Raw genomic sequence first — 57,671 nt, forward strand, 5'->3', positions numbered from 1 at the left:
GAAACCACACAGACTTTTGGAGTAACTGTTAATATATCTTTTTTTGCGACAGCTAACTTTGGCCATACCAACAAAAAAATGACGCACGCACCAAGTTGTAAATACTTCATATTAAAAAATATGATCAAACCCTATAAAGGCAGTCAGAGAATACGTTTGTTCAAACAGCGGACTGTCGTCAGCTAAGGCGGAATAATCATAATAAGCCAGATGAAAACGCAATGAGTTGGCTCCATTTAAGGGCCAGCGGGCATCTATTTTAGCATAAGGCTGCCAACTACTGCCAACCTCAATTGCACGAACTGGGGACTCTTTTTCTGTTACGCCATAAAAATATGTATTCAGTGCTGCCGATTTATACCAGATGCCAATAGTCGGCTTAATCTGTAACTCACCAATGTTCTTGTGCATTTGCCATTGCAGTGCACTTCGCCACCCGTCATACACTCCGGATACATCAGCTAATGCCTGCACGGAAAATACATGCTGCTGATAGCTATAATGGTAACTCAGGCCAGCATCAAGTGCCCATTTACGCTTATCAAGCTCACTGATATCTAGACTAGGTTGTTGGATTTGAAGTTCATTTTCACTGCTCGTAAATGAACTATCTGATCTTAATGCAAAAATGTTACTTGGATGCCAATCAACAAAAAAACGAGTTTCCGAATTAAACTCAGTGACTAGATTAAAGGTATGTGGGGAGTCTTGTATCAGGCTATAGCCTAAGCGACCATTGTCAAAAAAGAACTGTTCACCGTAATAAGCTATATCCGGGATCAACATTAATGGTAAATCACCTCCACCAGCTAATGGATTTGTTATAACTCCTAATCCCGTGTTCAGGCTCAAGTGCCACTGCCCTGTTGTTATATCCTGCACAGGCTCAATTTCTGATGGCTGTGCAAAACAAGGTACTGTAAGCCATACAGAGATGCAAAGCGCAGTAAGAATATTAACTATCGACTTCATTGTTGTTATTTATGCCAAAAGAGACAACCCAATATCGTTATCATAGCAAGGTATTAATAACTAATCCCTAGACGATTACAATCATTCACACTTTTGATACATATGGAACGATTCAAGGTAAATAAACTTTACATCTGCGTATTTAGACTCGGCTAAGGAGCTAAGCTATTAACGTTTTTCAGTGATTGAGCAATCTCCCATAATGCATTTAACGCGGCATCTGGTAACTCTTTACGTAATACTGCCAAACCAATCTCAAACCCTGGTGGGGCTTCTTTTTGATCACTGATCACCTGAACGCGATCTTTTAATGGGCTATTATCTAAAACAATTTTTGGCACCATGGCAATGCCTAGCCCTAAACTCACCATTGACACCATAGCTTCATGCCCCGCTACTTGCGCATAGATCTTTGCATTAATACCGTGCTTACGCCACCACAGCTCTAACCTTTGACGAGTAAAACCTTGCTCTGGCACTATAAACTCAAGTTCAGACCAATCTATCTTATCGCCAAACTGGGCCAGTTTTTCAGTGAGCAACGACGGAATACGTGGCGCGATAAATACCAAGGATGAATAACCAATACTGGCAAATGCAATTTGCGTCGGTAATTTATCAGGCTTTGCGGCAATTGCCATGGCTTCGTGTCCGTCAAGCACACGGTTTATTGCCACTGCGGGATCGCCAGTATTAAGCTTTATTTCTATATGTTGATGTTGCAAACGCAGTTGCTCTAATAGTTGATGCAAAAAACTATAAGAGGCAGTTACTGAACAGTAAATGCTTACTTTACCGTAAATAGTTTGCTCAGGATTTTGTACATTTGCTCGAAAACGCTGCCAATTAGCTAACGTAGCCGTTGCATAGTCGATAAACGATTCTCCTTCAGCTGTTAACTTTACACTGCGATTATCGCGACTGAATAATGCGACTCCAACTTCATCCTCTAACTGTTTAATATTGCGACTTAAGGTGGGAGCACTTATGTGGCATAACTCGCTGGCACGGGCAAAATGTAAGGTTTTGGCAAGTGCCAGAAAGTAATGTAATCGTTTATGGTCCATAGTGATCCCAATAGTTAGCGGTTATTAATTAAAGCATTTCATTTTTTGAAATACTTTAATGCAAATATATCATTTTACGCAAGGGTAAAAATTCCTTATGGTGACTTTAAGCAAAGCAGCAAGCGCTTGCATCTAACAAATACGAAATTTATAGGATACTAACAATGGCGAATTATTTTAATACTCTTCCCTTACGCGAACAGTTAGCACAACTAGCACAATGTGAATTTATGGATCCGGCTGAATTTGCCGATGGTGTTGAAGCACTTAAAGGCAAAAAACTTGTTATTGTTGGGTGTGGTGCACAAGGTTTAAACCAAGGACTGAACTTACGAGATTCAGGTTTAGATGTTGCCTACACATTGCGTGATTCTGCAATCAGCGAACGTCGTCAATCATTTCTTAATGCGTCAGAAAATGATTTTACTGTAGGTACTTACGAAGAATTGATCCCTACTGCTGATGTTGTGTTAAACCTAACACCTGATAAACAGCATACTGCGGTTGTAAACGCAATCATGCCGATGATGAAACAAGGCTCTACGCTTGCTTATTCTCATGGCTTCAATATTGTTGAAGAAGGTATGCAAGTACGTGACGATATCACCGTAATAATGGTTGCACCTAAGTGCCCAGGTTCTGAAGTTCGTGAAGAATATAAGCGCGGTTTTGGAGTACCAACACTGATTGCAGTTCACCCTGAAAACGATCCTCAGGGACATGGTCTAGCCCAGGCTAAAGCTTATGCAGCGGGTACTGGCGGTCATCGCGCTGGGGTATTAAAGTCTTCATTTATTGCTGAAGTAAAATCAGACCTAATGGGTGAGCAAACAATTCTTTGCGGCATGTTACAAACCGGTTCAATCTTATGTTTTGATAAGATGATCGAAAAAGGTATAGACGCCGGTTACGCATCAAAACTAATTCAATACGGTTGGGAAGTGGTTACTGAAGCACTTAAATACGGCGGCGTTACAAATATGCTTGACCGTTTATCAAACCCAGCGAAAGTAAAAGCGTTTGAATTAAGTGAAGAATTAAAAGTAATCATGCGCCCGCTTTACAATAAACACCAAGACGACATCATCGATGGCACGTTCTCTCGTGTAATGATGGAAGATTGGGCGAATGATGATGCAAACCTTTTGAAATGGCGTGCAGAAACAGCTGAAACAAATTTTGAAAAAACCCCTGCCGGTGATGTTGAAATCACCGAACAAGAGTTTTTTGATAACGGTATATTGATGGTTGCAATGGTGAAAGCCGGTGTAGAATTAGCGTTTGAGACCATGACTGCTGCAGGTATTATAGCTGAGTCAGCATATTATGAATCGCTACATGAAACGCCATTAATTGCCAATACCATTGCACGTAAAAAATTATTCGAAATGAACCGCACGATCTCCGATACTGCAGAGTATGGTTGCTACTTATACAATCACGCATGTTTGCCACTGTTACAAGACTTTATGCAAAACATCGATACTGATGTGATTGGTAGAGGCTTAGGCGAGCGCTGTAATCATGTTGATAACCAAACACTAATTGCAATCAACAAGTCGCTGCGTGAGCACCCTGTTGAAATCATTGGTACCAAATTGCGTGGCTACATGTCAGCAATGAAGAAAATTGTTTAACCCTGGAAAGTAACAATTTCGCTTGTTAGAAACCAAGCCCACATGCTAAACGCAGTGGGCTTTTTCATTTTATTTACTTTGTCAAAATACATCTTAGAGTAAATTACAAACTGAGTACTTACTCTAATAGATGATGAACTGCATGAAAAAAACATGCTAAAATACCCGCATAATTTGTAAATTCAGTACCCACAATGTCGTATAAAACTCTTAGTATCACGCGTAAGATCACTATTTTAGGGATCGCTATTGCCCTGTCAGTTGCCAGCTTAATTGGCATTACGGCGCTGTTATCCGCCAAAACCATTATCGAACAACGGATGATACAATCTGAGTTGCCCAGTAAACTACACGCAATTAATAACTATATCAGCTTAGAAATAAATGAATTGCTTAGTGCGGCCGAACAAGTATCAAGTAATCATTTTATACTCGCGTGGGCAAATAGTCGTGATAACAATGATGACGTTTTAATCAAAGAATTAAATCGTCTGGTAAAACAATACGGCTTAGCAACCGCATCATGGGCAAATCGCGATACCGCGCAGTACTGGAATCAAGATGGCTTTTTAAGAGTATTAGATAGGCAGCAAGATGGCTGGTTTTTTGATTTTAAAAACGCCAATCAAGCTTACTCTATTAGCTTATATCAAGAGCCTAATGGCGACACAAAAATGTTTGTAAATCATCAACAGATCAATGGCATCGGCTTAACTGGACTGGCAAAAAGTATTGATGATATGCAGGCACTGCTAAATAAATTTACTATCGAGCAAACCGGTTTTGTATTTATCACTGACGATAAAGGCGTAATTAAACTCCATCAAGACGTTAATAAAGTAGAAAAAACAAATCTAGATAGCTTGTATGGTCATCAAGTAAGTGGTCAATTATTAACAAGCAATGAATTTAACTTGCAAGAAGTCGAACTCAATGGCGACACTTTTTTCCTAGCGGCGAGTCCGATTAAAAACACTCAACTCTATGTGGTTGCACAAGTACCAAAAGCAGAAGTGTTTGCCGGGATCACCACTTTACAATGGCAAATTTTAAGTTTTGCTATCGCAATTGCGCTGTTGGCATGTATCGTTAGTTTTTTACTGGCTCGTTCGTTAGCTTCACCGCTATCAAAAATGGCAGAGTTATTTACTCGTTTAGGATCTGGTGATGCCAATCTAGCTTACCGTTTACCTCACAGTGACCAGCCTGAGCTATCAGCATTAACGAATGGTTTTAACCAATTCATTGATAAAATTGAAACCGCCATTGCGCAAGTCTCCCACGAAAGTTTAAAAATTCGTCAAAGCTCAGATCAGGTATTTACTCAAGCCAAGCATAACTCACAGGCAATGGACAACCAAAAAGAGCAGACTATCTCTGTTGCAGCAGCAATCAACGAAATGGGCGCGACAGTGCAAGAAATTGCCCACAGCGCCGCAACTGCCGCAAAACTGACCGAAGATAGTAAAGCGAATACATTACAGAGCCACCAGCAAGTAGTGCAAAGCCAACAGAGTATTACCGCATTAGCCAGTGATATTGACACAATTGCGAGACAAGTGACTGAGCTTGCCAATAAAACCCAGACTATTGCCAGTATTGTTGACTCTATTCGTGGTATTTCAGAGCAAACCAATTTATTAGCACTAAATGCAGCAATTGAATCAGCACGTGCTGGTGAACATGGCCGCGGCTTTGCCGTGGTTGCGGATGAAGTACGAGCCTTAGCCAACCGTACGTCACAATCAACGACTGAAATTCAATCAATGATTGAAGAGCTCGCGAAAACAGCTACCAATGTGGTTGAACATATTGCCCAGTCCAAAGATAAAGCTCAGTACAGCGTAGCAACAATGCAAAGCTCTGTGCAGTTGCTTGATGCCATTACCAATACCGCTAATGAAATTAATGATATGGCAACCTTGATTGCAACAGCTACTGAAGAGCAAAGTAGTGTGGTTGCTGACGTCGGCCGCAATATTGAACAAATTAGTGAGATCAGCGATATGGCAATGCGAGAACAAATTGATACCGAGCAGGCGATCAAAGGACTTGCAACCAGCGCACAAACCTTAGCAAGTTTAGTCGCCACCTTTGAAAAGCGCTGACACAGTTTGTAACATTTAACATCTACCCCGACTAAAAAACAGACTAAACTTAATAAGTCAGTAATTAGTTGGGGTATGATTATGACAATATTAACGCGGCTTTATAAGCTAGCAGTCATTGTGCTGCTTTTTAGTATCTCTGCCTGTACCAGTGTGAGTAATCAACCAATACTCATCCCGCCACCAGTGACTGAAAACCAATCTTTCACGCTTTACCCAGTAGAAAGTAGTGAACAGATTTTTACCTTAAGCGATACAATAACACAACAACTCGATGCAGCCTTTCCAAGTACTAAACGCAATTTAAACACAACTCGAAAGTTACTAAACTTTTTGTTAGAAAATGGCGATGCATCCTTACTATATCAAGCAGGGGCTACCCTAACCGCCAATCAAGCCTACCGAGATTTAAATGCTAACTGTTTATCATTATCGATTTTGGCCTATAGTATCGCGGAATATTTAGGCATGCAGGGGCAATTTCAAACGGTTCATATTCCTGAGTATTGGGCGCTAAATAAAGGCTATAACTTATTGACTGGGCATATTAATTTGATCGTCACACAGCGTCGTAATAACCACACTAATGTGACTTATGTGTATGACGCAAAAACCTCATTAGTGATTGATTTTGATCCGAACTCGCGAGGTGAGAAATTTCAGACGACCCCCATCAGCAAACAACGAATTACCGCGATGTTTTATAACAATAAAGGGGCAGCGGCAATGCTCAATCAAAATTATGATTTAGCCTATAGCTACTTTTTAGCGGCAACAAAAGCAGATAAATATTACTCTGCTGCATGGGGTAACTTAGCCGTATTACTTCGCCTTGATTCTCAGTATGATAACGCCGAATTAGCCTATAATTATGCTTTGCTGCTTAATAACGACAACAATACAGCACTGGGCAACTTAGCTTTACTGTATCAACTCACCGACCGTCCTGAGCTGGCAGACAAGATTTTATATAAACTTGATTTGAAGCGCCAAAGTAATCCGTATTATCATGTGTCATTAGGAAATAACGCATACCTTGGACAAAACTATCAAGATGCCATCAAGCATTTCAATAAAGCAAAAAGAATTGATGATGATATTCATGATAGCTACTTTGGTCTTGCCCGCACTTATTATCAGTTAGGTGATTTTAAGCAAGCATATCGCCAATTACGTTTGGCTAATAAACATGCCGATTTTGACCATGATAAGCAACGTTATCAAAATAAATTACAGGCACTAAGTGACATGACTGCGCGAGTAATTAATCATTAACTATTTTATTTTGCTATTGAGCCTCAGCTTTTCAACATTGTGCCAAAGTAATAGCAGCGCGCAGCAACAGCTGATCGATGATCTGAGGCATCTAAGCTCTACGGCTCTAAGCGGTAGAAAAACCAATACCGACGGCGCGCATACCAGTGCCCAATACATTAGTACGCGACTGCAAACGCTCGGTTACAATACACAATTACAGCCGTTTAGTTACAGCCATGGCTGGTCTTCAAAAGCAACGGGGCAAAATGTAGTTGCGACTTTAAAACCACCGCACTTAGTCAAGACTCATTTGGTAATTACCGCTCATTATGATCACTTAGGTATGCGTGGTAACACTTTATATGCAGGCGCAAACGATAATGCCAGTGGCGTCAGTGCCTTGTTATTCCTAGCGCAACGCTTCGCACACACAAATCTGCCTTTCCAACTTAGTTTTGTTGCTACTGACGCAGAGGAAAATGGTTTACATGGAGCTGAATATTTTGTTAGTCAATTGCAAATCGACGACAGCGTAAACGTGCTAAATATTAATTTGGATATGTTAGCAGTAAAGCCGCCAAAAAAAATCTTATATGCCTTTGTCTCACATGCACAACGCAGTGCTTTACAAGCACAACTACAGCAGGTGCCTGAGCATAATTTAAAGATAAAAGTAGCTAGTTCATCAACCACAATGAACAGAATGACCCTCGGAGATAGTATTGATTGGCGCCGAGCAAGCGACCATTATGCGTTTGCTAAAGCCGGAATTGCTTATATTTACTTTGGCATGGGTCATGACCCCCACCATCATAAAAGTTCCGACCTACTAAATAATATTGACCAAGCGCTTTATATTGATGCAGTTAATTATATTGCCGCATTTATTAGCCAACTTGATATAAACGATATAAACACTCTTTGAGCTAAATTGTAGATAGTAAATATATTTTAAACTGAATTCAGGTTAGCAAAATCCCAGAGCTAACAAACGCTCGCTTTTGTGCCTTACTTAAGCGTTTAATTTTTATCTCAAGCTTGCTGGCTTCACTGCGAGAACCGACTTCACATTGATATATTAAAGTCAGTGGCCCCTTCCCCTTTAAGTTTTTAGCCCCTTTGCCCGCTTGATGTGCTGCAAATCGTTTTGCCACATCCGTGCTGATCCCAGTGTACCAATGCCCTAAACGTGTTTGTACAATATAAAGTGACCACGTGGAGATCTTAGTTGTCATAGTATTTTCAGTAGTAGTTAAACTTTTTGCGGACTCAGAGGTCAAAATTACGCTCCAAACATCGATAGTAAAAATTAAGTCACAAACAATTACTCAAAAGGGTTTTACCTTAGGTGACTAATCGGTATCATGCAGTTTATAAAAAATAAGGATCCAAACAAACAATGCAGTCGTTAAAAACTTTTTCTCTTTGGTTTATCGTTGCTCTGACCTTAAGCGCAACCGCCGGTTGTTCTAGCTGGGTTTATCGTATCAACATCCCACAAGGTAACTTTTTAGAACAAACCGATGTTGACAAGCTTCGTATCAATATGACCCGTGAGCAAGTTCTTTATGTATTAGGTAAACCTGTTGCAGAAGACGCTTTCGATAAAAACACGTGGCATTACTTATATTCTTTTAATCTTGGCCGTGATAACGAACAACGTAAATCACTGACTATTAATTTTGAAAATGAAAAATTGGTATCGCTCAGTGGTGACTATGAACAACCCGCAGAGTTTAATACACCGCTTGAGCAATAACGCTCCAGTTCAGTAAATTACGAAAAGGTTAGCAACAGCTAACCTTTTTTGTTTGAGCTATTATTTAGCTTTATCAAGCGGTCGCCCACCTGTAATTTTATTAGCACGACCTTCGTCTTTAGCTTTTTCTGCACGTTTTCGTCGTGCGTCTTTAGGATCAGCAATTAAAGGACGGTAAATTTCAATTCTATCGCCATCCTCAAGCACTTGCGTAAGCTTGCAGGTACGGTTCCATATTCCTAAGGTTAATGCTAAGCCATCAATTTCAGGGCACTTAGCGAGGATACCTGATTGCATCACGGCATTTTCTGCTGTTGTACCAACTGGTACTTCAACAAGCAAACACGTTGCCGTGGTAGGTAATGCATACACAACTTCAACTTTTATCATCATCGCAGTCCATATACCTGTTTAGCGCGTTGAGTAAATGCATTCACCATGTTTTTTGCAACATCGTTAAATACGCGCCCAAACGCAAGTTCAATTAATTTACTCGCAAATTCAAACTCAAGCTGTAGCTGAACTTTACATGCATTGTCATCCAACACTTGAAAATGCCAACGCCCTTGCAAGGCTTTAAATGGCCCATCAACTAAGCGCAACGTTACTGTATTATCATCTACAAAGGTGTTTTCAGTAGTAAACCATTTTTTTATACCCGCTTTGGAAATTTCCAAACTTGCCGTCATGGTATTACCTTGCTGTGCAATAATTTTTGCATCCGAACAATGGGGTAAAAATTCAGGATAAGCATCCACATCATTGACTAAATCAAACATTTCTTTGCTGCTATACATTACTAGCGCACTTTTTTCTATTTGTGGCATACTCACTCCCAACTGTGTGGGCGAATTTTAGCAAGCTTTGCGTTTTTCCCCAAACTTTCATGGCGCTTTATTTACAAACACTTTTTTATTAGCAAAAATAAAAAATCGATGTAAAAAGCAGAGCTTTACGTATAATATGGGCCACTATGGCTAAGAAAAATTCATCTAAATCGACAAGTAATACTATCGCGCTAAATAAAAAGGCGCGTCATGAGTATTTTTTACACGACAAGTTTGAGGCTGGTGTTGAACTACAAGGCTGGGAAGTAAAAAGTATCCGAGCTGGTAAAGTAAACATCTCTGAAACATACATTCACCTTAAAAATGGCGAAGCGTTTTTGCTTGGCAGTCAAATACAGCCTCTCAATAGTGCTTCAACCCATGTTATTTGCGATCCATTACGTTATCGCAAGTTATTATTAAGCAGACGCGAGCTAGATCGCTTAGTCGGTGCGACTGAGCGCGATGGCTATTCATTAATCGCCACTGCCATGTATTGGAAAAAATGCTGGGTGAAACTTGAGTTCCACCTTGGTAAAGGTAAAAAAATGCATGACAAACGTGAAGACGGTAAAAACAAAGACTGGTCTCGCGAAAAAGAACGGTTAATGAAGCACAAAGTTTAATCTATCTAAACAACCTCAAAAACGCCTAACCCAGTTAGGCGTTTTTATTTATATCCCTTAAATCCTTCTAACTGTATCAAATATAGTACACCTCTTTACAATTCAATTTGATAACAAACCTGTTACATGGTATTGATGTGTGTGGTTCATTTGACCAGATAAAATTAACATTATAACAAGGATTTAAGGATGAAGAACATACTCCCATTTAAACCTAAGCTAATCGCTTGTGTAACACTTGCACTTTCAACAGCGGGTTATACTTCTCAATCATTTGCTGCGGACGAAGCAAAAAAAGTTGAACGTATTGAAGTGACGGGTTCTAGAATAAAGCGAACAGATATTGAAGGCCCTTCCCCAGTACAATCAATTAGTCGCGCCGATATCGATAATATGGGCTATGACAACTTACAACAATTACTGGAAAGAATGCCTGCTGCTGGTAATGGTACTTTTTCTACTCGCGGTAATAATCAGGATTCGACCGCTAACGGCTCTGCAGCGGTATCGCTACGAGGTTTAGGCGCTGATGCAACACTTGTATTAATTAATGGCCGTCGAGTAGCTATAAGCGCATTTGCGGAGAGTATCACTAACTCATTTGTTGATATTAACAGTATTCCGGTCTCTGCTATCAAACGTATTGATATTCTTAAAGATGGTGCCTCTGCAATTTATGGTTCCGATGCCGTTGCAGGTGTGGTGAATATTATTTTGAAAAAAGACATCGATGGTTTAGAAGTTAATTTAGGTTATGGTGGTACTGACGGCCCTAACTATGAAGAAACCTCAGCAAGCATAGTTTGGGGTACCTCAAACGAAAAAAGCAGTGCGTCTGTGATCATCGATTACTTTAAAAACACCTCTTTATCATCAGATGAAATGGGCCGCTTAGGCACTGCTAATCAAACCGCGAATGGTGGTGAAGATTTCCGTTCATCTCGTGGCTTTCCAGGTACATTTGGCGTGAATGGCGTCCAAACTCCAGATCCAAGTTGTCCTGCAGATCAAATTAGTGGTAGCGATAGTTGTGTGTTTGATTATGGACCCTATGGCTATATTGCCCCAGCTTCTGAACGCGTTGGCGCGATTTCTCAGTTTGAATATAACTTTGATAATGGTATTACTGCCTTTATGGAAATGGCTGTTCAACACAACAATTCAATTGCCGCAGGTGCTCCAACACCATTAGATAAAGATGCAGGTTTAACAGTCCCAGGGAATCATCCAAATAATCCTTTCAATCAAGAAGTAATTATCAACTACTATAGAACTGTTGATGCGGGTGCCCGTCAATGGGATATTGAGTCAGACACTTTGCGATTTGTTGCCGGTCTACGTGGTGAAATTAGCGATTGGAGCTGGGAAGCCGCTGTACAAAAAGGCCGTAGTAAATCAATGCAAACCGGTGATCGTACTCAAGGCTGGGTAAGAACTGATTTTTTACAGCAAGAAATAGATGCCGGCAACTACAACCCATTTGGCGGCACTTATAATGATCCTGCAGTCATTGAACGTATTTCAACCAGCCTAGTTCGTCGTGGTGAATCACATATGACCTCTTTTGATGCCAACATCACTGGCGAAGCGTTTAGTTTTGGTGACAATGTCGTGATGATGGCGGCTGGTATTGAGTACCGTGAAGAGGATGTCAGTGATACCCCTGATGATCAATTTCAGCGAGGTTTAATTTTTGGTACTGAGTCCGTTTCTGCTGCCGCTGAGCGGGACCAATACGCTGCCTATGTTGAATTCTCAATCCCATTAGCTGATAGCTTAGAATTACAACTTGCAGGTCGTTACGATGATTACAGTGACTTTGGTACCACAACCAATCCTAAAGTAGCGCTGCGCTGGGCACCTACTGATGAAATTACTGTTCGCGGCTCTTGGGCACAAGGTTTTAGAGCACCTTCACTAGCACAAATAGGTCTAGGTCCATCAGAGAAAAGTCAATTCTTTATTGATAATTACCGCTGTAGTGCTACAGGTCTTGATTGTAAAGCTCTTGATTACAATATCCAATTTGCTGGTAACCCTGATTTACAAGCTGAAGAATCTGAATCATGGAACGTTGGTTTTATTTGGGCTCCTATGGCTGAACTTGGCTTTAGTATTGATGTATGGAGTATTACTCAAGATAACAAAATTGATGAACAAGCATTCGGCCCAATTTATGACGCAGAATGTAACAACCAAAACAGTACGATTTGTGTTCGCCTAGCCCCAGCCGGAAGCGAAACCCTTGGTGTTATCCAAAAAATTCATAGCACTTTTAAAAATGTCTCTTCGCAGGAAGTGTCTGGTGTTGATTTCTCAGCAAATTATAATCACTCCTTGGATGATCTTGGTTTACTTAAGTTCAACTTAGAATGGTCCTATCAAGACAAGTTTGAAAAAGACGGTCGCGATTATACTGGTGAATATGGTTACCCTGAACACCGCTGGATGTTCTCAACTAATTGGGAGCTTGGTGAATTCAATACTAATGTAAATATCAGCTATGTGGGTGAGTTTGAAGATACGCCTGATATTGATTTTGATGGCACCCTCGATTTTGATAGCAACACGTCAAGAATGGTTGATTCACAAGTCTTAGTTGATTTACAAACGGCTTATCGTATTACCGAATCGACCAAGATCTCGATTGGCGTAAATAACCTATTTGATGAAGAGCCACCATTTGCAATTGGTGATGGTGATGGTGATTTATACGGTTATGCTTCCGCGGTTCACAACCCTCGCGGACGTTATATCTACACCAAAGTGTCATTCGCTTTCTAGCGACTACCCTAAATAAAAAACCCGCCAAATTGGCGGGTTTTTCATATTCTAAAACAAAGGCCTAAATTATAGGTCGCTTTCGTTTTCTGAAAGGAACTTAGCAACGCCTGCTGGGCTTGCATCCATACCTTTTTTACCTTCAGTCCAACCAGCTGGACATACTTCACCGTGCTCAGTGTGAAACGCTAGAGCGTCAACCATACGAAGCATTTCGTCGATGTTACGACCTAGTGGTAAGTCATTTACTACTTGATGACGTACATTACCTTCTTCATCAATTAAGAATGAACCACGAAATGCAACGCCCGCTTCTGGATGCTCAACATCGTATGCTTTACAGATTTCGTGCTTAACATCTGCAACTAGTGCGTATTTAACTGCACCGATACCGCCGTCTGCAACAGCAGTGTTACGCCATGCGTTGTGTGAGAATTGTGAATCGATTGAAACACCAATTACTTCTACGCCACGCTTTTGGAATTCTTCATAACGCTTGTCAAAAGCAATTAGTTCAGAAGGACATACGAAAGTGAAATCTAATGGGTAAAAGAAGATGACTGCTTTTTTACCTTTGATTGTTTCGTGAAGATTGTAGCTATCTACGATCTCGCCGTTACCTAGTACTGCTGCAGCGGTAAAGTCTGGTGCCTGGCGGCCTACTAATACACCCATTTTATTCTCCAAATATTTGAGTTTGCTTTTAATTGCTTACGCAATGCTTGCCTTTAATATGGGATCTAAAAAATAAATACCAAGGGCTAGCATGCATAATTATCAGAATATTTTAGAGACTAAAGACTTAAAATAACAATCGTATTTTCCGATGTCACTCATCGAAAAATACGAACGCGGTGTATCACTCGCTGTTTGTCATTAATAACAGCGAAAAAAAACCTGCATATGCAGGCTCCTTATAGATATAACTACACAGTAAATGCAGAGTTAATCCATGATATTTTCCGGCATATCACCACGGATTTTTTGCCAGATCTCACCTGTTTGATGACCATATTTCCGCATCATTGAAATTGCGCCGTCATGTTCGCGTTTCTCAGCAAGTATGGTTAAATCTTTATAGAATTGACGCGCTAACTGACGCGTGCCTGGATCTGAAAAGTAATGACAGCCAATTTTAGAGTAAAAACCCTTAAAACCATTAAGAATAAGTACATAAATACGGTTATTACCTGCAACAGCCAACTCATGATGTACTTTATAATCATAATCAGCGAAAGCTTGTGCACTATCTTCAAGTTCATCACTTTTTGAAAGAATTTCTATCACGCGATCAGGTGCTAGTTTAATGGCAGCGCGAGTATAGATAGCGCTAATATTAGTACGCGCAGAAAGTAACTGGTCGGTTAACTCGGGCATTTTATCTTCATCAAGACGCGCTAAGGTCTCTAAAATATTAAGTCCTGAGGTTTCCCAAAAGTTATTTACTCGAGTCGGTTTACCGTGTTGGATTGTTAACCAACCATCACGCGCTAAACGCTGCAGTACTTCACGTAAGGTTGTACGAGTAACACCGATTAATTCTGATAACTCTCGCTCAGCGGGAAGAATAGAACCTGGTGGAAAATCACCATTCCAAATTGACTCAACAATGTACTCTTCGGCAAACCCTGCTGGGCTTTTCGCTTTAAAAATTCTCATTCAATTCCCACTTGAGTTACCACATAACATTACTTTAAACGATTAACTGACTGATTGTACCAGATGAAGCCAAACTAACAAGTAAAGTCACTTCATTAATTCACCCACGACGACAGGCTTAAGCCTCTACTCTCGCCACGTTTTTAAAATGGATACAGGCTAATTTATCACTCTTTCAGTGTCGCTTTCTTTTATACTAAATTGAAGGGATTGACCACAAAGAGTAATAGACATTTAACGTCATTATGCACACTATACGGACTGAATAAAAATACCCATTTCGCTATTTCAGCTACACTTAATATAGCGCGGCATATTAAATGGATAAAAGGTACGTGATGTTGTTTATAGCTTTTTTGTTTACACCACGGCTAGACTGAATTAACTTAACCAACAACAGTTATACTTAAATGTACAATAATAAGGAACACCTATGCAACAGAGTGTTTTCAATGCAATTTTTAAGAATTTTTTAGGCTCTGCCCCACAGTGGTATAAATACACAATTATTGCTTTTTTAGCTATTAACCCTGTGTTATTTCATATCAATCCCTATATGGCTGGTTGGGCATTAGTTTTAGAGTTTATTTTTACTCTCGCGATGGCGCTGAAATGTTATCCACTGCAACCAGGTGGTTTACTTGCAATTGAAGCACTGTTTATAGGCATGACAACTGCCGGGCAAGTAGAGCATGAAATTGTTCAAAATGTAGATGTAATCTTACTGTTGATCTTTATGGTCGCAGGTATCTACTTTATGAAAGATTTATTACTCTATATTTTCACCCGCTTGGTGGTATCAGTTCGCAGCAAAACTGTACTTTCCTTAGCATTTACTATTTCTGCAGCATTTCTTTCTGCTTTTTTAGACGCACTTACAGTAATGGCGGTGGTCATAGCTGTCGCTATGGGCTTTTACAGTATTTACCATAAAGTCGCCTCAGGGAAAGACTCCACTAGTGAACATGACATTAACGATGATAACCAAGTACGCCCAGTTAATCGTCAGGAACTTGAAGAATTTCGAGCTTTTTTACGTAACTTATTAATGCATGCTTCGATTGGTACCGCGCTTGGTGGAGTCTGTACTATGGTGGGTGAACCACAAAATCTTATTATTGCAGAACGAGCAAGCTGGCAATTTGGGGAGTTTTTCTTGCGTATGTTGCCTGTTACTATGCCTGTATTCATCGCTGGTATTGTTACTACAATATTACTCGAAAAAACAAAAACCTTCGGTTATGGCGCAAAGTTACCAGAACCGATTCATCAAATACTTGCTGATCACGCAAAAGAGCTCGATAACAAACGCACTAAACGCGATAAAGTTAATCTGATGTTTCAGTCATTTATTGCTGTATGGTTGATCATTGCATTAGCTTTACACCTTGCCACGGTTGGCTTAATTGGCTTATCCGTCATTATTTTTGCAACTGCGTCCGCTGGTATAATCGAAGAACACCAACTAGGAAAAGCGTTTGAAGAAGCATTGCCGTTTACTGCACTGTTATGTGTATTTTTCTCAATCGTTGCAGTAATTATTGATCAACACTTATTTACTCCTGTAATAACTTGGGTACTGACATTTGAAGGGCAATTACAGTTAGTTATGTTTTTTGTCGCTAATGGCCTACTCTCGATGGTCAGTGATAATGTGTTTGTTGGCACTGTTTACATCAACGAAGTAGCGGCGGCTTTAAAAGCAGGACAAATTAGTCGCGACCAATTTGATTTATTAGCAGTAGCAATTAATACTGGTACTAACTTACCAAGTGTAGCCACACCGAATGGACAAGCTGCATTTTTATTCTTACTAACATCAACACTTGCTCCCGTATTACGTTTATCTTACGGGCGTATGGTTTATATGGCACTTCCCTATACCATTGTACTTACGGTTGTTGGTTTAAGCTCTACATATCTAGGGCTTAGTGAGGTAACTGATTTACTCTATCAATGGGGTTGGATTGAACACCACAGCGCAAGCTTACAAAGTATAGGAAGTTCAGGGCATTAAATATCCAAACTCTGGACAGTAAATCCCTTAACCCATATTTAGGTTAAAGAGTAAAAAACAAAGCTGCTTCGGCAGCTTTTTTATTGTTACAAATCATATTTATCCTTGCGCCTAGTTTAATGACTAAGTCATAATTCATCTACAAATTATAGATTGGATATTTTATGACTTGGTTAGCAAATTTAGCCCAACAGCGCAGTGCTTGGTTACTGCTCGCTTTTAGTGCTTTTATTTTTGAAGTAATCGCATTGTTTTTTCAATATCAAATGGGCTTAGAGCCATGCATTATGTGTATTTACCAACGTACTGCCATGCTGGGGTTATTAGCCGCAGGGTTACTCGGTGCAATTAAACCCACGAATGTAATATGCCGTCTAACAGCATTTTCTGCATGGGCAGTTGCCAGTATTTGGGGTTATTTAATTGCACGCGAACATATCGATATGCAAACTACCACCGATCCTTTTGCGTTTAGCTGTGAATTCGAACCTAATTTCCCATTACCATTGCACGAATGGATGCCACATTTTTTTGCTGCAACAGGTGACTGTGGCAACATCGATTGGCAATTTGCAGGGCTAAGTATGCCGGCGTGGATGGAGATCATTTTTGCCGCATTTACTCTGATACTAATGGCCGTTGTAGCAAGTCGTTTAATAATTAAAAAGTCGCTGTGATGATGGCATTATTTTCAAGTCAAGTAACGCAATTAAAATCGTTTAAAATACGTCAACGTCAGCAAATAATTGCGATTGCAGTGAGTATGTTAACTCCAATGCAAAAAATCAGTTTGCGTATTATAAAGCTGGTTTTATTGATCCCAGTATTTCTATCATTAGCGTATGTTGAAGGTTGGTTGTTACTTCCAGCTTTACTTCTGGCCGGGTTAAGCTACCCGTTGTTAACCACTCCAGTCGAAATTCAATTCTCTAAACGCTATTTAAGGCACGCTATTAAGCAATTTGAGCAGGGCGAATAATTCGCCCTGCTGATTTTTAGAATGTAACTTTGCCATCCAATTTAGCGACTAATTTTTCGCCAATACCTTTCACCTGCGCTAAATCTGCAACAGACTTAAACTTGCCTTGCTTGGTACGGAAATCAATTATCGCTTGCGCTTTTGATTTACCAATACCCGGCAGCTGAGTAAGCTGTTCGACTGTTGCTTGATTCACATTGACTAACTGAACTTTCTTCATACTTTCAGCAGTCTCTGTTTTAGTTACAGCTGCGCTACTAGGCAATGAAATAGCTAAGCCAAGCACTACCACTATTAAAGTTAAAAACTTCATGTTTCTCCTCCATGATATCCATACGTGGACTCAATTAATAGTTGATTTTAATGCCTTCACTTTTGGACTACCTCCAAATAAAGTCATACTAAAAAAGTGCGACTATTTAAATAAAGTAAAGTTGTACCTCTTTGTCAAATCCTAGTAGTAAAAAATAAAAATGTTCACTTGCAAAAAGACCAATAAACAATTACTGTACATAAAAACAGTAATCAATCAAGGTGAACTTGTTATTCACCAAGCAAATTGGCAGGAGAAATCATGGCTGTTGTTGTTAAATATGTTGTAGAGAGAAACGGAGTCGAGCGTATGACGTTTACTACTAAAAAAGAAGCTGACGCGTATGACAAAATGCTTGATATAGCAGAGTCGCTTGAGGTTATGCTTGAGAAAGTTGATGTGCCACTAAGCGAACAACAAATCGAATCGCTCGCACTTGAGATTGCTAAAAGTAAAGACGACTTTATGAATGTACTTAAAGGCGGCAAAGAGGCAATACAGAAAACACCTACGGCGAAAGTAAAAAAAGAAAATGTAGCGTCGATTAAAGCCAGCGCAGATAAAGAAGCAAGCTAAAAAATTACAAGTTAACTAACTAAAAAAGGGCAATTAATTGCCCTTTTTTAGTTATAAAAATTACTACCCGTTATAGCCCTCGTTCAACTTCATCAAATAATTCGGTGATCTCTTTATTTGGTGGCGCTGTTGATAAGCTCACTGTAATGATTGCAATTGTTGCAAGTATAAAGCCCGGTATAATTTCATAAATGATACTGCTGAGGCTCTCACCATTTATAGTGATTGGCGCGTATATCCAGATCAACACTGTCCCTGCACCCACAACCATGCCACTGATCGCACCTTGTAGATTCATTCGCTTCCAATACAAGCTAAGTAATACTAACGGGCCAAACGCAGCCCCAAAACCAGCCCATGCATTACTTACTAAATCTAAAATAGAACTATCGCGATCATAAGCCAAATAAATAGCAAATAATGCAACGAGTAGTACACTAATTCGCCCAACTAAAACCAGCTCGGTTTGTGATGCATCACGGTTTAAATAAATTTTATAGAAGTCTTCAGTCAAAGAGCTTGAACAAACCAATAACTGAGATGAAATAGTACTCATAATCGCAGCTAAAATAGCAGCAAGTAAAAAGCCGGCAATAAGTGGATGGAAAACCAATTCAGATAATACTAAGAATATAGTTTCTTTATCGTCAATCAGCATTTGATTTTCGATCATGTAAGCGGCACCAAATAGTCCAGTTAACACTGCACCAATCGCTGATAAAGTCATCCACGACATACCAATACGACGCATAGTTGGCATATCTTTCACTGACCGTACTGACATAAAACGTACTATGATATGCGGTTGACCAAAATAACCTAAGCCCCATGCCATTGCAGAAATAATAGCGATAGTTGAACCACCAGCAAACCAATCTAACATATTAAGCGAGTGGACTTCGCTCTCTTTCGGAGCGCTTAACAGCAAGTCATAGCTGGCATTAGCAAGTGTGTCTAACACTGGCTGGTCTAGCATCGTATAAGTAACAATAGGTACAGCAAGTAGCGAGACAAACATAATGCAACCTTGCACAAAGTCAGTCAAACTAACAGCTAAGAAACCACCAAACAATGTATAGAGTACGACGACTCCGGTTGTCACATAAAGCCCTGTTTCGTAACTCATCTGAAATGAGTTTTCGAATAATTTACCGCCAGCGACAACGCCTGAAGAAGTATAAAGTGTAAAGAAAACGATGATCACGATTGCCGAGATGACTCGTAATATATTTTTATTATCAGCAAAACGATTAGCAAAGTAATCTGGGATGGTAATCGAGTCATTCGCTTTTTCAGTATAGACACGTAGCCTTGGCGCGACTAAAAAGTAGTTTGCCCAAGCACCAAGTACTAAACCTATCGCAATCCAAACTTTACTTAAGCCAAATAGATACATAGCACCGGGTAAACCCATAAGTAGCCAACCACTCATGTCCGATGCACCTGCAGATAGTGCAGCTACAGCTGGTGATAAACTTCTGCCACCCAACATATAACCCGACACATCGGCGGTAGACTGCTTATAAGCGTACAAGCCAATACCTAGCATTACGATAAAATACGCAGCTAAAGAAATAATCATTCCAGTTTCCAAACTCGCCTCCAACTCTGAAGTTAAAACCTGGCTTTCAATCCTAATAATGACTCATAAATCAATACTATATAAAGTCATTATTGGTGTAAAAACCAACCTAGAACTTGACTATATCACGCAAAGGGTGAATAACTCCACTTACTGAGGTAGCCAAGTAATGATATAAGGTGGAGTTGTTTTTATCTGATGGTTAATTATTTAACTACAGAACATGGTAATTAATACTTAATTACCTTAGGATTAGATCGATGATGTATCAATTAATTAATACTATAGCATTGATATTCTAAATATAATTAATGCTATTTATGCTGTTTTATCTTATATTGCCCAAGTAATCGCTTAACTGATGTGGACCCGCTGTTTATGTATTTTTATGCTGCACGCCAACCAATTTTAGATCGAAACAAACAACTTGTAGGGTATGAGCTACTCTTTCGTGATGGCGTTGATAATGTATTCCCTGATATTGATGGTGACGAGGCAACCACTCGGCTAATTGAAGGTAGTCAATTCAATTTTGGTTTAGAAGATCTCACCGATAATAAACCAGCGTATATCAACTTTACGCTTGAAACATTACAAAAAGGCTACCCAACTCTGCTTGGTAAAGATCAGATTGTTGTAGAAATACTCGAAACAATTCAACCAGGGAAACGCTTGCTCGCGATCGTCAAAGACTTAAAACAAAAAGGTTATACGCTCGCGCTGGATGATTATATTCACCAGCCTGTATGGCGTCATTTTTATCCTTTTATTGATATTATTAAAATAGATTTTATCAATTGTGACGTTGACACTATCCACACCATAATCGAAGAAATTAAACCTTATCCGCATATAAAATTATTAGCAGAAAAGGTAGAAACCTACGAAAAGTATCAATTAGCATTAGATCTTGGCTTTACTTACTTTCAGGGGTTTTTCTTTTCCAAACCAGAAATGGTGCAAAGTAAAACCTTGCCGCCATCAGAGATAGCTCTTGCCGAGCTGCTTTATGAGACATCCACTGTTGAAGTCAATTTAAAGAAAATTACCGACGTATTTGAGCGAGATGTAAACCTCTCTTATAAATTATTACGTTATAGTAATTCAGCGGCATTTAAGCGCAGAGCTGAGATCAGCACCATCAAACAAGCACTAATTGTGCTAGGTGCAGCAGAAATTAAAAAGTTTTTATCCTTGTTGTTTGCAGCTCAAGTTGCTGGTGATAAACCCGCAGAGTTAATACGCTTATCGTTAACCAGAGCACGCTTTACTGAGTTGCTAGCTATAAACCATAATAAACTCAAAGATACGGGCATGGCTTTTTTAACCGGTATGATGTCATTAATGGATGCCATATTAGATGAAGATATGCAAAGCGTGATGAAAAAGCTACCATTATCCAACGACATAAAGTTAGCATTATTAGAGGATCAAGGTTTACTGGCACAATATCTGCGCTTAGTAAAATTATACGAACAAGCCAATTGGCAAGGTGCAAACGCGATTAAAGATGAGCTTGGTCTTGGCGCTGGTAAAGTGCCAGATGCGTATCATGATGCCGTTAACTGGGCTAATGAACAAATGAAAGTGCTGGCAGGATAATAAATAATACCGTAAATAACAATGCCAGCTTAGACGCTGGCATTTTTATTTAACCTGAAAATACACATTAAAGGCTTTCTAAAAAGTCTTCATCAAAATCGTCGGGCTCTTTTTCAACCGGTGGATTACCATCATACAACTCATATAACTGACGTTGAAAGTAAATGTCTTTCATAAAAATATACGGATCGAGTGACTCATTCAATAAGCTTTCTTGTGGTATTAAAGAAGCCCGAGCTTCTACAGCCTTTAACGCAAACACCAATACAGTTTGTGGCGTGGTTAAGGCAATTTTTGGTAACACATAGCCATCAACCACTGCACCCGTTAGGTTACGCGCTGTTGACGGTCCCATTCCCGGTAGCATTAAATAAGCACCGTCGCCTATTCCCCATACCCCCAGAGTTTGACCAAAGTCTTCATCGACAATATTCAAACCAAGCGATGTCGCAACATCAAATAAGCCAAAAATACCCACAGTTGAATTAACTAAAAACCGCGCTAAGCTCACGCCTGCGTTACCCGCTTTACCTTGTAGCGTGGCATTAACTACATCAGTTGGTGCACTAATGTTGCCAGTAAAATTGACGATACTACGGCGCACCGGTGTTGGTGTTACGGCCACATACCCTACCGCAACAGGGCGCAGAACATAAGCATCAAGTACATCCATATTAAAATCATACATTGGACGGTTAAATGATTGTAGTGGATCTCGCTCATCTATTTTTTCGTCAGGCACTTGCGCGCATCCTGCTAGCACCAATAGCCCAAACAAAACTAAACTCTGTCTTAACATCTTTTATCCTTAAGGTATTAATTCATTGATAAGTAAATCGTAAGCCTTGGTTTGGCTACGTTCTAACACATCTGAACGCCCTTCCAACTCACCCGTTGAAGGCATTACTGATGCATCCTTTGAAATGCGTGCAGTTAAAATAATTTTATCAACGCTTGAAAGCGTTAACCCTGCGACCATAGCATTACTATCACTTAACTGTACTTCAATTGGAAAACTATAATCTGTTAATTTTACCACTGCGAGCGGCATTGGCGGACCATTGGCAGCTTTTGCAAATACGAATAAGGTACCTTGGATTGGAAGCTTGTCCGCAAGCTGTGGCGCAAGATTAACGGTAACTTTGATAGCACTCATTTTAGCTGCGTTATTATCCTCGCCACTGCCCTGCTCAGCTTGTGGTTGCAACGCAGGTGCTAGTTGTGTGTTTTCAGCTGTAATATTTTGTTCAATTTCAGTAATTCGCTGAGCAATCATGTCATAGCGAGTATCTTGCTCATCCATACTCTTTAAAAGCACTTCGAATGCTGCTTTTGCTTGCAACCAATCATGACGCTCATAAGCAATTAACGCTAACAATGAAATAGCATCAAGGTTAGTTGGATCGTCTTTGAGCACTTTAGAGAGCATACCCGCAGCGCGCGTCATATTTACATCACTGCCTTCAAGTAATAGTACTTGGCTGTAACTGATCAGCACAGGCATGTTGTCAGGATCCATGCGTAGCACTTTATCAAATGACTGTTGCGCCATGTCGTATTCATTCAATGACATTGCAACACGACCGAGTAGCATCCAAGCCACTTGATCATCACCACTTTGCGCAAGTTTAGTGCGTAGCCCTAACGCAAACGCTTGTAATTCATTTTGGGTTAAAGGTTCGCCTTGTTGCATCACGGCTCGTTCACCATAAGCTGCTAAATTATCCATGGCGCTGTGCCAGTTCTGCAACTGTTGTTGTGAACCAGTTGCGGTATAAAATACAGCGGTAAAAGCGATTAAAAATGCACTGCCTGTTAATGCAAAAATACGGTTATTGCCTCTGCTCATCAGTGATTTTTCAGGCGATAACTCATTTAGTAAACGACGTTTGAGCTCAATCACAGACTCATCATGGTTAACTTGATCAATACGTTGATTTGCTAAATCATTCGCCAGCTCGCCAAGGCGCTGATGGTAGATGGCAATAAGCTCTGAATTAGCATTGTAAGTGAGACTTTGTACCCGCTCTTTACTCAAAAACGGTAATGCCACAAACGCCACAGCTAATAAGGTTAATAATGCAAAAGAAACCCACATTAGTATCATTTAAATCTGCTCCTGACGTTCATTTTTCGCAATGAGCTTGGCTAATAACGCCTCATCTTGCTCACTCCATGTTTGCTTAACCGCAGCCTTACGTTGACGAAAAATAATAAAGCCAAAGCCAAATACCACAATCAAAATAGGTAATACCCATAACACTAATGTTGCTGGCGTTACTGGCGGATCGTAGTGAACAAAATAGCCATAGCGGTCAATCATATATTCAATCACATCATCTTTCGATTTGCCTTCTTTGACTAACGCCAATACTTTTTCGCGCAAATCTTTCGCAACCACAGCATCTGAATCTGCGATATTTTGATTTTGACATTTAGGGCAACGTAATTCTTTAGTTAACTCAGTAAAGCGTTGCGCTTGTTCGTTGTTATCAAATTGGTAACGATCTTGCTCTGCCATAGCTATGCCACTGGCTAGTATCATTAAAGCAATTAAAAAATATTTCATGGCTGTAATTCCTGCATCAAGGGAGCAAATTTAGCACGCCAAACTCGTGGGTTTATATCGCCAGTATGGTGCAATAAAATGGTGCCTTTGCTATCCACTAAAAATGTTTCAGGTGCACCTGACACACCTAAATCAAGCGAAAGAGTACGGTGTAAGTCAAGAATATTAAACTGATACGGATCACCGGCACGACTTAACATTGACGTCACTTCTTCACGTAGCGCTGGCATATCAAATTCACCATCAAAGTCAGCATCATAACTTTGTACATAGTAAAGCCCGATAATTTTAACGCCTTGCTCTCGCAATTGGGTTAAATAATCTAATTCAGCTAAACAGGTAGGACACCAAGTGCCCCATACATTGAGTAGATATACATCGCCTTTTAATTGGCTATCTTGCCAACGCTTTGAATCCTGCATTAAATCAGGTAAATCAAAGGCTGGCATTGGCTGACCTAACCGACCGGTTTGAATTTCTCTTGGGTTTGAAAACAAACCTTGAAATAAAAACACGCACACTAAAACAAATGCCAGCAGAGGTATCAGCGCTAACAACTTGCGGTTCATACCAGTTTCTCCTGTGACTTATCGGTTTTTTTCTTGCTAGTACGGTAACGTTTGTCACCTAAAATCATAAAACCGGCAAGTGAGATCAATACACCACCAATCCACATCCAACGTACAAATGGCTTGTGATAGATGCGCAATGACCAACCGCCGTTATTTAATTGCTCACCCAGAGCAAGGTATAAATCACGGGTAAAGCCAGCATCAATTGCAGCCTCAGTCATAAATTGCATACCAATATCGTAACGGCGCTTTTCAGCATGCAGTACAGTGACTAGTTTATCATTTTTCAGGACGCTCACTTCTCCAGCATGACCACTGTAGTTTGCACCACGAATAGTGTATACCCCTTCAAAACGATACTGATATTGATTTAACTGTACGATTTCGCCCGGCTTCATCGAAACATCACGTTCAACCGAATACGCCGAAGTTAAAGTGACACCTGCGATAACAAAGGCAATACCAACATGCCCTAGTACCATAGCCCAATAACTAAGTCCTAACCTTTTAAGACCTTGGCTAAAGTTAGTTTGCAAAGTAGCTTTAACATATAAATCAACACCGGTGGTGATCACAATCCATATCGCAAGCGTGGTCGCCAATAAAGTTAAAGGCGCTACGCTGGCATAACTTGAATATAACCAAGCAGCACTGATCACTATGCTCATTAACGCTGACACAAGTAGTTTATTTTGTAAAAAAGACCACTTATTTTGCTTCCAACGTAACAGAGGGCCAGTGCCCATTAAGATGGCAAACGGCACCAAAATAATGGCAAACATTTTATTAAAGAATGGTTCGCCAATTGAAATACTGCCTAAGCCCATTTCTTTATGAACCATAGGTAATAAAGTACCCAGTAACACAATAAATGTAGCAACCACTAAAAATATATTATTGAGCCATAACGCCACTTCACGTGATACCAGTTTGTAACGACCTTCGCTGCGTACTTGCGATACCCTAAATGCATATAAGGTTAACGCACCACCAACCACTATCGCTAAAAACGCTAAGATAAATAAGCCACGATCAGGATCGGTAGCAAACGCATGCACTGACACAATAATGCCAGAGCGAACAATAAAGGTGCCCAGTAAACTCAATGAAAATGCAGCAATCGCAAGTAATACGGTCCATGATTTAAATACACCGCGTTTTTCGGTTGCCGATAATGAGTGCAATAATGCAGTAGCTACTAACCAAGGCATAAGCGATGCGTTTTCAACGGGATCCCAAAACCACCAGCCACCCCAGCCAAGCTCGGAATATGCCCACCAGCTTCCAATAGTAATACCTAGTGTTAAAAATCCCCACGCAGTCATTGTCCAAGGACGTGACCACTTAGCCCACGTATTATCAAGTTTACCTGTTAATAACGCTGCAATTGCGAATGCAAAAGAAACCGATAGACCAACATAACCCATATATAATAAAGGTGGATGGATGATCATCCCTGGATCTTGTAATAGCGGATTAAGGTCGCGCCCTTCGACAGGAAAATACGGCAGTAATAATTCAAATGGATTTGACATCCACAGGGTGTAAAGCATAAAGCCAACACCTAAAAAGCCTAACACACCTAATACACGAGCACGCAGTATCCAAGGCAGTGAATTAGAGCGCAGTGCTACTACTGCTGTCCAACCGGCTTGCATTACTAGCCACAATAAAATAGCACCTTCGTGCCCACCCCAGGTTGAAGTGATTTTATAATACCAAGGCAAGGTACTGCTAGAATGATAAGCCACGTACGCGACGGTAAAATCATCGGTTAAACTGGCATAAATTAAGGCAGCGAATGACACTAATACAAATACAAATTGGCCAACAGCTAATGAAGGAGCTGCACGCATTAACCGTAAATTACCAGTATGTGCGCCCCATAGAGGAAAAATACACAATAAAACACTCAGCACCATGGCCAGTGTTAGGGAAAAATAACCGAGTTCTGGGATCATCTTAATTGCCACTTTCTAAGTTATATTTAGGTTTTTCGTGTTTGATCCCCTTCACCGCTTCCGCAACTTCAGCAGGCATGTATTCTTCATCATGCTTAGCCAATACTTCAAACGCTTCTATTACATTAGGTTCAATCAACACACCTTGAGCAACAATCCCTTGCCCCTCGCGAAATAAGTCAGGCAAAATACCTTGGTATTTGATCGTTACTAAAGGGCCTGTATCAATCAAGGTAAAGCTTACTTGTAGGCTGGTTTCATCTCGAATAACTGATCCTGGGACCACCATACCGCCAATACGCAACTTTTGACCAATGTGCGGCTTTTCTTTATTCGGGCCTTTTCCTTCAATTAACTCACTTGGAGTATAAAATAAGTTAATATTTTCTTGCAGCGCATACAATACTAAACCGATGGCGGCACCAATACCGAATACAATAGCGACGACGCCAAGCAAACGTTTCTTACGTCTTGGGTTCATGCTTGATTCTCCTGTTGAGCGTGTTTAATGCGAGCCTCTCGTTCAGCTTGTTGCTGCACAGAAGCCATAATGCGCTTAGTATCATTAAAAGAGCTTACTAAAATACCTAATAAAATCAGTGCACATGAACCAAAAGAAAGCCACACGTAAAAGCCGTAACCGCCCATGGCAATAAAATCAGAAAAAGAATCAAACTGCATAACTAGCCCCTATTTAACAACTGACGCACCCAAGGGCGATGCTTTTCACGTTGTAAAATTTCATTTTTAAGACGCATCAAAGTCACCATGCCAACAAAACCAGCAAATGCGACTATATTTACCATTAATGGCCAAAACATACTTGAATCAATGGCTTTCGTATCAAACTTGGTAATAGTGGCACCTTGATGCAAGGTGTTCCACCACTCAACCGAAAAGTGAATAATGGGTAGGTTAATTACCCCCACAATAGCTAAAATAGATGCAGCTCGACCTGCTGCTTTTTTATCTTCAAAGGCATGATATAAAGACAATACCCCCAAATATAGAAATAATAGAATGAGCTCAGACGTAAGTCGTGCATCCCATACCCACCAGGCACCCCACATAGGTTTACCCCAAGCGGCGCCAGTAATAAGTGCAATTGCAGTTACACATGCGCCAACAGGTGCGATGGCAATCACCGCCAACTCGGCATTACGAAGTTGCCATACCAAAGCGATCACTGCCGCAATAGCCATTGATGAATAAGCCCCCATCGACAAAATAGCTGACGGTACATGAATGAAAATAATGCGATAACTGTCTTTTTGTTGATAGTCAGCTGGTGCATAGGCTAACCCCCAGACCCAACCAATAATCATAAAGACAACCGTTATCACGGCAAAATAAGGCAGTAACGTATTGCATAATTGATATGCACGATCTGCTTTAGCGTAGGGATGTAACCACTTCCACATATTAACTTACACTCACTTTCAATGCTGACGATATGGCGATTGGTGCGCTGATAATTGCAATGACAAGCATCGCACCAAGGATGGCAAGCTGACCACTATAATCCAGCGACATTGTGCTGGTATCGATAGCAGACGTTGCAAAAATTAATACGGGGATATATAAAGGCAAGACCAATAAACTCATCAAAATGCCGCCTTTTTGTAATCCCACTGTAAGCCCAGCGCCAATAGCGCCGATAAAACTAAGTAATGGCGTACCCAATAGCAAGGTAAGCACAGTTGCAATCAATGCTTGATTGTCTAAATTTAATAACAAGGCGAACAGCGGCGTCATCAACACCAACGGCAAGCCTGTAATAATCCAATGGGCAACGACTTTGCCAAGCACCGTTAACGGTAACGGGTACGATGAAGCAATCAATTGCTCTAAACTACCATCATGATAGTCATCACGAAATAGTTTATCTAAGCCTAACATGGTTGAAAGTAACGCAGCGACCCAGATAATACCGGGTGCCATACGGCTAAGTAGACCGGGCTCAGGACCAATTGCTAACGGAAATAATGTAATAACAATTAAGAAGAACAAAATGGGGTTTACGATTTCAGCACGCTGGCGAAATGCCAGCCGTAAATCTTTTTTACAAACGGCACTAAATAGCTGCCAATATGAATGCTGGCGTAACATCAGTGTCGGTACTCCAGAGTAACGGTTTGCAACTCATTAAAGTGGGTCGTTAAGTCTTGGTGGGTGGTTAATAAAATCGCCCCACCTTGTGCTAGGTGAGCTAAAAAGCGTTGCTGCAAAAATGCGATACCGGCTTTATCTAAGGCTGTAAATGGCTCATCCAGCACCCATAACTTCGCATCATTAAGCCAAAGTCTGATCAACGCAACACGACGTTGTTGACCAGCAGATAGAGTACGCACAGGTACATCTTCAAGACCAACTAAGCCAATCTTAGCTAATAATGAGTAAAGATCTTGCTCAGTGTCGTAACCTTGAATCTGTAACCAAAATCGCAGGTTTTCAATCGCACTAAGTTGGCTATTCACCCCTGTTTTATGGCCGATAAATAACAATTGCCGGGCAAATTCATCATAATTTTTAGCAATTGATTCACCTTGCCACATAACTTGTCCTTCATCGGGCGCAGAAAAACCCGCAATTATACGCAGCAAGGATGTTTTACCAGCCCCATTTGGGCCTGCTAATTGCATGATTTGGCCTGATTTCAAGCTGAAATTAAGATCCGCAAACAAACAACGTTCTTGCTTGATGCAGGTGACGGACTTAATGTGTAACAAGATGATGATTCTCTATACCCAAAATTAGGCGTTAGTCTAGCATAATGATAGGGTAATACGAATAATGCTTTGCACCGATTAACAAAAACTTGATTTAAAATAATGAACAAACCTACACAGATAACATTAGCGAATTCGCTTCCTGTCAGTCATTCGTCGCACAATGGCGTTGCACAGCAATTACCTGTTTTCAGCGAGCAAACACTCAGCGCTAAAAACATCGTGTTCGCCAAAGGCTCTGTGCAGATGGAAGTCTATGTTGATAAGCATTGGCAAACATTACGCTTAGCTACAACTGGCACTGAAACAAACACTCAAAAAATTGCCAGTGCCGATATTCAACTCAGTAATGATGGTAAACAACTCACTATTTTACCAAAGCAAGCTGAGATCAGCTTGCGTCAAACAAACCAACTGCAAAGTGTTTTAAATTTAATTAACAGTGGTGTTCAGGTCGAGAATAAACCTTTGTCGTTGCAAATTATTTTACAGCCTGCTGCAAAATTACTGTTAAATCAGTTACACGCCAGTATTCCTATCAATAAAGAAGTCGCCCAACTACTGCACAATGAGCAAGATCTAAAAGCAATAATTACCCCGAACCGCAATAATTTTACCTTAAGTGTTGTTAATCGCTTTGCTGATACACTTCACCAGCAGCCAATCAGCCAAGCAAAACTTGCTCTTTGGCTCAGTAAACTGGTACCAAATGGGCAGCTACAGCTAGATAAAAATACCGCAATACTGAGCTTTAATAATTATAATGGCAATATTAAGCTCGCACTGCAGCAGCCGTTAAATAATCACAGCATACACTCAACTCAGCCTGGTGGGGTAATTCAAAAAGTACAATTAAATGCGCTTAATGAACAATTAATAATAAAAACGCAGCTACCAAAAATAGCTCTGCAGTTAAAAAATTCATTAGCCCATACTTTTAATTCATTGCTACAAAAAAGCCATGTACCAGGCCAGTTTAATACCCAAACAAGTGTCGCACCTAGCAGCCCCTTATTGGTCAGCAGCAGCCCAATAAGCTCGTGGTTGCAAGACAGTTTTGCTGACTTAAAAACCCGGATCAGTGACGCTGTACGCTATTTTGAAAGCAAACCATTTAGTCAAGTCAGCAATAAATCAGCTGTAGCACAATCACTAACACCAACAGATCAAACTGCACAAACCTTACTACCCAAATCACTCAGGCAAATAAACCTTGTGGCAATGGCGACAAGCAACACCCAACCATTACTGACAGATATTAGCCAAGGTACCGCGCTGCCAAAGCATTATCATCAATCGCCTCCCCTGGTACAGTTATTTCAGCGATTAAAAGCCGGTTTAGCAAGTATTACAGAGCCTAATGCGGTTAAAAATAACAGTACTACTGCGGCGCCACTGAGCAAAGATACCGATAACTACAAACAATTAAATAAACTAGCTGCCGCGATTCAATCCAGCGAGCAAACTACAGTAGCGCAAAATAAAACACCGCAGGTTACTGTTAATCCAAAACAAGCAGCATCTGATATTAATGCTCTACCTGCTCAGCTAAACAAAGAACCTATCGCTAAAGCGCTAGCACACAGTCCCGAACAAGTTCTACCCAGCAAAACCAATAGTACAACTGTCAATGTCAGTGATAATAGCGCTGTCGCCAAAACAGTTATAGCCGATGCTCAGCAAAAATTAAAAACAACTCCACCTTTTGCTGCAGGAGTAGATACCAAAGTAGCATCTCTAACAGCACAGCTAAACAACGACAATCTAAAAGCAAGTACTCACTTACATATAGAAGCACTATTAAAAGGACCGATAACCAGCGCTTTGCCAGCCAGCCAGATTAGCTTGCCACTGGAAGCCAAATTATTGGCACCACTTTTAAAAACGCCTATCGAAAAGCCGCTACCTAATTTTAAATCAGCAGCAAACTACGATAAACAGCATATCGCTTCACAAATTAATAAACTAGCAGCGACCAAAGTAAGTAATAATGTCGATTTAAATCGGCTAGTCAATCAAGCTTTTAGCCGCATGATTGACAGCCAATCGTTGCAACCGTTAACCATTCAACGAGAAATACTCAGTGTTTTGCGTCCAGAAAGCTTAACCACTAGTGCCCTGCAAAATAGTTTTAGCCAATCTATTGAGCATTTGGCAGTGGCGATTTTAGCGGCTCCAAGCTTAGCAAATATCAGTGCGTTGAATTTTAACAGTCAAAGCTCACTTGATGCTTTATTACAAATATTAGTGCCTAACTTTAAAGCAACTAACCCACAGAAACTGCAAGAACAATTACTACAGCCACAATCACAAGCCTTAGCGGCTGAGCTGAGCCAAATAAAAACTGCAATTAGCCAAATTAACAGCACCCCCATCAATCAGCAGCCTGATAATAATCCGTTAGTACAATTTTTACTGCCGATGCGACTGCCACCGGAAACCGCACAAACAGAAATTTCATTAGGACAATATAAAAAACCAAGCCAAAATAAACTCGAAGCTAAAAATGTTTGGTTTGTGCGACTTAATTTTGATTACGCTGAGCTTGGCCAATTACAGATCACCGCTGAATTAATGGATAAAGCACTCGATTGTCAATTACTTGCCTCAAGCCAAGATATCACCGCAATGGCTCATCCGCACCTTGAGAGTTTGCGTCATAAATTAACAGCTCATGGCCTACAAGTTGGTGAAATGAAGCTAAGCCAAGGTGCGCCGCAACACCAAGCTTTTTATCAATCCCATGCCATTATTAATATTAAGGTTTAAGCCATGAGTGAGATACCAAAACATAAGTCTGCAATTGGTTTAGTTTACGAAGCCGGTCGTACTCCTACAGTCAGTAGTAAAGGGTTTGGTGAGCTCGCAGAAGAGATCATTAAAGCTGCAGAAGAAAAAGGAATTTTGATCCACAAAGATGAAGCATTGGCTAAAACGTTATCGCATTTAGAGCTTGGCGAAGAGATCCCAAGAGAACTGTATTATGTGATTGCCGAACTGATTGCTTTTTCATATGTACTGCGGGGTAAATTCCCACCAGGCTGGCAAGACTTTCAAGGCAAGTTAAATATTCAGGCGTAAAAAGTAAAAGGCGCTAATTAGCGCCCTTTTGATGATGTAACGACATTAATAGTTCTGCTTCGGCACGCGGAAGTTCACACTCTCGTATGATCTCTTCAATATCGGCACCTAGTTCAACCATTTTCACTGCTCGAGAATAAATTTTCGCATCAGGATCGTCATATTTTTGCGCATCTTGTAATTGCGCTAACTCTTGATTTCGCTGCTCTACAGCGACTAATCGCTTACCAATACTTAGCATACCGGTGCGCATTTCTGCGACTTCACTGCGTAAAATACTGAGCTGTTGTTGAGTTTCTTGCAGTTGCAGTATTTTGCTTTTTAATGCTGCAGCGTACTTATTATTATTAATAAAAATTAGTCCCAAGCATACTAACACCAGTACAATTGAGACTCCAAGCAACGAGTATAACAACATAGTTTTTCCGTAAGCGTTATAAATCGCTCAACTCATCCCACTCTTCGTCATTTAGTAATTTATTTAAATCAACTAAAATCAATAATTCACCATCACGATTACTGACACCTTGAATAAACTTGGCACTTTCTTCAGTACCAATGTTTGGTGCACTATCAATTTCTGAGCTACGCAAATAAACCACTTCTGCTACACTGTCGGCTAAGATACCAATGACTTGCTCTTCAGCTTCAATAATTAATACTCGTGAATTGTCTGTTGCTTCTGCAGACATCAAACCAAATCGTGCACGCGTATCGATTACTGTTACAACATTGCCACGTAAATTAATAATCCCTAAAACATAGCTTGGAGCACCTGGTACTGGAGCAATTTCTGTATAACGCAAAATCTCTTGCACTTGCATCACATTCACACCATAGGTTTCTGATTCAAGCTTAAAAGTTACCCACTGCAATACTTCATCATTGCCATCGGTATTTTTACTGCTTGATAATAATCTTTGTTCACTCATGTTATTACTCCGAATATCGTTACTGGTCGCGGCTATCTAAACCTTGCTCTAATAATTGACCTAAGCTTTGCACATCAATTAAGGCACACATTTTTTCTTTAATTACACCTGCAAGCCAAGGCCGCTTGCCACTTTTAGCTCGCCATTTCACATCTTCACTGCGTAGTGTAATGTTATTAACCAGCTTTTCAGCCAACAATCCCCATTGGCTATTACCTAAAGTAATTAAGTATTGGTAGTTTAATTTGTCTTCTAACTCTTGGGTATACTTTTCTGGCATCACCCAAAGCGCTGTATCAACTACATTAAGATTCTCATCACGATTTAGCATCACTCCTTTAAACCACTTGGGTTTACCAAAAAGCTGATTAACTTCACCTAATTGATGAATACCACCTAATGCTTTTAATGGTACTGCGAGGGTAAGCCCAGCCACTTCAAAGAATAACGCCTGAAACTCACCATCAAAATAATCTTCTTGACGCTGTACAGGAGTTTTAGCTTCAGCAACATTTAGCTGTTCACTCACTTTAGCTATATCTTTGATATTAGCTTGGATCTGTGGTTTCTCAAGGGGCGCGGGTATTTCTTCCTCAATACTAGTCTTTGGCTCATCAAGTGCGTTTGGCTGCACAATGGTTTGCTGCGACGCCTTGAGTGGCATTTTATTGCTACTTTCTGTGGATGGAACTTGTTCGAGTAATTTTGCAACCGGGTGTAAGTCTGTTGACTCATCGTCTTCGCACAGTAAAGCCCCCAAGTACTGGGTCATTACTTTTTCATTAGCAAATAATTGCTTACTCATTCATTAACCTTGTTCAATCAAATAATCGAGTAATGCGCGATAAGCATAAACACCTCTTGAGCGTGGACAATACTGAATCGGTACTTGTTGAGCTAAACTTGCATCACGGAACTTAGTATCTACGGGTATTACCCCTGGCCATACTTTTTCTTGGTACGTTTGCTGTAATGTCTTATATGCTTCAAGGGATGCATTAGTGCGCTTATCATACATTGTAGGGATAATGGTATATTGATACTGCTTTGATTGCGAGCTTTGCATTAATTCCATGGTCCGCATCATTCGGTCTAGTCCTTTGAGTGCTAAAAACTCAGTTTGTACTGGCACTAAAATGCGCTCACTTGCAGCCAATGCGTTAACCATTAATACACCTAACACTGGCGGACAGTCTAAAATAGCGTAATCATAATGCTCACTAATTTTTGCTAAAGCTTTTTTTAAGATAAGCCCCATTCCGGTCTTATTACCCATACTGCGGTCAAGTGTCGCGATTGCCATCGTTGCAGGAAGAATATCTAAGTTATCTATGTTCGATGGACACAAAGCTTGCAATATTTCTTCACTTGCCATGCTGTTTCCACGGGCAAATATATCATATACACTGACTTCTAAATCTTCTGAATCAATGCCAAAGTAATACGTTAAAGATGCATGAGGATCGGTATCAATCAGTAATACTCGCTTTCCTTGCAGCGCTAATATACCAGCTAAGCTCACAGCCGTGGTCGTCTTCCCTACTCCACCTTTTTGATTTGCTACCGTCCAAATTTTCACATCACACCTTATTTTTGTTCGTTGCGCGTTGTAATTCTTATACCACCGTGTGGGAGTTGGATCACTTTAATAGTGTTGTCATCACTTGGCAACTCAATTGGTTGCTCTGCTTCAGTTTCTGTTGCTGGTTGCTCGGTTGTAACAATGGGCTTGGGTGGCAAACCATATTTTGATAATGCAACGACTACTTTACGATTTTCAGCACGTCCTTGCTCTGTATCATTATCAGCAAAAGGTGAATACTGTCCATATCCTTCAATGGCCATGCGCGCAGGGTTGATACCTAATGCATCAAGTTCGACTAAAATCGAGGTCGCTCTTGCAACAGATAGCTCCCAATTAGAACGAAACATTTCATTATGAATGGTTTCATTATCGGTATAACCACGCACTCTAACGTAGTTATCTACTGGGGCAATAATATCGTTTACTAATTTTATCACTGCTTTCGCGCGTTGATGCGCCACAGCACTGCCACTGGAAAATAACATTCCTGAGCTTAATTCAATGATCAACCAGTCTTGGTGCAACTCTAAACTTGCTTCGCCATCGCGTATTTCATCGATCAAGGCTGATTGTAATTTAGTTAATAAGCTATCTAAAGGTTTGCCTAAGTGTTTTTGTTTTATATTACTGGTATCGCTTTGTCCATCCAGTAACTCTGGGCCAGCTTCTTGCTTTTGAATACTTTCACCAAACAGTAGTTCGTTTTCAGGAGTCACTCTATCGGTTAATAAACCGGTCCCCGTCACGCCTTGACCCTCTTGACTATACTGACGAGCTGACTTGTCAAAAACCTGCTCCAGCGAATCAGATAAAATTTGGAAGCTTTCTTCTTTATTAATCGCAATCGCATACATCACTACAAAGAATGCAAACATAATAGTCATGTAATCAGCGTACGACACTAGCCAACGTTCTGTATGCTGACTTTTGGTCGATGAGTGACGAAGTCGACGGCGCATCATAATAATTATTCTTGAAGCTGACTTGGACGCTCTACACGATACGCTTCAAGTTTCAGCTCAATATTGACAGGGCTATCACCTTGGCTCATGGCAATAATTCCTTCAGCTAATAACTCATGAAACAGCATCTTTTGTTCTACTTGTTGTTTGAGCTTGTTAGCCATAGGTAAAAACAATAAATTTGCTAAGCCAACCCCATAAATGGTGGCAAGAAAAGCAGTCGCAACCCCTGCACCTAACTTTTCAGGTTCAGTGATAAATGACATCGCTTGGATCAGACCAAGCACTGCGCCTAATATACCGATGGTAGGACTGTAACCGCCCAACGCCTCATAAACTCGACTGGCTTCAAGCAGCCGTTCTCTTTCTAGCAACAAATCAATTTCTAGTGTGTCTCTGAGTTTTTGCTCACTGTTGCCATCAATCAGTAAACTCAAGCCTTTGGCAACATATGGATCCGGATGGGTTAACGCTATTTCTTCAAGTGCTAAATACCCTTCTTGGCGGGCTTTTTGTGACCAACTTTTAACTTGCTCAATTGCTCTGTTGATATCGTAACTTGGTGGGAAAAATACCCAGTGGCTTATTCTTAATGCTTTATTAAACGTACTTGCTGGTGTTTGTAGCATTACAGCACCTAACGTACCGCCCAACACAATGATTAATGCCGGGCCATTAAATAAAGCACTCACAACACCGCCTTCTAGTGAGTAGCCATAACCAATCGCCAAAAGTGCAACGAACAGGCCTAGAAACGACAACTTATCCACAACCAATCTCTCGAACTAACCGATTAGCAACGTCTTCAAGCGCAATGCTTGCCGATGATAACCCTGCGTTAGCAACCGCTTGTGGCATACCATATACCACACTGGTTTTTTCATCTTGTGCCCAAATAGTAGCGCCGGCTTGTTTAAGCATTCTTGCACCGTCTCTTCCATCTGCGCCCATGCCTGTAAGTACCACAGCTAATACATCACCTTGGAACGATTTGGCTGTACTTGCAAAAGTAACATCAACACTTGGTTTATAGGTGATCCGGGCACTATCGTCTTCAAAAACACGTAAAGTGCGATTGCCAGCCCGTCCCTCAATCAACATTTGTTGACCGCCCGGCGCTAGATACGCGACGCCTGGCATTAATCGGTCGCCTTGTTGTGCTTCTTTTACTTTTATTTTGCACAAGCCGTTTAAACGTGCGGCAAATGCTGGCGTAAACGCAGCTGGCATATGCTGTATTAACAAAATAGGGTGCGGAAAATTAGCGGGCAACTGAGTCAGAATTGTTTGCAGTGCAACAGGTCCTCCCGTTGAAGTACCTATTGCAACTATTTGATATTTCTTTCCTGAAGCGCGAGTGTTAGCTGCAATATTAGTCGCAGGTGCAGCGCTCCGGTTAAAGCTTCGATCTGGTTGAGTTATCGCAGGGCGACTTGTTGTACCTGCAGAAACGGGAGGTATTGGTGCCGATGCAGGAGGCGTTGTCGGCCGACTAAAGCGCGAAAGACGCTTGCGTCCAATTTCTTTTACTTTATTTTGTAATAACTTAATCGCATCTTCATTATTACGAGCAATATCTTCAAATTTTTTCGGTAAAAAATCTAGAGCACCCGCATCAAGTGCGTCTAAGGTTGCTGTTGCGCCATCACGAGTCAGTGAGGAGAACATCAGAATAGGGGTTGGATTTGCTGCCATGATTTCTTTTACAGCACTAATGCCATCAAGCACGGGCATTTCAACATCCATGGTGATTACATCTGGACGAAGTTGATTTGTTTTATCGACCGCTTCTCGGCCATTTACCGCAAAACCAATTACTTCGATATCCTTATCTTGCTCGAGTATTTCGCTCACTCTGCGGCGAAAGAAACTTGAATCATCAACAACTAAAACTTTAACTGCCATTGGCATACTCTTGTTAAATTTTATCTGTGAGAGCCATATTTAGCCCTCACAATAAGATAAGAATTGGCCTAACCTGCGTAGTGTTTTAACAGGTTTGGAACATCTAAGATCAGCGCTATACCACCGTCAGACGTGATCGTTGCACCTGCCATACCAGGTGTTCCTTGTAGTAAAGCATCAAGCGGTTTAATAACAACTTCTTCTTGACCAATCAATGAATCCACTACAAAACCAACTTGTTGCGTACCAATTTGTACAATTACAACATGGCCTTGAGCTTTGCGTAATGATCTGTCAGCACCTTTAACTAACCAATGTTCTAAATAAAACAACGGTCGTGCTTTCTTACGAACAATAATGGTTAATTGACCATCAACTACATTCGTTTTAGTTAGATCTAGGTGGAATATTTCATTAACACCAGCCAGTGGTAATGCAAATGTTTGCTCACCGACAACCACCATCAATGTCGGCAAAATAGCCAACGTTAACGGTACTTTAATTTCTAGGATTGTGCCTACACCTAGCTCAGATTGAATACTCACAGAACCATTTAGTTGGGTAATTTTGGTTTTCACCACATCCATACCCACACCACGACCCGAAATATCAGAGATCTGTTCTTTGGTGGAAAAGCCTGGTGCAAAAATAAGGTTATAGGCTTCTGTATCAGATAATCGAGCTGCTTGCTCGTGATCAAGCACCCCTTTATTGATTGCTATTTTTTTCAGTTTTTCAGGGTCCATACCTGCACCATCATCACGAATGGTGAGCAAAATATGATCACCCTCTTGCGATGCTGATAAAGTAACAGTCCCAGTTCTTGACTTACCTGCCGCTTCACGCACATCAGGCATTTCAATACCATGGTCAACCGAGTTGCGCACCAAGTGGACTAAAGGATCTGCCAGTGCCTCAACTAAGTTTTTATCTAAATCGGTTTCTTCACCCACGAGCAGTAAGTTAATGTCTTTTCTCAAACTGCGGGCTAAATCACGGACTACGCGAGGAAAACGACCAAACACTTTCTTGATCGGTTGCATCCGCGTTTTCATTACCGCACCTTGCAAGTCTGCGGTTACTACATCAAGATTCGAAATGGCTTTACCCATCGCTTCACTTTCAGTATTGGTTGCTAAACTGACTAAACGATTGCGAACCAATACCAGTTCACCAACCATGTTCATTATTTGATCTAGGCGTTTTGTATCAACACGCACCGTCGTATCAGCTTGTGGAGGAGCTGGTTTTTTAGCAACAGCTGTCGCTGGAGCTGGTGCGGATTTTTCAGCTGCTTTCACAGGCTCAGACACTGCTGGTTTGGGCACTGGCTTAGCTGCGGCAACAGGTGCAGGTGCAGGTGTTGGTGCTTTTTTAGCGGGTGCTGGCTCAGTCTCAGCGACCGCTTGTGGCGCGCTGCCTTTACCATGTAATTCATCAAGTAAAGCTTCAAATTCATCATCGCTGATTTCATCTGGACCATTACTTTTCGTCGGTGCTAAAGGTGCTTGGGCCGGTTTAGGCGCAGCACTTTCGGTGCCTGCAGTATCTTTATTACTTACTAGACCGAAGCTACCAATGCCGTGCAATTCATCCAATAAATTATCAAATTCATCATCAGTAATATCACTATTTGATGATTCATTGCTGACAGTGGTTGTTGGCGTTATAGGACTTTGCCCTTGTCCGTGGAGCTCATCAAGCAGGCTCTCAAATTCATCTTCTGTTATCTCATCGATTTGAACATCTTTTTGATCGCTATCAACTTGACCATCAAATAATGAGTCTAGCGCAAATGGATCGTCAGAATCATCTAAAATATCATCAGCATCAACAACAGGGATATCGCCTGCAGGTTCAGCACTGCCAGTTAATTCTTCAGCCGTTGGCGGCAGCCCTAATTTATGTAAAACAGCGAGTAATTCTGGATTTGCTGGTTCTGGTTTTTCTCTACTTTGGATAGTCGCAAACATTTCGTTGATAGTATCGAGTGCTTGCAAGATCACGTCCATCAGTTCGGAATTAACCTTACGAACACCTTGACGCAATAAATCGAAAACGTTCTCTGCACCATGGCAAGCATCGACTAGTTCAGTCATGCTTAAAAAGCCTGCGCCGCCTTTTACCGTATGAAAACCACGGAAAATTGCATTGAGTAATTCGGTATCATCTGGGTTATTTTCAAGCTCCACCAGCTGTTCTGACAAAAGCTCAAGAATTTCTCCAGCCTCTACTAGAAAATCTTGTAAAATATCTTCATCGACTTCAAAGCTCATGCAGTTTTCTCCTCTTAGAAGCCCAAGCTTGATAATAAATCATCAACATCATCTTGTCCTGAGACAACATCATCACGAGATTCTTTATCAATAATTGGCCCTTCAGGGCCTGCAAGTGTATTTTCAGCAGGCGGTTTTTCAATGACTGGTGCTATTGTTTTTGTTTCGCTATCATCTTGGCTGCCAAATGCTGTCAACAAGTGGATCAAGCTGTCTTCTACTTCTCTAACAAGCTCGATAACCCGACGGATCACTTGACCGGTTAAATCTTGAAAATCTTGTGCCATTAACACATTGGTCATGAGTCCTTGCAACTCATCCGTTTTAGTTTGCGAGCTATTCATGAACTTATCTAAGCTATGGCAAAGTGTTTTAAATTCACCTAGCTCAATTTCACGATTCATTAAACGATCCCAAGTGGGTTTAATGTCTGAAATGTCATCAGCAAGCTGTTGGGCAATGGGTAAACTTGCTTCTACAGCATCCATGGTTTTATTAGCAGCGTTTTCGGTCATTTCCATAACATAGTTAAGACGCTGCTTCGCGTCGGGTAGTGCATCTTTGGTCAAATCAGCTAAACGTGTATCAAGCTCAAAATTTTTCAACGCATCATGAAGCTGACGCGTAAGTTTGCCTACTTCGGCAAATAATTCTGATTGCTCTTTTGACGCCGCATCAATAATTAACTGATCAGCTTTATCTTGTTCACCGTTTTCAAGGTAAACCACAAGCTGACGGGCTTGTTCTAAACTGATCTGAGGCGCAGCAGGTGCTGACATAAGCCTCTCCTATTTATTTAACCTAAACGCTCAAACACTTTTTCCAATTTGGTTTTCAGTGTTGCAGCTGTAAATGGTTTAACGATATAACCGTTAACACCAGCTTGTGCAGCAGCAACAATTTGTTCTTTTTTAGCTTCTGCTGTTACCATTAAAACAGGAATGTGTTTCAGGCTGTCATCGGCCCTAATAGCGCGCAAGAGATCGATTCCTTGCATGCCAGGCATGTTCCAATCTGTAACTACAAAATCAAATTCTTGATTCTGCAACATCGGTAAAGCTGTTGAGCCATCGTCAGCTTCTTGTACATTTGTAAAACCCAAATCTCTTAACAGATTTTTGATAATACGTCTCATCGTCGAAAAATCATCAACAACAAGAATTTTCATGTTTTTATCCAAAACATCCTCCGGTGAGGTCTGAACCTATATTTACTTACTACTAATTAATCCAGTCATTGATTTTTGCTTTGAGCTTAATCATCGCCTGACCATGTATCTGACTCACACGCGATTCACTTACATCGAGTATATGTCCAATCTCTTTTAAATTCATTTCATCGTTATAATACAGCGACAATACTAACCCATCTCGTTCAGGTAAAGATTGTATAGCTGTTAATAATGATTGATTAAAGCGTTCATTTTTAACGTTATTAAAGGGCTTGTCCAGTGCTAAATCATGTCCCACTGGTGTGATAACATCTTCATCTACCCCTAAGTCTTCTATACCTAACACTTTACTTGAATTTACATCACTAAGAATATGATGGTACTCATCTAGCGTAATATCAAGTTTTTCAGCAACTTCACTGTCTTTAGGTTCTCGATTCAGGCTGCTTTCTAGCTCACTAATCGCTTCAGCGACTCTGCGGCTATTACGGTGCACTGAGCGTGGAGCCCAATCACCTCGGCGCATTTCATCCAGCATCGCACCACGGATACGAATGCCTGCAAAGGTTTCAAAGCTTGCACCTTTAGTCGCATCAAAGTTCTTTGATGCTTCAATTAACCCTATCATCCCCGATTGAATCAAATCATCGAGTTGCACACTCGCGGGTAAACGAGCGATTAAATGACAAGCCACTTTTTTGACTAAGGAAGCATGTCGCTCAACAATCACATTTAAATTTTGTGTCGATTGATATCCCATCGCTTTATTCACCGATGCCGTCATAGTTAGCCGTTTACTAATTTTTCTATGAAAAATTCTAAATGACCAGATGGTTGATTAGGTATAGGCCATTTAACTGCTTTTGTCGCTAATGTTTTAAATGCTATTGCTGCTGGGGAACTTGGAAATAAATCAACAATCACTTTCTGACGACGAGTTGCTTTACGCATATTTTCATCATACGGGACTGTTGCCACCAATTCCATTGAGACATCCAAAAAGCGATCCGTTACTTTTGAGAGCTTAGCAAATAGTTCCTGGCCTTCACGCATGCTGCGCACCATATTAGCAACGATTTTAAATTTATACACACCGTGCTCACGACTCAATACTTTGATTAATGCATAAGCATCAGTTATTGAGCTCGGTTCATCACATACTACTACCATGACATCTTGCGCTGCGCGCGAAAAACTTAATACCATGTCAGAGATACCAGCAGCAGTATCAACAATTAATATATCAAATTCGGTATTTAATTCACTAAAAGCGCGAATTAACCCAGCATGTTCTGATGGTGAAAGTTCCACCATACTTTGTGAGCCTGACGTCGCTGGTACTATTTTAATTCCTGCAGGCCCTTCAACTAAAATTTCATCGAGCTCGCATTCACCTGATAGTACATGAGATAGATTACGCTCTACCCTAAGTCCTAACATCACATCACAATTTGCTAAACCCAAATCGGCATCCAGTACTAACACTCGGTTTCCGAGCTGACCCAACGCAATCGCAGTGTTAAGTGAGACGTTAGTTTTCCCTACGCCACCTTTGCCACCTGTTACAGCGATAACTTTAACGCCGTTATTATTGTTTTGACTCATTTTACGCAGGCCACTTGCTTGATCTAATACTGTGTTAATCATACATCCCTACTGTGCTTGACGCTACTGCTTGGCGTCGTGAATGTTGTGCTTTTGTTCTTTTTAAATACAATTGTTCTGCTTTTTTTACTAATTTCTCTGCATTGGCGACCCGAATGTCCTCTGGAACGCGCTGACCGTTAGTAAGATACCCTATTGGAAGGCGATTTTGAATCGCTATACTAATAATCTCACCTAAACTTAATGATTCGTCTAATTTAGTGAAAATACAGCCACTTAATTGTACCTTCTTAAAGTGTCTTACGGTTTCTTGTAAAACATTAATTTGTGCGGTCGCACTGAGCACTAAATAATTGCGAATATCGACACGTTGATTACGCATTAGTGTATTTAACTGCTCAGTTAAACGTAAATCACGTTGGCTCATTCCCGCTGTATCTATTAATACTAGACGCTTATTTCGTAAATGATATAAAACTTCTGCTAATTCATTGGCATCTTTAACTTGTTTTACACCACAACCGATGATTCGGCCATAAGTAGCAAGCTGTTCATAAGCGCCAATACGGTAAGTATCAGTGGTAATAAGCGCAACTTTATCTGCGCCATATTTTTGTGCGCCAAGGGCTGCAAGTTTTGCCACGGTTGTAGTTTTACCAACCCCAGTAGGGCCAACAAGTGCATATACGCCGCCTTGGCGTAGTATTTCATTATTTGTAGTATGCATTTGGTTTTCAACCATTTGCAATAGCGCTTGCCATGCTTGCTGACGTGACACATCATCGGGAATAAAACAGGCCATTTGCTCTGCAACTTCACTGTCAATACCCATTCCGACTAAACGATCGATCATGCATGCGCGAGTAGGGTCGCGACGCGCTAAATCTTGTTGCATCAAGCCAGATACTTGATACTCAAGTAATTGACGCATCGCTGCCATTTCATCACGCATAGCGGTAATTTCATCTGTTTTGGCTGCACTTTTTGTTGGCATCGGAGTATCTAAATCATCAAAACCACTTTCTAGATCATCATCAAAACCTAAGCTATGTGCTTGCGTTTGTGGACGCGACGCAGTATCGCGACGAGCAAAATCATTATGTGCTTGTGGTTCATGGCGAGTTTGCTGTGCTTGATGTTGTTGCTGTGGTTGATACTGAGTTGATGTATCAATCCCTGACTGGCTAAACATCGATGCAAGCTCAGGTGAACGTGGACGCGGTGATTGGCGCTCTAATAATGCTTGTAAGCTATCAGCTACCGCAGCTTGCGGCTCAGGCTGTGAACGTTGTGGCGCAGGTTTAACAAAGTTAGCATTTGTTTGTGCTTGTGCCGTAGCAACATGTGCTTGTGCAGGTGCTTTCGGGGCTGCTTTTTCATAATCAACGGCGGCAACAATCTCTACCCCATTGGCTAATTTTTTATTTGACATGATTACAGCATCTACACCGAGTTCATCTTTAACTTCTTTCAGTGCGGTGCGCATATCTTTAGCAAAAAAACGTTTTATTTTCATGGTTCAACCCCTTTAAAATCCGATTATTGGCCTACTGAGCTGACAATCTTGATCTGTCTTTCGTCTGGTACCTCTTGATAAGACATCACTCGCAATCCTGGAATGGTGTACTTAACAAAACGAGATAACACAGTGCGTAACATTCCTGACGTTAGCAATATCGAAGGTTCACCGGCCATTTCTTGGTTTTGATGCGCTTCATTTAATGATTGTTGAAGTCGCTCTGCAAGTCCTGGCTCTATTCCGGCACCTTCGTCGCCTGCATTTTGTAGTGACTGATGCAACATCTGTTCCAACTCAGGCGCCAAGGTTATGACAGGGATTTCTGATGACATTCCAACCGCGTCTTGAACAATTAATCTGCGCAGTGAAATTCGCACTGCTGCGGTTAATACATCAGGATCTTGGCTTCGAGGGCCATACTCAACAAGGGTTTGTACAATTGAACGCATATCGCGAATAGCAACGCCTTCATTTAATAAATTTTGTAATACTTTAACAATTGCTGTTAGTGGTAAAATATCTGGCACTAGCCCTTCAACTAAACGAGGATGACTTTTTGCCAGCATATCTAATAGATTTTGCACTTCCTCGTGGCCGAGTAACAAGGCCGCGCTGTTAGTTAGTAACTGACTAATATGTGTTGCTACCACTGTTGCTGCATCAACCACGGTATAACCGAGTGATTGTGCTTCATCTTTTTGATCTGGTTTGATCCAAATAGCGTCTAAACCAAAGGCCGGATCTTTAGTAGCAATGCCTTTTATTGGACCAAATACTTGGCCAGGATTAATGGCCAACTCATCACCGTGCTTAAGCTCCCCCTCACCACTTGAAACACCCATCATGGTAATTCTGTATGCATTTGGGTCTAACTCTAAGTTGTCGCGAATATGCACCGGTGGAATTAAAAAACCAAGTTCTTGAGATAACTTTTTACGTACCCCTTTAATCCGGTTTAATAGTTCGCCACCTTGTGATTGATCAACTAATGGAATTAAGCGATAGCCAACTTCAAGGCCAATTACATCAACTTGTTGTACATCATCCCAACCTAGCTCTTTTTGCTCTTGCTTGTTAGCAACACCAGTGCCTGTTGCACCACCATTGGTAGCTTCTGCTTCTTTTGCTGCTGCTTCTTTTAGCTTATTTTGCTGGGTGTAATACGCTAAGTAACCAAGTAATGCACCAAGACTTAAAAAGGCAAAATGTGGCATACCCGGTACTAAACCCATCACGATTAAAATACCCGAGGCGATAAATAATGATTTCTCGTTACCGAGTTGTTTCTTAAATTGATCGCCCATATTGAGCGATTCATTTTGACGAGTAACAACAATTGCAGTGCCAATTGATAACAGTAATGATGGTAATTGTGCGACTAAGCCATCACCAATGGTCAGCAAAGTATACACTTCCATGGCGTTGCCAAAGCTTAAATCATGCTGGATCATACCAACAAACAAGCCGCCAACAATATTGATGATCAGTATTACAATACCAGCAATCGCATCACCTTTTACAAACTTGCTCGCACCATCCATAGAGCCATAAAAGTCCGCTTCACGGGTGACTTCTTCACGGCGATCTCGTGCTTGCTCTGCACTAATAAAACCCGCATTCAAGTCAGCATCAATGGCCATTTGTTTGCCTGGCATCGCATCTAAGGTAAAGCGTGCCGATACTTCAGAGATCCTGCCTGCACCTTTGGTGATTACCACAAAGTTGATGATAATCAAAATCAAAAACACCACTAAACCAACCGCGTAGTTGCCACCAATTACCACTGAACCAAAAGCTTCAATAACTTTACCTGCGGCATCACCACCGTTATGACCTTCAAGCAGCACCACCCGGGTACTGGCAACATTTAGTGCCAAACGCATAATCGTTGCAATCAATAGCACTGCTGGAAACATACCAAATTCAACAGGCTTCATGGTGTAAACTGTCACTAACAACACCACTAATGCTAAAGCTATATTAAACGAGAAAAGAATGTCGAGTAAAAATGGCGGTAACGGTAAAATCACCATACCCAACGCAGCGAGCACCAGCAAAGGTGTACCAACACCTTTTAAATACTCTTTTTTATCTTTATTAAGTTGTTGTAATACAGCTTTAAATTCCATAATTCTACAATTTCAAAAAATTGACACTAAACGGAATTTGCAATAACTATTCCAAGTTATTAATTACTAGCTTAAAAGAATACTGATTATTCAAATCAATACTTATAGGCATCTGGAATTGGGAGTGTTTTATTCAATTTTGTAGGGCGTTTACCACGGCCTTTTTGAAAGCGTTTAAGCTGAAATACATAAGCTAAAACTTGTGCGACTGCAGTAAATAGTTGGTCAGGGATTTGCTCTCCTACTTCGGCGGTATGATACAGTGCTCGAGTTAGCATGGGGGATTCAAGGATGGGTACCTCGTTACCAATGGCTATTTTCCTAATTTGCATCGCCATCTCATCAATGCCTTTGGCAACGACTATCGGCGCGCCAGCGCGCTCTGTGTCGTACTTTAATGCCACTGAGTAATGGGTAGGGTTGGTGACAACTACATCGGCATCTGGCACATCCTGCATCATGCGTCGCTGCGACATTTGTCTTTGCGTTTGTCTTATACGCGCTTTAATTTGCGGATCACCTTCAGAATTTTTATATTCATCTTTGACTTCTTGTAGAGTCATTTTTAATTCTTTGTGATGTTTATGACTTTGATATGGCGCATCAATCGCAGCAATAATGGTTAAGGTGCAGGTCAGTCCTAAAAACATCCATGCGAGTATCTCTAAGGCATGAATGATATTGCCCGGCGCACTTTCAATACTCAGATGAAGAATTTCATCAAAGAAGGTGTTGATCAAAAAGATAGCAAAGCCAGCTACTACCACAAACTTTAAAATCGATTTCACCAACTCGACGCCCGCTTGTGGACCTAACATCCGCTTTATACCTTTTGCTGGTGACATTTTACTGGCTTTAGGTGCTGCCGCCTCCCAACTAAAGTTAAAACCACCTAACAAGGTATTACCTATGATACCCGCCAGCACAATAATAAACACAAACATCGCCATCGGAAACACTAGCGCATCGGCCACCGCTCCCCACACAGAAAACATTTTAGTGGTATCGTACGTTTCATTACGGTTCAAGCTGAGCATGCGACCCATTATATTATACAGTCCCTTGCCAATCTCAGGTCCGTACATAAGTAATGAAATGGCTGAAAAAATAAGTACAAACATGGTGCCAAGCTCTTTTGAGCGCGCAACTTGACCTTTCTTTTTCGCGTCGCTTACTTTTTTCCCCGTGGGTTCTTCGGTTTTTTCTTGACCTGAATCTTCAGCCATCACTCTCTCCTATGGGGAACAACCAACTAAAGTACACATTAACTCAATCATTTTTAACCATTGAAATTCAAATTGAGTAACAAAGTTACCTAAGGTTGCCCAAATAATGACTAAACCTGCAACCAAGGTAAACGGAAAACCGATTGAAAAAATGTTTAACTGCGGTGCTGCACGGGTCATCACACCAAACGACATATTAATCACCAGCATAGCTGTTAAAGGCGCCAAAGATAGCACCAAGGCGGTAGTAAACATCCAGCCGCCCCACGTCACTATGTCCCAATAATGATCAACCGCCCACCAATTACCGTCGATTGGCAGCACTTCAAAGCTATGCACTACCATTTGGATCATCATTAAATGGCCATTAAATACAAAGAATAATAGCGTGGCTAGAATCAAATAAAACTGCCCAACAGCAGGCACACTCATACCATTAGAGGGATCAACAACTGAGGCGAAACCAAGACCAGTTTGCATTGCTAATATTTGCCCTGCTAACACAAAAGTATTCAACATCAATACAGAAGCAAAACCTATCGCAACACCGATTAACATTTGTTGAATAACTACCAAGATCATCTCAAAAGAGAATAAGTTATTAAATGTCGCAGGCGGAAGTACTGGTACAACTAAAAAGGTAATCATTACCGCTAGACCCATCTTGATCCGCGTAGGCACATTTTTAGCACCCAGCCCCGCCATGATCATAATCATCGAGCTGATCCGTACTAGTGGTAACAAAAAGTCACTCAGCCACTGAATAATGACTGAAAAAGGAAACTCCATACTAGCCTGCTATCTCTGGGATGATAAGCACTAAACGAGTGAAAAAATCCATTAACTCTTGCGTTAACCAATGCCCTCCAGCAATTAACGCACTGATGGTAATTAATAAGCGCGGCAAAAAGCTTAATGTTTGTTCATTGATTGATGTAGCAGCTTGAAAAACGGCAACCACTAAACCCACTAATAAACCTGGTACCACAATTGCGGAGACTAACTTAATAACTAAAAACAAAGAATCGCTAAGTATGTCAACAAAAATTTCCGGTTCCATGGTCCCCTCCTAACCTTTGTAGGCAAAGTATTGTATTGCCATATCAAGTACCTAAGCCAAAACTCTTCGCTAAAGTGCCCATTACTAAACTCCAGCCATCGACAAGTACAAACAACATAATTTTAAACGGCATAGACACAATCATCGGCGAGAGCATCATCATACCCATGGCCATTAAAACTGACGCAACGACTAAATCGACTATCAAAAATGGAATAAAAAACATAAAACCAATAATAAATGCAGTTTGTAATTCACTGGTTATAAATGCGGGGATCAATACAATTAATGGCGTCGCTTCAGGTGAGTCTAACTTGTCATACCCAGCAATTTTAGCGAAGGTTTCTAAATCTTTTATGCGCACCTGTGAGAGCATGAATTCCTTCATCGGCTCTTTGGCAAGTTCAAGCGCTTGAATCGAGGTCACCTGCTCATTTAAATATGGCTCAATGGCTTGCTGATTCACTTTTTGATAAACCGGCGTCATTATAAAAATACTTAGAAATAGCGACATACCTAACAATATTTGATTCGATGGTGTTTGTTGCAAACCAATTGCTTGGCGTAAAATAGCCAGTACTACAATAATGCGAGTAAATGAGGTCATCATGATCACCGCAGCGGGTATAAAGCTCAACGCGGTCATAATAGCCAGTACTTGCAAGGTTACAGAGTAATCTTGCGAGCCATCTGGATTAGTCGTAATACTTAGCGCTTCAATGCCTTCGGCGTTAACTGAGGGAATAAAAACTAATGCAAAAAGTATAAGCAGCCACTTAGTCATATTATTAATTCTTTTTAATGTGGTTAGTTTGTGGGTTTAATAGCTTGCCAAAACGTTGTGCTAGGGCTGGCAACTCTTTTTCTGTTAACGGGGTTTCTAATTTATGCAGGTAGTTAATACTATGCGGCGTTACACCTAATAAATGCTGACAATTATCAATTTCGACGACCATTAATCGCTCTCGCGCACTTAATGGTAAACTACGCACCACTTTAAATTCGTCGGTATTTGCTAAATTGGGGTTTAGTTTTTTAACCAAAAATGCCAGTACCACAATCAGTACTAGCACCATGATTAAAGACATTACCATTGAGAGTAAGTCGCCCATAGGTGTCGCTGCGGGCAGTGCTGAGCTTGCTGCAGTCGATAAAAAAAGCCAACTGCTCATCGCAGCTTTTTGATCCGTTCAACTTGGCTGATCACGTCAGTGAGGCGGATACCAAATTTATCATTAACTACGACGACTTCACCGTGCGCTATCAATGTACCATTAACTAATACATCCAGTGGTTCACCGGCAACACGATCAAGTTCAACAACTGAACCTTGGTTAAGCTGAAGTAAGTTACGAATATTGATTTTTGAACGCCCAACTTCCATCGAAATAGTTACCGGGATATCTAAAATTGTATCGAGTTTGCGTTTTTCTTCGCCACTCATTTCATGTCTAGTATCACTTAACTCGTCAAGTTCAGTTACTTTGGCACCGTCAGAACTGTCGGTTCCTTCGGCTTCGGCTAAAGCAGCCGCCCATTCGTCCATTGTATCTTGGTCATCACTCATACTATTAAACCTTTTAATTCTCTTACCAGTCTAAATCTACGCCTTCTGAAAGGTGTAGATCATCTTCTAGTTCTGCTAATTCCGCATCTGAATCAAGCTTTTTGCCACCTTTTGTAAAGACATGCAACTCTGATTTGACTGATTCAGGACGTCTAATTTTTTCACTAATTTGCAGCGCAACGTTATCACGAGAACGACCCATTTTCGCCCTAAAGGTCGGCAGCTCTTCGACAAACACCGTTATGTGCTCTGGCATTTCAACAGGAATAATATCCCCAGCCTTAAGCTCCATAATTTGCGCTAAGGTTAAATCAACTTCAAGCAGTTGTGTTGATATTTCAACTTCAACATCCATAATTTCATCACGTAAGGCTTTGCTCCAACGTAAATCGGTATCTTCAGTATCTGATTGCACACCAGCATCGAGTAATTCACGAATAGGTTCAAGCATTGAATACGGCAATGCGATATGGAAATCTCCGCCACCGCCATCCAGCTCAATATGGAATGAACTGATCACTACTACTTCGGTGGGGCTGACGATATTCGCCATTGCTGGATTAACTTCTGAATCAAGATATTCAAAAGACACGTCCATTACCGGCGCCCATGCTTCTTTGTAATCTTCAAAGATTATTTTTAATAGCATTTGTACAATACGGCGCTCAGTAGGCGTAAATTCACGACCTTCTATTTTCGCATGATAGCGACCATCGCCACCAAAAAAGTTATCAACCAAGATAAACACTAACCGTGCTTCCATGGTGATTAATCCAGTACCTTTAAGAGGACGAAAGCGCACCATGTTAAGACTGGTAGGAACAAATAAAGTGTGGATATATTCACCAAACTTTATCATTTGTACGCCATTGATAGAAACCTCAGCAGTGCGGCGCATCATATTAAACAAGCTAATTCGCATGTGTCGAGCAAATCGTTCGTTCACAATCTCCAGAGTCGGCATGCGACCACGAACAATACGATCTTGTGAAGAAAAATCGTATTGTAGCGTATTACCGCTGCCATCATCACCGTCCTGTAGATCCTCCTCTTCGACTTCATCGACACCATGCAACAGGGCATCGATTTCATCTTGGGATAATAAATCGCTCACGCTGACCCCTTATTGCATTACAAAGCCGGTAAACAACACCCGCTCGATTACTTTACTTCCCTCTACGTCCATTAACGCCGCTTGTACTTTATCAAGCGCTGCTACTCGCAGGGTTTCTTTTCCTTCGCTAGTGCCCAGTTCATCTGCGGTGGTGGTTGAAAACACACCAAGCAATGTACCTTCAATTAGTGGAATATGCTTTTTCGCCGTTTCTTCATTCACATCACCGCGCACTAGTAATTGCACTTTTATTTGCACAATACGGTCACGACTGGCACCTGGTACGTTAAAAATAAAAGGTCGAGGCATCGCAACATATAAAGCACTGCCAACCTTTGCACCACTGCCACTTGCCTCTGCAGTTTCAGTTGCTGGTGCAACCGATTCGTCTGCAAGTGTTTCAGGTGCAGCGTCTGAGCCTGACATCAAGAAAAAGCCAGCGGCACCACCAATTACCAATACCGCAGCAATAATAATTATAATCAGCTTTTTTTTACTTTTACTGCCATCTTCAATTTCTAAATTTGCTTCTTCAGCCATGCCGCTTTCCTTTATGCCTTGATAATAGCGATATTACGAGTGTCACCGCGCACCATCAAGTTATTTATTTTTATAGTCTTATACCTCATATAATAGCAGGTGTTAGGCATAGTAATCTATTGATGATGAAGATTGTTGCCCAGAGCCGCGAATTGGTTGCTGAGTTAATGCAGTTTCCTCTTCATTTTGTTGCTGATTTGCCTGTTGACCACGACCATTTTGTTGTCCGTCACCACCAGTATCACTTTGACTATTCCCCTGCTGGATACTGCTTTCACCCAGTTCAATTCCCTGCTGCGCTAACATTTCCCGTAATCTCGGCATTGATTGCTCAAGGGCTTCTTTGGCTTGCTGATTTTGCACCACAAAGTTAATGTGAGCTTGTTCTGCATCGCTACGAATACGAATTTGCATACTGCCCATTTCTGGCGGATCAAGACGTATTTCAGCTTCTTTATTATTAATGCTTAACAATGCACTTACTCGTTCTTGCAGTAACTTGGCAGCATCACTTTTCATGATATTCAACGCTTGTAACGTAGTTGGATCAATATTTATTTGTCTTGTCTGTGATGTAGGACTCGCTTGCTGAGCATGCATTACTTGCATATCAGTCAAGGCTTGTTGATAACTTTGCTCACTCCCTTCTACAGCCGTGGCTGTTGTAACTGCAGTGGTTAATCCGGTGAGCTGGCCAAACAATTGATTTACACGTGCCAATGTGTTGTCGCGCACAGGGTTTTGCTCTGCTTTAATATTTTCAGCAAATTGCTCGCTTTTTAGAACATTATCTTGTACTGCCAGTTTCACTTCTTGCTCTTTGCTTGCAGCCTTTATAAGTGCATCTTGTGGCGCAGATACTTTATTTGTATCTGATTTAGCGGTGCTGCTATTGGTAGTTGTAGTGCTTGCTAAATTATCTGCCATTGACTGAACCGTCAATTGAGCTTTTGACTCAGTCCTTTTTTCAGTACTCTCTGGCTGGGCTAATTCAGTAATCGCCTTATTTATCTGAGTTAATAAAGCCCCTTTGGGCTGCTCATTGCTCACAAAATTTTGTAATCGCTGGCTTAATGCCTGCTTTTGCACAGGGCTTAACAGCGAAATATCTTTACTTAGTTGAGTTAGCTCTGCGGTGTTCATTGTCGCAACTGCCGTGGTAGGTTTTGCAACTTCTTTACTATTAAGCGCTACAAATTCAGCCAGCATTTTTTTTAAGTCTGTTATGTTAGCCGGTAATGGATCTTGCTGACGAATGACATCAACCTGAGTTTGCAGCTGTTTTTGCTGCTCCGGTGTTAAGCTCGCCAACAGTGGATTTTCATTTTTTTGCACAGTTGTCGTTGAGTTAAGTAATACCTTGCTGATTTGCTCTAATACAGCACTATTATTATGCTTTGACTGTTCAGCTGCTTTTTCTGATACATCAGTTTGAGAGCTTGAAGCAACACCTTTAACCGCTTCAGCGTCCATTGCTACTTCAGTGGCACTTTTGATTGCTTGTTTAGCGTTAGCAGTAACGTTAGTAACTGCTGCATCTGCAGTTAGTGCTGCGCTCTGTTGAGGTTTTCCTTGCTGAGCAAGCATAGCGTCGGAACCTTTAGCTAATACTTCACTGTCTTGTGGTTTACCTTGGCTTGTATTTGCAGCAGCAATTATTTGAGCTGCGTCATTGTCAACTTGCCCGCTTTTTAACGTAGTTGTAGTCGCAACTGCTTGTTGGATTGTTGGCTGCATTGCCATCGCTTTATTTTGCGATGTCTCTTTTGCGACTTGAATATCATCAATAATAGGAGTAACTGCATCATCAGGCGGAGTGCTCCCCTTTAGCTGAAGTTGTTTATCAATTGCCTCTGCCAGCACCGTTTTTTCTGTAAGTAACGATGGTTTTAGCTGTTTATCGACTAATTGTGCAATCGGATCATCAGTAGCAGGAGTCTCTGTATCAATAATAGGCGTAACATCATCAATTGGACGGGCTCCAGTGACTTTAACAAGCGTAGGGTCTATTTTTTCCTCGCTGTATTTCCCCAACTTTGAAAGTAATGAGGAATTTTCGACAGTTGGCGTATTATTTACCCGAGTGTCCATGTTATTAGCCGCCGTTATTTGCGCAAGCATTGCATCACCAGACATCGCATTTTCATCACTGTTGTCAGCAGACGTTTCTTGTGCTTTTTCAGCAACAATTACGGCTTCAGCTGAACGAGGCTCAGCACCCGTTGAATTAACCTTGGTAGATGTTTCCGCAGCATTGTTGGCACTTTGTAATTGGCTAAAAAAGCCACTATCAGTACTTTCTTTATCTGCTGCTGCACCACCTTTGGCACTGTCTTTTTTATTTAACTGAACATCCTGCTCAGTTGAGATAAACACTGAAAGATCACTAATAGCCATAATTCACCTAGATTAAAAGTGGCAATTTGCCGCCGCAGTTTGCCAGAATAAATACTTATTACATTAAACAAGCAAATAATATGCCTAAGCTGATTTGAATTAATAAATAACCCTTTTTTGGGCAATAGACTATAAAACGCGACGTCTTTGGTAAAATTGATTTGCGGAAAATTCATCAAGCATTTTTTGTTCATTTTTTTGTGCGATCACATTCGCTTTAAGTTGCTGTTTTTCTATTAACTTAGCAACCGCTTTAGCCTTAATCTGCTGTTTAAGCCATAAACTTTGGCGTTGTGAGACAACTTGTTTAGCGGTACTGACAGTATTCGCTTGTTGACGAATGGCTTCTTCGATTTTGGCAATGAAAGCATGATATTGACTAAACCCGGCGCTACTTAAACCGGACTTTCCTTTTACATGTAATTGCTGAGTATATTCTAAGCGAAAGTTATTCAAGCCTTGCAATTTTTGTTGATTGCCTTGCAAGTTTTGCTGCGCTTGTAAATAATTTATCCGTAAAGCTTCTTCTTTATCATTTTCTATTTTCAGCAATAAACTGAGCTTATTGGTTGCCATTATGCTTGTCCTAATAATTGCGCAAGCCCTTGTAGGCCATCGTCATAGCTGATCACATCCTTCATGCCTTGTTGTAAAAATGCATTCACTCTTGGCATCATATTAATGGCCTGATCAAGCATTTGGTCGGTGCCTTTTTGATAAGCACCTAAAGTAATCATATCTTTATTTTGCTGGAACATTGAATACACTTGTTTTAACACTCGCGCTTGTTGCATATGTGCTTCTGAGACAACTTGTGGCATCACCCGTGAAATCGATTTTTCTATATCAATAGCAGGATAATGACCACTGTCAGCGAGCTCTCTGGATAACACGATATGACCGTCTAAAATGGCTCGCGCCGCATCAGCAATCGGATCTTGCATATCATCCCCTTCACTCAGTACAGTAAAAAACGCTGTGATAGAGCCTTGCCCTTCGCCGCCATTACCAGCACGTTCCACCAGCGCGGGTAGCTTTGCAAACACTGAAGGCGGATAACCTTTAGTCGCTGGTGGTTCACCAACCGCAAGCGCTATTTCGCGCTGCGCCATGGCATAACGCGTTACAGAATCCAGTAGCAATAAAACATTTAAACCTTGATCGCGAAAGTACTCCGCGATAGTTACCGCACTTTCACAGCCTTTTAATCGCATTAATGGTGATGCATCAGCGGGCGCGGCAACTACGACAGAACGTTTACGCCCTTCCACACCGAGTATTTCTTCGATAAATTCTTTTACTTCGCGGCCACGCTCCCCCACTAAACCAACAACTATTACATCCGCTTCTGAGCCTCGGGTCATCATACCCAGTAATACCGACTTACCCACGCCTGAGCCTGCAAATAGCCCCATGCGCTGGCCTTGGCCAACAGTTATCACTGAATTAATAGCGCGTACGCCAACATCCATCGGCTGCGTAATTGGTCGTCGAGATAATGGGTTAATGGAATTTTGTGCAAATTTTAAGTAATGCTCTGCTTTAATAGCTCCAAGCCCATCCAACGGACGCCCTAAGCCATCAACAACACGACCAAGTAAACACATACCAACAGGCAGTCCGGTATCATTTACTTGTGGGATAACTCGCGCACCAGGTAGTACACCAGAAATATGGTCATTTGGCATCAAGTAAAGCGTCTGGTCATTAAAACCAACAATTTCAGCATCAACAAAACCATGCATGGTTTCAATTTTACATTGGCTGCCAACTGGCGCGCGTAATCCTTTCGCCTCTAATGTTAACCCTACAACACGGGTTAAAATTCCCGCAACAGCAGGCGTTGGACTATGAATATGTTTTTGATACTGTTGTAAACGTTCACTTAATGGGCGTGGTTGAGAACTCATTGCAAACCAAAAATAGCGTTAGATACCACTACTATGCAAAAAACTATCCAACGTTTCTTTGACGCGGGTTTTTATAGTCATATCAATAGATGATTGTGGTGTTTTTACTTGGCAACCACCGCGATCTAAAGTCGGCTCTGCAACTAACTGCCAATGGTTTTCAGCTAGTGCAGCTTCACCATAACTATTTTTAACCAGTTCAATGTCTTCAGGGTGTAAATGAATACGCACACTTTGCTGCTCATTGGCTAACGCATCGATACACTGCTTTAAACTTTGCAAAATAATTTCAGGGGAGGTTTTAATTTCTTGATAAACTAACGCTTCGGTTAGCATTACGGTTAACTGTACAAGTTGCTTTTCGGCGTCATCATCGACTTTAGCTAATGGCGCTGACAAACTATCCAACAATGCTTTTAGACCCGTTAGCTGTTCTTCAATCAGTGGTTTTACTTCTTCTTGACCTTGTGTTTTACCAAGCTCAATGCCTTCTTTATAACCGGCTTCTTTTCCCTCACCTACGCCTTTTTCAAAACCATCAATATAACCCTGCTCGTGGCCTTGTTTTAAGCCTTCTTCGTAGGCATCTTGACGAATTCGTTCCAGCTCAGCCATCGTTAACGAAGGCAGCTCAGGCTCTTCGGGCTCTAGTGCTTGTTCACTTTCTTCAAGCTCTTTACGATATAAATCGGCCAGCGGTGTACCAAACGCCGTTGAACGACCATCGAATTTTCGAGTGTCTTGCGTAACATCTGGAATTGGCCAGTTTTCTAATAATTCATCAACTGCTTCACTGGCACGTAAAGGACGACCTTGATATTGAGTAGGTTTGCTCATGGTTTACAAGAACTCCTCACCACCACCACCACCAAGCATAATTTCACCTGAATCAGCGAGACGACGTGCCGTAGATAAGATCTCTTTTTGCGCGGCTTCAACTTCGCTGATCCGCACAGGTGCCATTGCTTCTAAATCATCAGCAAGCATCTCTGCAGCCCGTTTTGACATATTGCCGAGGATTTTCTCTTTCAATGCATCATCAGTGCCTTTGATGGCTTTCATCAGTACATCTTGTTGGACTTCACGCAAGATAGCTTGA

60 protein-coding genes (1 of these 60 running past the window's edge) are annotated in these 57,671 nt (G+C 41.0%); 14 read left to right on the forward strand and 46 right to left on the reverse strand.

Annotated features, from left to right (window positions below):
* Window positions 1-111: 111 nt before the first annotated feature.
* Together H5232_RS04295 and ilvY are read right to left on the reverse strand one after the other, a co-directional pair.
* Window positions 112-972, reverse strand: coding sequence for a MipA/OmpV family protein (locus H5232_RS04295; RefSeq protein ID WP_182830583.1), 861 nt, complete (start codon window positions 970-972; stop codon window positions 112-114).
* A 152-nt stretch (window positions 973-1,124) separates the two neighbouring features.
* Window positions 1,125-2,039, reverse strand: coding sequence for an HTH-type transcriptional activator IlvY (gene ilvY, locus H5232_RS04300; protein ID WP_182759897.1), 915 nt, complete (start codon window positions 2,037-2,039; stop codon window positions 1,125-1,127).
* Window positions 2,040-2,203: 164 nt separating this feature from the next.
* On the opposite strand from ilvY, the gene ilvC reads away from it, so the two are divergent.
* The 4 genes from ilvC to H5232_RS04320 all read left to right on the forward strand — a co-directional run bounded on the left by ilvC (window position 2,204) and on the right by H5232_RS04320 (window position 7,966).
* Window positions 2,204-3,676, forward strand: coding sequence for a ketol-acid reductoisomerase (ilvC, locus tag H5232_RS04305; protein ID WP_182830584.1), 1,473 nt, complete (start codon window positions 2,204-2,206; stop codon window positions 3,674-3,676).
* A gap of 194 nt (window positions 3,677-3,870) precedes the next feature.
* Entirely contained in the window at window positions 3,871-5,784 is a 1,914-nt protein-coding gene (locus H5232_RS04310; RefSeq protein WP_182830585.1) for a methyl-accepting chemotaxis protein, read from the forward strand.
* An 81-nt stretch (window positions 5,785-5,865) separates the two neighbouring features.
* Window positions 5,866-7,059, forward strand: a complete 1,194-nt coding sequence (locus H5232_RS04315) for a tetratricopeptide repeat protein (protein ID WP_182719323.1) — start codon at window positions 5,866-5,868, stop codon at window positions 7,057-7,059.
* A gap of 37 nt (window positions 7,060-7,096) precedes the next feature.
* A complete protein-coding gene (locus H5232_RS04320) occupies window positions 7,097-7,966 on the forward strand; it encodes a M28 family peptidase (protein WP_259400102.1) in 870 nt (289 codons plus the stop codon).
* Between the two features lie 37 nt (window positions 7,967-8,003).
* Here the strand turns inward: H5232_RS04320 and H5232_RS04325 are convergent, their stop codons facing one another.
* Window positions 8,004-8,321 carry a GIY-YIG nuclease family protein gene (locus H5232_RS04325; RefSeq protein ID WP_182719322.1) on the reverse strand — a complete coding sequence of 106 codons (318 nt, stop codon included), beginning with the start codon at window positions 8,319-8,321 and terminating at the stop codon, window positions 8,004-8,006.
* A gap of 119 nt (window positions 8,322-8,440) precedes the next feature.
* Between H5232_RS04325 and H5232_RS04330 the strand changes: the two genes are divergently transcribed.
* Window positions 8,441-8,800, forward strand: a complete 360-nt coding sequence (locus H5232_RS04330) for an outer membrane protein assembly factor BamE (protein WP_145239264.1) — start codon at window positions 8,441-8,443, stop codon at window positions 8,798-8,800.
* A gap of 60 nt (window positions 8,801-8,860) precedes the next feature.
* Here the strand turns inward: H5232_RS04330 and H5232_RS04335 are convergent, their stop codons facing one another.
* Both H5232_RS04335 and H5232_RS04340 read right to left on the reverse strand, forming a co-directional pair.
* Window positions 8,861-9,190 carry an RnfH family protein gene (locus H5232_RS04335; protein ID WP_145239596.1) on the reverse strand — a complete coding sequence of 110 codons (330 nt, stop codon included), beginning with the start codon at window positions 9,188-9,190 and terminating at the stop codon, window positions 8,861-8,863.
* The gene (locus H5232_RS04340; protein ID WP_149981450.1) at window positions 9,190-9,627 is read right to left on the reverse strand and encodes a type II toxin-antitoxin system RatA family toxin; all 438 of its coding nucleotides are present in this window, start codon (window positions 9,625-9,627) and stop codon (window positions 9,190-9,192) included. The genes H5232_RS04335 and H5232_RS04340 overlap by 1 nt, the downstream gene beginning before the upstream one ends.
* Before the next feature lie 146 nt (window positions 9,628-9,773).
* On the opposite strand from H5232_RS04340, the gene smpB reads away from it, so the two are divergent.
* Together smpB and H5232_RS04350 are read left to right on the forward strand one after the other, a co-directional pair.
* Window positions 9,774-10,253, forward strand: a complete 480-nt coding sequence (gene smpB / locus H5232_RS04345; protein WP_064666579.1) for an SsrA-binding protein SmpB — start codon at window positions 9,774-9,776, stop codon at window positions 10,251-10,253.
* Window positions 10,254-10,442: 189 nt separating this feature from the next.
* A complete protein-coding gene (locus H5232_RS04350; protein ID WP_182830586.1) occupies window positions 10,443-13,037 on the forward strand; it encodes a TonB-dependent receptor in 2,595 nt (864 codons plus the stop codon).
* A gap of 66 nt (window positions 13,038-13,103) precedes the next feature.
* Here the strand turns inward: H5232_RS04350 and H5232_RS04355 are convergent, their stop codons facing one another.
* Both H5232_RS04355 and fadR read right to left on the reverse strand, forming a co-directional pair.
* Window positions 13,104-13,709, reverse strand: a complete 606-nt coding sequence (locus H5232_RS04355) for a peroxiredoxin C (protein ID WP_145239274.1) — start codon at window positions 13,707-13,709, stop codon at window positions 13,104-13,106.
* A 270-nt stretch (window positions 13,710-13,979) separates the two neighbouring features.
* Entirely contained in the window at window positions 13,980-14,693 is a 714-nt protein-coding gene (gene fadR, locus H5232_RS04360; RefSeq protein WP_149981452.1) for a fatty acid metabolism transcriptional regulator FadR, read from the reverse strand.
* Between the two features lie 433 nt (window positions 14,694-15,126).
* Between fadR and nhaB the strand changes: the two genes are divergently transcribed.
* From nhaB to H5232_RS04375, 3 genes are all read left to right on the forward strand, one after another.
* The gene (gene nhaB / locus H5232_RS04365; RefSeq protein WP_182718161.1) at window positions 15,127-16,710 is read left to right on the forward strand and encodes a sodium/proton antiporter NhaB; all 1,584 of its coding nucleotides are present in this window, start codon (window positions 15,127-15,129) and stop codon (window positions 16,708-16,710) included.
* Between the two features lie 164 nt (window positions 16,711-16,874).
* The gene (gene dsbB, locus H5232_RS04370) at window positions 16,875-17,387 is read left to right on the forward strand and encodes a disulfide bond formation protein DsbB (RefSeq protein ID WP_182739673.1); all 513 of its coding nucleotides are present in this window, start codon (window positions 16,875-16,877) and stop codon (window positions 17,385-17,387) included.
* Entirely contained in the window at window positions 17,387-17,689 is a 303-nt protein-coding gene (locus tag H5232_RS04375) for a DUF6170 family protein (RefSeq protein ID WP_182718163.1), read from the forward strand. Before dsbB ends, H5232_RS04375 begins: the two co-directional genes overlap by 1 nt.
* A gap of 16 nt (window positions 17,690-17,705) precedes the next feature.
* Here the strand turns inward: H5232_RS04375 and H5232_RS04380 are convergent, their stop codons facing one another.
* Entirely contained in the window at window positions 17,706-18,002 is a 297-nt protein-coding gene (locus H5232_RS04380; RefSeq protein WP_182718164.1) for a ComEA family DNA-binding protein, read from the reverse strand.
* A 261-nt stretch (window positions 18,003-18,263) separates the two neighbouring features.
* Here H5232_RS04380 and H5232_RS04385 point away from each other — a divergent pair, with 261 nt between their 5' ends.
* Window positions 18,264-18,578: a YebG family protein gene (locus H5232_RS04385; RefSeq protein WP_182718165.1), complete on the forward strand. Its 315-nt coding sequence runs from the start codon at window positions 18,264-18,266 to the stop codon at window positions 18,576-18,578.
* 70 nt (window positions 18,579-18,648) lie between these two features.
* Here the strand turns inward: H5232_RS04385 and putP are convergent, their stop codons facing one another.
* Window positions 18,649-20,160: a sodium/proline symporter PutP gene (putP, locus tag H5232_RS04390; protein ID WP_149981458.1), complete on the reverse strand. Its 1,512-nt coding sequence runs from the start codon at window positions 20,158-20,160 to the stop codon at window positions 18,649-18,651.
* 378 nt (window positions 20,161-20,538) lie between these two features.
* On the opposite strand from putP, the gene H5232_RS04395 reads away from it, so the two are divergent.
* Entirely contained in the window at window positions 20,539-21,762 is a 1,224-nt protein-coding gene (locus H5232_RS04395; RefSeq protein WP_182718219.1) for an EAL and HDOD domain-containing protein, read from the forward strand.
* A gap of 67 nt (window positions 21,763-21,829) precedes the next feature.
* Here H5232_RS04395 and H5232_RS04400 read toward each other — a convergent pair whose 3' ends face one another.
* From H5232_RS04400 to ccmA, 10 genes are read right to left on the reverse strand one after another with little or no spacing between them, the layout of a single operon-like run.
* The gene (locus H5232_RS04400; RefSeq protein WP_182718166.1) at window positions 21,830-22,561 is read right to left on the reverse strand and encodes a VacJ family lipoprotein; all 732 of its coding nucleotides are present in this window, start codon (window positions 22,559-22,561) and stop codon (window positions 21,830-21,832) included.
* 9 nt (window positions 22,562-22,570) lie between these two features.
* On the reverse strand, window positions 22,571-23,869 hold the full coding sequence (gene ccmI, locus H5232_RS04405; protein WP_182718167.1) for a c-type cytochrome biogenesis protein CcmI: 1,299 nt from the start codon (window positions 23,867-23,869) through the stop codon (window positions 22,571-22,573).
* The gene (locus tag H5232_RS04410) at window positions 23,870-24,331 is read right to left on the reverse strand and encodes a cytochrome c-type biogenesis protein (protein WP_182739671.1); all 462 of its coding nucleotides are present in this window, start codon (window positions 24,329-24,331) and stop codon (window positions 23,870-23,872) included.
* Complete coding sequence (locus H5232_RS04415; protein WP_182718169.1) at window positions 24,328-24,900, reverse strand: DsbE family thiol:disulfide interchange protein; 573 nt, start codon at window positions 24,898-24,900, stop codon at window positions 24,328-24,330. The genes H5232_RS04410 and H5232_RS04415 overlap by 4 nt, the downstream gene beginning before the upstream one ends.
* Complete coding sequence (locus H5232_RS04420) at window positions 24,897-26,864, reverse strand: heme lyase CcmF/NrfE family subunit (protein ID WP_182794254.1); 1,968 nt, start codon at window positions 26,862-26,864, stop codon at window positions 24,897-24,899. Before H5232_RS04420 ends, H5232_RS04415 begins: the two co-directional genes overlap by 4 nt.
* Before the next feature lies 1 nt (window position 26,865).
* Complete coding sequence (gene ccmE / locus H5232_RS04425; RefSeq protein ID WP_149981464.1) at window positions 26,866-27,345, reverse strand: cytochrome c maturation protein CcmE; 480 nt, start codon at window positions 27,343-27,345, stop codon at window positions 26,866-26,868.
* A complete protein-coding gene (gene ccmD / locus H5232_RS04430; protein ID WP_182739670.1) occupies window positions 27,342-27,545 on the reverse strand; it encodes a heme exporter protein CcmD in 204 nt (67 codons plus the stop codon). The genes ccmE and ccmD overlap by 4 nt, the downstream gene beginning before the upstream one ends.
* Before the next feature lie 2 nt (window positions 27,546-27,547).
* Entirely contained in the window at window positions 27,548-28,285 is a 738-nt protein-coding gene (locus H5232_RS04435; RefSeq protein ID WP_149981466.1) for a heme ABC transporter permease, read from the reverse strand.
* A gap of 1 nt (window position 28,286) precedes the next feature.
* On the reverse strand, window positions 28,287-28,973 hold the full coding sequence (gene ccmB / locus H5232_RS04440) for a heme exporter protein CcmB (RefSeq protein WP_182718172.1): 687 nt from the start codon (window positions 28,971-28,973) through the stop codon (window positions 28,287-28,289).
* On the reverse strand, window positions 28,973-29,593 hold the full coding sequence (gene ccmA / locus H5232_RS04445; RefSeq protein ID WP_149981467.1) for a cytochrome c biogenesis heme-transporting ATPase CcmA: 621 nt from the start codon (window positions 29,591-29,593) through the stop codon (window positions 28,973-28,975). The genes ccmB and ccmA overlap by 1 nt, the downstream gene beginning before the upstream one ends.
* 102 nt (window positions 29,594-29,695) lie before the next feature.
* Between ccmA and H5232_RS24115 the strand changes: the two genes are divergently transcribed.
* Both H5232_RS24115 and H5232_RS04455 read left to right on the forward strand, forming a co-directional pair.
* Window positions 29,696-32,362: a flagellar hook-length control protein FliK gene (locus H5232_RS24115; RefSeq protein ID WP_259400103.1), complete on the forward strand. Its 2,667-nt coding sequence runs from the start codon at window positions 29,696-29,698 to the stop codon at window positions 32,360-32,362.
* Window positions 32,363-32,365: 3 nt separating this feature from the next.
* A complete protein-coding gene (locus H5232_RS04455; protein ID WP_145239329.1) occupies window positions 32,366-32,674 on the forward strand; it encodes an EscU/YscU/HrcU family type III secretion system export apparatus switch protein in 309 nt (102 codons plus the stop codon).
* A 13-nt stretch (window positions 32,675-32,687) separates the two neighbouring features.
* On the opposite strand, the gene H5232_RS04460 is transcribed toward H5232_RS04455, so the two are convergent.
* From H5232_RS04460 to fliG, 27 genes are all read right to left on the reverse strand, one after another.
* Entirely contained in the window at window positions 32,688-33,092 is a 405-nt protein-coding gene (locus tag H5232_RS04460; protein WP_145239332.1) for a DUF2802 domain-containing protein, read from the reverse strand.
* A gap of 16 nt (window positions 33,093-33,108) precedes the next feature.
* Window positions 33,109-33,606: a chemotaxis protein CheW gene (locus H5232_RS04465; RefSeq protein WP_145239335.1), complete on the reverse strand. Its 498-nt coding sequence runs from the start codon at window positions 33,604-33,606 to the stop codon at window positions 33,109-33,111.
* A 19-nt stretch (window positions 33,607-33,625) separates the two neighbouring features.
* Complete coding sequence (locus tag H5232_RS04470) at window positions 33,626-34,411, reverse strand: chemotaxis protein CheW (RefSeq protein WP_149981468.1); 786 nt, start codon at window positions 34,409-34,411, stop codon at window positions 33,626-33,628.
* 3 nt (window positions 34,412-34,414) lie between these two features.
* Window positions 34,415-35,185: a ParA family protein gene (locus tag H5232_RS04475; RefSeq protein WP_149981469.1), complete on the reverse strand. Its 771-nt coding sequence runs from the start codon at window positions 35,183-35,185 to the stop codon at window positions 34,415-34,417.
* An 8-nt stretch (window positions 35,186-35,193) separates the two neighbouring features.
* Window positions 35,194-36,153, reverse strand: coding sequence for a flagellar motor protein MotB (locus tag H5232_RS04480; protein WP_149981470.1), 960 nt, complete (start codon window positions 36,151-36,153; stop codon window positions 35,194-35,196).
* 5 nt (window positions 36,154-36,158) lie between these two features.
* On the reverse strand, window positions 36,159-36,923 hold the full coding sequence (locus tag H5232_RS04485; RefSeq protein WP_149981471.1) for a flagellar motor protein: 765 nt from the start codon (window positions 36,921-36,923) through the stop codon (window positions 36,159-36,161).
* The gene (locus H5232_RS04490; RefSeq protein ID WP_182739668.1) at window positions 36,916-38,058 is read right to left on the reverse strand and encodes a chemotaxis response regulator protein-glutamate methylesterase; all 1,143 of its coding nucleotides are present in this window, start codon (window positions 38,056-38,058) and stop codon (window positions 36,916-36,918) included. The genes H5232_RS04485 and H5232_RS04490 overlap by 8 nt, the downstream gene beginning before the upstream one ends.
* 68 nt (window positions 38,059-38,126) lie before the next feature.
* Entirely contained in the window at window positions 38,127-40,334 is a 2,208-nt protein-coding gene (locus tag H5232_RS04495; protein WP_182767508.1) for a chemotaxis protein CheA, read from the reverse strand.
* A 14-nt stretch (window positions 40,335-40,348) separates the two neighbouring features.
* Window positions 40,349-41,113 carry a protein phosphatase CheZ gene (locus H5232_RS04500; protein WP_145239357.1) on the reverse strand — a complete coding sequence of 255 codons (765 nt, stop codon included), beginning with the start codon at window positions 41,111-41,113 and terminating at the stop codon, window positions 40,349-40,351.
* A gap of 17 nt (window positions 41,114-41,130) precedes the next feature.
* On the reverse strand, window positions 41,131-41,514 hold the full coding sequence (gene cheY / locus H5232_RS04505) for a chemotaxis response regulator CheY (protein WP_016708035.1): 384 nt from the start codon (window positions 41,512-41,514) through the stop codon (window positions 41,131-41,133).
* A 40-nt stretch (window positions 41,515-41,554) separates the two neighbouring features.
* Window positions 41,555-42,265, reverse strand: a complete 711-nt coding sequence (locus tag H5232_RS04510; RefSeq protein WP_149981786.1) for an RNA polymerase sigma factor FliA — start codon at window positions 42,263-42,265, stop codon at window positions 41,555-41,557.
* A gap of 26 nt (window positions 42,266-42,291) precedes the next feature.
* Complete coding sequence (locus tag H5232_RS04515; RefSeq protein ID WP_149981477.1) at window positions 42,292-43,152, reverse strand: MinD/ParA family protein; 861 nt, start codon at window positions 43,150-43,152, stop codon at window positions 42,292-42,294.
* Window positions 43,145-44,626 carry a flagellar biosynthesis protein FlhF gene (flhF, locus tag H5232_RS04520; RefSeq protein ID WP_182830587.1) on the reverse strand — a complete coding sequence of 494 codons (1,482 nt, stop codon included), beginning with the start codon at window positions 44,624-44,626 and terminating at the stop codon, window positions 43,145-43,147. Before flhF ends, H5232_RS04515 begins: the two co-directional genes overlap by 8 nt.
* 23 nt (window positions 44,627-44,649) lie before the next feature.
* Entirely contained in the window at window positions 44,650-46,758 is a 2,109-nt protein-coding gene (gene flhA, locus H5232_RS04525; protein WP_149981479.1) for a flagellar biosynthesis protein FlhA, read from the reverse strand.
* Between the two features lie 95 nt (window positions 46,759-46,853).
* Entirely contained in the window at window positions 46,854-47,984 is a 1,131-nt protein-coding gene (flhB, locus tag H5232_RS04530) for a flagellar biosynthesis protein FlhB (RefSeq protein ID WP_182718178.1), read from the reverse strand.
* Between the two features lie 9 nt (window positions 47,985-47,993).
* A complete protein-coding gene (fliR, locus tag H5232_RS04535) occupies window positions 47,994-48,773 on the reverse strand; it encodes a flagellar biosynthetic protein FliR (protein ID WP_145239372.1) in 780 nt (259 codons plus the stop codon).
* A gap of 1 nt (window position 48,774) precedes the next feature.
* A complete protein-coding gene (locus H5232_RS04540; RefSeq protein ID WP_182718179.1) occupies window positions 48,775-49,044 on the reverse strand; it encodes a flagellar biosynthetic protein FliQ in 270 nt (89 codons plus the stop codon).
* Window positions 49,045-49,087: 43 nt separating this feature from the next.
* The gene (gene fliP, locus H5232_RS04545) at window positions 49,088-49,828 is read right to left on the reverse strand and encodes a flagellar type III secretion system pore protein FliP (RefSeq protein ID WP_149981483.1); all 741 of its coding nucleotides are present in this window, start codon (window positions 49,826-49,828) and stop codon (window positions 49,088-49,090) included.
* Window positions 49,829-49,832: 4 nt separating this feature from the next.
* A complete protein-coding gene (gene fliO / locus H5232_RS04550; RefSeq protein ID WP_145239382.1) occupies window positions 49,833-50,216 on the reverse strand; it encodes a flagellar biosynthetic protein FliO in 384 nt (127 codons plus the stop codon).
* Window positions 50,213-50,611, reverse strand: a complete 399-nt coding sequence (gene fliN, locus H5232_RS04555) for a flagellar motor switch protein FliN (protein ID WP_149981486.1) — start codon at window positions 50,609-50,611, stop codon at window positions 50,213-50,215. The genes fliO and fliN overlap by 4 nt, the downstream gene beginning before the upstream one ends.
* Window positions 50,612-50,633: 22 nt before the next feature.
* Complete coding sequence (fliM, locus tag H5232_RS04560; protein WP_149981487.1) at window positions 50,634-51,725, reverse strand: flagellar motor switch protein FliM; 1,092 nt, start codon at window positions 51,723-51,725, stop codon at window positions 50,634-50,636.
* 9 nt (window positions 51,726-51,734) lie between these two features.
* Window positions 51,735-52,265 (reverse strand): flagellar basal body-associated protein FliL, encoded by a 531-nt coding sequence (gene fliL / locus H5232_RS04565; protein WP_182830588.1) that lies wholly within the window; start codon window positions 52,263-52,265, stop codon window positions 51,735-51,737.
* Between the two features lie 102 nt (window positions 52,266-52,367).
* On the reverse strand, window positions 52,368-54,662 hold the full coding sequence (locus H5232_RS04570) for a flagellar hook-length control protein FliK (protein ID WP_182830589.1): 2,295 nt from the start codon (window positions 54,660-54,662) through the stop codon (window positions 52,368-52,370).
* 129 nt (window positions 54,663-54,791) lie between these two features.
* Window positions 54,792-55,238: a flagellar export protein FliJ gene (fliJ, locus tag H5232_RS04575; protein WP_149981493.1), complete on the reverse strand. Its 447-nt coding sequence runs from the start codon at window positions 55,236-55,238 to the stop codon at window positions 54,792-54,794.
* Complete coding sequence (gene fliI / locus H5232_RS04580; protein WP_145239400.1) at window positions 55,238-56,572, reverse strand: flagellar protein export ATPase FliI; 1,335 nt, start codon at window positions 56,570-56,572, stop codon at window positions 55,238-55,240. Before fliI ends, fliJ begins: the two co-directional genes overlap by 1 nt.
* Before the next feature lie 18 nt (window positions 56,573-56,590).
* Window positions 56,591-57,409 (reverse strand): flagellar assembly protein FliH, encoded by an 819-nt coding sequence (gene fliH / locus H5232_RS04585; protein WP_145239404.1) that lies wholly within the window; start codon window positions 57,407-57,409, stop codon window positions 56,591-56,593.
* A gap of 3 nt (window positions 57,410-57,412) precedes the next feature.
* On the reverse strand, window positions 57,413-57,671 hold the end of the coding sequence (gene fliG / locus H5232_RS04590) for a flagellar motor switch protein FliG (protein ID WP_145239407.1). The gene runs 782 nt beyond the window's last position; 259 of the gene's 1,041 nt are visible here — the last part of the coding sequence; its start codon lies off the right edge, out of view — the gene reads right to left on this strand; its stop codon occupies window positions 57,413-57,415.

The sequence above is a fragment of the Pseudoalteromonas sp. SG41-5 genome (assembly GCF_014164495.1).
In the GTDB taxonomy this organism is placed as follows: domain Bacteria; phylum Pseudomonadota; class Gammaproteobacteria; order Enterobacterales; family Alteromonadaceae; genus Pseudoalteromonas; species Pseudoalteromonas rhizosphaerae.

Bases quoted from the DNA above. Each gene is read 5' to 3' on its own strand.
- H5232_RS04465 (WP_145239335.1), bottom strand. From the start codon at position 33,606: ATGAGTGAACAAAGATTATTATCAAGCAGTAAAAATACCGATGGCAAT.
- H5232_RS04420 (WP_182794254.1), bottom strand. From the start codon at position 26,864: ATGATCCCAGAACTCGGTTATTTTTCCCTAACACTGGCCATGGTGCTG.
- H5232_RS04480 (WP_149981470.1), bottom strand. From the start codon at position 36,153: ATGATGCGCCGTCGACTTCGTCACTCATCGACCAAAAGTCAGCATACA.
- H5232_RS04380 (WP_182718164.1), bottom strand. From the start codon at position 18,002: ATGAAGTTTTTAACTTTAATAGTGGTAGTGCTTGGCTTAGCTATTTCA.
- dsbB (WP_182739673.1), top strand. From the start codon at position 16,875: ATGACTTGGTTAGCAAATTTAGCCCAACAGCGCAGTGCTTGGTTACTG.
- H5232_RS04395 (WP_182718219.1), top strand. From the start codon at position 20,539: ATGTATTTTTATGCTGCACGCCAACCAATTTTAGATCGAAACAAACAA.
- H5232_RS04410 (WP_182739671.1), bottom strand. From the start codon at position 24,331: ATGAAATATTTTTTAATTGCTTTAATGATACTAGCCAGTGGCATAGCT.
- H5232_RS04350 (WP_182830586.1), top strand. From the start codon at position 10,443: ATGAAGAACATACTCCCATTTAAACCTAAGCTAATCGCTTGTGTAACA.
- flhA (WP_149981479.1), bottom strand. From the start codon at position 46,758: ATGGAATTTAAAGCTGTATTACAACAACTTAATAAAGATAAAAAAGAG.
- H5232_RS04510 (WP_149981786.1), bottom strand. From the start codon at position 42,265: ATGGGATATCAATCGACACAAAATTTAAATGTGATTGTTGAGCGACAT.
- H5232_RS04330 (WP_145239264.1), top strand. From the start codon at position 8,441: ATGCAGTCGTTAAAAACTTTTTCTCTTTGGTTTATCGTTGCTCTGACC.
- H5232_RS04460 (WP_145239332.1), bottom strand. From the start codon at position 33,092: ATGTTGTTATACTCGTTGCTTGGAGTCTCAATTGTACTGGTGTTAGTA.
- nhaB (WP_182718161.1), top strand. From the start codon at position 15,127: ATGCAACAGAGTGTTTTCAATGCAATTTTTAAGAATTTTTTAGGCTCT.
- smpB (WP_064666579.1), top strand. From the start codon at position 9,774: ATGGCTAAGAAAAATTCATCTAAATCGACAAGTAATACTATCGCGCTA.
- H5232_RS04385 (WP_182718165.1), top strand. From the start codon at position 18,264: ATGGCTGTTGTTGTTAAATATGTTGTAGAGAGAAACGGAGTCGAGCGT.
- H5232_RS04315 (WP_182719323.1), top strand. From the start codon at position 5,866: ATGACAATATTAACGCGGCTTTATAAGCTAGCAGTCATTGTGCTGCTT.
- H5232_RS04455 (WP_145239329.1), top strand. From the start codon at position 32,366: ATGAGTGAGATACCAAAACATAAGTCTGCAATTGGTTTAGTTTACGAA.
- H5232_RS04340 (WP_149981450.1), bottom strand. From the start codon at position 9,627: ATGCCACAAATAGAAAAAAGTGCGCTAGTAATGTATAGCAGCAAAGAA.
- H5232_RS04375 (WP_182718163.1), top strand. From the start codon at position 17,387: ATGATGGCATTATTTTCAAGTCAAGTAACGCAATTAAAATCGTTTAAA.
- ilvY (WP_182759897.1), bottom strand. From the start codon at position 2,039: ATGGACCATAAACGATTACATTACTTTCTGGCACTTGCCAAAACCTTA.
- fliN (WP_149981486.1), bottom strand. From the start codon at position 50,611: ATGAGTGATGACCAAGATACAATGGACGAATGGGCGGCTGCTTTAGCC.
- H5232_RS04310 (WP_182830585.1), top strand. From the start codon at position 3,871: ATGTCGTATAAAACTCTTAGTATCACGCGTAAGATCACTATTTTAGGG.
- ccmI (WP_182718167.1), bottom strand. From the start codon at position 23,869: ATGATACTAATGTGGGTTTCTTTTGCATTATTAACCTTATTAGCTGTG.
- H5232_RS04500 (WP_145239357.1), bottom strand. From the start codon at position 41,113: ATGTCAGCACCTGCTGCGCCTCAGATCAGTTTAGAACAAGCCCGTCAG.
- fliL (WP_182830588.1), bottom strand. From the start codon at position 52,265: ATGGCTGAAGAAGCAAATTTAGAAATTGAAGATGGCAGTAAAAGTAAA.
- fliR (WP_145239372.1), bottom strand. From the start codon at position 48,773: ATGGAGTTTCCTTTTTCAGTCATTATTCAGTGGCTGAGTGACTTTTTG.
- fliH (WP_145239404.1), bottom strand. From the start codon at position 57,409: ATGAGCAAACCTACTCAATATCAAGGTCGTCCTTTACGTGCCAGTGAA.
- H5232_RS04515 (WP_149981477.1), bottom strand. From the start codon at position 43,152: ATGATTAACACAGTATTAGATCAAGCAAGTGGCCTGCGTAAAATGAGT.
- ccmD (WP_182739670.1), bottom strand. From the start codon at position 27,545: ATGCAGTTTGATTCTTTTTCTGATTTTATTGCCATGGGCGGTTACGGC.
- ccmE (WP_149981464.1), bottom strand. From the start codon at position 27,345: ATGAACCCAAGACGTAAGAAACGTTTGCTTGGCGTCGTCGCTATTGTA.
- fliO (WP_145239382.1), bottom strand. From the start codon at position 50,216: ATGAGCAGTTGGCTTTTTTTATCGACTGCAGCAAGCTCAGCACTGCCC.
- H5232_RS04435 (WP_149981466.1), bottom strand. From the start codon at position 28,285: ATGTGGAAGTGGTTACATCCCTACGCTAAAGCAGATCGTGCATATCAA.
- H5232_RS04400 (WP_182718166.1), bottom strand. From the start codon at position 22,561: ATGTTAAGACAGAGTTTAGTTTTGTTTGGGCTATTGGTGCTAGCAGGA.
- H5232_RS04295 (WP_182830583.1), bottom strand. From the start codon at position 972: ATGAAGTCGATAGTTAATATTCTTACTGCGCTTTGCATCTCTGTATGG.
- H5232_RS04335 (WP_145239596.1), bottom strand. From the start codon at position 9,190: ATGATAAAAGTTGAAGTTGTGTATGCATTACCTACCACGGCAACGTGT.
- flhF (WP_182830587.1), bottom strand. From the start codon at position 44,626: ATGAAAATAAAACGTTTTTTTGCTAAAGATATGCGCACCGCACTGAAA.
- fliJ (WP_149981493.1), bottom strand. From the start codon at position 55,238: ATGGCAACCAATAAGCTCAGTTTATTGCTGAAAATAGAAAATGATAAA.
- fliP (WP_149981483.1), bottom strand. From the start codon at position 49,828: ATGACTAAGTGGCTGCTTATACTTTTTGCATTAGTTTTTATTCCCTCA.
- H5232_RS04470 (WP_149981468.1), bottom strand. From the start codon at position 34,411: ATGAGTAAGCAATTATTTGCTAATGAAAAAGTAATGACCCAGTACTTG.
- fadR (WP_149981452.1), bottom strand. From the start codon at position 14,693: ATGAGAATTTTTAAAGCGAAAAGCCCAGCAGGGTTTGCCGAAGAGTAC.
- H5232_RS04495 (WP_182767508.1), bottom strand. From the start codon at position 40,334: ATGAGCTTTGAAGTCGATGAAGATATTTTACAAGATTTTCTAGTAGAG.
- ilvC (WP_182830584.1), top strand. From the start codon at position 2,204: ATGGCGAATTATTTTAATACTCTTCCCTTACGCGAACAGTTAGCACAA.
- fliI (WP_145239400.1), bottom strand. From the start codon at position 56,572: ATGAGTTCTCAACCACGCCCATTAAGTGAACGTTTACAACAGTATCAA.
- H5232_RS24115 (WP_259400103.1), top strand. From the start codon at position 29,696: ATGAACAAACCTACACAGATAACATTAGCGAATTCGCTTCCTGTCAGT.
- H5232_RS04490 (WP_182739668.1), bottom strand. From the start codon at position 38,058: ATGGCAGTTAAAGTTTTAGTTGTTGATGATTCAAGTTTCTTTCGCCGC.
- H5232_RS04570 (WP_182830589.1), bottom strand. From the start codon at position 54,662: ATGGCTATTAGTGATCTTTCAGTGTTTATCTCAACTGAGCAGGATGTT.
- putP (WP_149981458.1), bottom strand. From the start codon at position 20,160: ATGATTATTTCTTTAGCTGCGTATTTTATCGTAATGCTAGGTATTGGC.
- flhB (WP_182718178.1), bottom strand. From the start codon at position 47,984: ATGGCTGAAGATTCAGGTCAAGAAAAAACCGAAGAACCCACGGGGAAA.
- H5232_RS04415 (WP_182718169.1), bottom strand. From the start codon at position 24,900: ATGAACCGCAAGTTGTTAGCGCTGATACCTCTGCTGGCATTTGTTTTA.
- ccmB (WP_182718172.1), bottom strand. From the start codon at position 28,973: ATGTTACGCCAGCATTCATATTGGCAGCTATTTAGTGCCGTTTGTAAA.
- H5232_RS04540 (WP_182718179.1), bottom strand. From the start codon at position 49,044: ATGGAACCGGAAATTTTTGTTGACATACTTAGCGATTCTTTGTTTTTA.
- H5232_RS04355 (WP_145239274.1), bottom strand. From the start codon at position 13,709: ATGGGTGTATTAGTAGGCCGCCAGGCACCAGACTTTACCGCTGCAGCA.